Raw genomic sequence first — 57,671 nt, forward strand, 5'->3', positions numbered from 1 at the left:
AACTTTCGGATGGAACTAAAATATGGTTAAATTCAGATTCAAAATTAAAGTATCCTGTAAGTTTTAATAAAGGAGAAACTCGAAAAGTTGAATTAGTTTATGGTGAAGCCTTTTTTGATGTTTCTCCTAGTACTATTAATGGAGATTCAAAATTTGTAGTAATTAATGAATCTCAAGAAATAGTGGTTATGGGAACAGAGTTTAATGTTAAAGCATATGAAGATGAATCTAATATTTATACAACCTTAGTTGAAGGTAAGGTATCTGTAAATTTTAGTAATAGTCAGCAAATTCTTATTCCGAACCAACAGTTAAATTATGATGTGGAAACAAAAAAATCATTGATAAAAAAAGTAGATGTTAGTAATGAAATATCATGGAAGGAAGGCCTATTTAATTTTAATGGTAAATCATTACGAGAAATAATGAAAGTTTTATCAAGATGGTATGATATAGATGTAGTTTTTGAAAATGAACAAATTAGCGATGAGGAATTCGTGGGAAGTTTAAGTAAAGACCAAAATATTGAAGATATATTATCTAGTATTAAGAATTTTGGAATAATTAAAGAATATAAAATTATTGAAAAAACAATAATCTTGAAATAAATAAAAAAAGGGAACGAAGTTTTGAAATTTGACGGTATCAAACTCCGCCCCTCCACTATGTATTAATTAAATGTTTAACTAACACCATGCAAATTTATGAAAATTAAAATTATCAATATTCGTTTCCTACGTGGAAAGCGGTATTTAACAATGATTATGAGAACTTTTATTTTTTTATTATGTACATCAGTTTTCGGACTCACTTCAGATATTGCTTTTTCACAACAAAAAGTAACTATTAATGAAGACCAAATGGTTACAATTGATAAAGTATTTGAAATTATTAAAAAACAAACAGACTATCGTTTTATCTATCCCAAAAAACTTTTTGAAAACAAGCCTAAGTTACAACTGAAAAAAGGAATTATAAAAGTTGAAGATTTGCTTCGATTGAGTTTAATAAGTAATGATTTGAGTTTTGAATTATCAGAAAACAATAATATTATTATAAAAACTGCTAAAAAAAGTAAAAACACGAATGCTTCTGTAATAGTTCAAGAAATTCAGATAACTGGGAATATTAAAGATATAAACGGAGTGCCATTAATAGGAGCGAACATAATTGAAAAGGGTACTACAAATGGAGTCGTTTCAGATTTTGATGGTAATTTTTCTATAAAGGTTTCAAACGCGAATGTTACATTAATTGCTTCTTACATTGGGTTTATAACGAAAGAGATTATAGTTAGTGATGAGAAAAATATAACCATTATACTTGATGAAGATGCTAGTAAACTTGATGAAGTAGTTATTATTGGTTATGGTCAAGTTCGTAAAAAAGATGCGACAGGTGCTGTTGTCTCCATAAAACCTGAAGAAAATAATAGAGGTAGTGCAACAAAAACTACAGATTTGTTATTAGGAAAGGTAGCAGGTTTACAAATTACGATGCCGTCAGGAAGTCCGAGTTCAGATGGTACCATTCGAATAAGGCAAGGAGCATCCCTAAATGCTTCTAATTCACCATTAATTGTTGTTGATGGAATAGCAGGTGAAAGTTTTAATCAACTAAATAGTGATGATATAGAGAATATTACGGTTCTAAAAGATGCCTCTTCAACTGCAATTTATGGTTCACGTGGAGCTAACGGTGTAATAATAGTTACCACAAAAAGGGGTAAAGCTTCATTCGACGGAAAATCTGTTTCTCCTTCTTTTAATTATCGTGGTGATTTTTCAATTAATAAAAATATTAAAACTTTAGATGTTTATAATGCAGATGAATTTAGAACTGAGTTTTTAAAAAGATATCCAGATTTGGGTTCAGTGCTAGGGGATAGTGATACTGACTGGCAAAAGGAAATTTACAGATTAGGTTTTACACAAAAGCATACTTTTTCGGCTACTGGAGCACTGCCGTATGTACCTTATCGTGTTTCTTTAGGTTATCAAAGTGATAAGGGAACAATTAAGAATTCTAAGAAAGATTTAGCTACTGTTGCTATTAACCTTTCTCCAAGTTTCTTAAATGATCATCTTAAAGCAAATATTACTTTTAAAGAAACTTATAGAAATGTACCAGAAAGTTCAAGCCCAGTAGAATCTGCTGCATTTATGGATCCAACAGCTCCTGTTTATGCAACTTATCCAAATAATATGGGTCTTGGGTATTATATGTTTGGGGCAGATGAAATGGGTACATTACCAACAGATACTTCAAACCCGGTAGCATCAATAAACTTGGCACGTGGAGAATCTAAAAATTACCGCACGGCAACAAATTTTAAACTAAGTTATAATATTCATGGGTTTGAAGATTTAACATTAACTGCAAATTTAGGTATCACTGCAAATGATTATTCTAGTTCTAGAAATGTATTAGATAATTCTCCTAGTACATGGGGAGGTTATGGAGGAACAGGGATAGGTATATATTCTTCAAATGATTCATATTCTAAGATTTCTATTCAAGAGTACTATGCCAACTATAAACATACTTTTGCTGATATACATGCTCTTGATGTAACATTTGGGCACACTTATGAGAAGTATTATAGTAGATATGAAAATTCACCTGTATTAATGAATGATAACGATGAAGTTTATGAAATAGGTTCTTCTGGGGCTTCAGAACGAGCTTTAATGTCCTACTTTGGACGTGCCAATTATAACTTAAACGATAGGTATTTATTTACTTTCACAATGCGTGCAGATGCCTCGTCAAGATTTGCTCCAGAAACGCGATGGGGATATTTTCCATCAGGTGCATTTGCCTGGAAACTTAATGAAGAAAAGTTTTTAGAAAATATAGATAACTTATCTAGTTTAAAACTTCGATTAAGTTATGGTCAAACAGGACAGCAAGATATTAATAACAACTATGCATATCAGGCATCATACCGCTCGTCTACGGATGATTCACGATATAGATTTGGAGATGTTTTTTATACAACCTATCGTCCAAATGCCTTTGATCGCAATATTCAATGGGAAGTGACATCTACCTATAACTATGGACTAGATTGGGGTATTAGCAATAATCGTATATATGGTAGTTTAGATATTTATAAGCGTTTTACGGATAATTTATTAATGGAAGATGTGAGAGTTTCGGCAGGTAGTAATTTTTCGGACACCTTAGATCAGAATATTGGTGAGATGGAAAGTAATGGTGTTGAATTTTCATTGGGTGCAATTCTTCTAAGAACAGATGACTTAGAATGGTCTGTGAATGCAAATTTCGCATATAATAATTCGAAAATAAAAAAATTAACGGTTTATGACGGTGCTCCTGAAGATACATATATAAAAACAGGAAGTATAGGTTCTAGTCGATACTCACAAATTCATAAAGTAGGTAACACACCTTATACTTACTTTTTAGCAAAACAGGTTTATGATGATGAAACGGGAAAACCTTTAGACGGTGTATTTTATAATCCTAATTATGACGCTAGTGTTAGTGGCTCTGAAGAGTTTGTATATGATGATGCGAATGATTCTAACAAGTTTGATACAGGAAAAAGTTCTTTAGTACCTTATTATGGTGGTTTATCGACATCTGCTAGATATAAGGATTGGGATTTTGGATTAAATTGTCATTTTGCCTTTGGACAATATGTGTTTTGGGAAACAGCTTCTCGTGGATCAAACGAGTCGCTATATGACAGTTATGGATTGAATCCTAAAAACTCTCTTGATAATACACCAGAATGGTCTCAAGAACATCGTTTTTCTGATTATTGGTTACATAAAGGAGATTACTTTAAGTTAGATAATATTACGGTAGGATACACGATGTCAGAACTAATAAAAGACGCTGGTTCTTTAAGATTATCTTGTGGTGTGCAGAATGTTTTAATGCTTACTAAATACCCTGGTATAGATCCAGAAGTTTACAGTGGTATTGATGGTTCAAGTTACCCTCGACCTAGAATGTTTATGTTCACGGCAAATCTAAAATTTTAATTAAAAGCACAAAAACAATGAAAAATAATATATACATAAAGATTTCACTTATAGCTCTCTTTCTATTTTCTTCTTGCGAAAAATTAGATTTACAACCAATATCATCAACTTCATTATTAGAGGATGAAGTTTATTCAACTTATGATGGTTATTTAGGTGTATTAGCAAAATGTTACGCATCATTTGTGCTTCAAGGCCAAGGAGATGGTGACGTCGATATTTCTAAAAATGGAGGAAGAAGTACATTTAACCGTGCCCTGTATTATTTGCAAGAATGTCCAACTGATGAAGTTTTATTTCACTCATCAAGTGGAAATGGAACTTGGACTATGATTACAATGAATTGGAACCCAGCCACGGAGATTGTTGGTAATATGTATTATCGACTTTGGATTTCTGTTGCACTTTGTAATGAGTTTATTAGAAAAACAGAAAAAGACGTTATGGAGGAGTATGGTGTTTATAACGAGGCTAAAAATGATGTTGGTCAATGGCGTGCAGAAGCACGATTTTTGAGAGCTTATTGTTATTACCTTCTTTGTGATCTATATGGTTCAGTAGGTTGGGTAGATGATTCGTCTCCCAATGGAACATATCCGGTACAGAAAACTAGAACTGAAATATTTAATTATGTCGAAAGTGAATTACTGGATATTGAAGATCAGTTAATGCCAGCAGATAAAAAAGTATTTGGTCGAGTTAATCAAGTGGCTGCTTGGTTTGCCTTAAGTCGATTATATTTAAATGGGGAGATTTATACGAAAAAAGATTACAATGAGCAGGCATATATATACTCTAAAAAAGTTATTGATAATTCAAATTTTTCGTTAGCTCCTAATTATATTGAAAACTTTTTGAAAGATAATGATGGTAGTCCAGAAATTATTTGGGCACAACCGCATGATGCTGATAATAGTCAGAGTAGTGGAGGAACAAATTTTTTAATTAAATATTCGAGTCATAAATTTATGATAAATCAAGGATTGGAGTTGGGTATTACAAATGACAGTCCGTGGAATATAAATGGACGTTTAAAAACCAACTTAGTTAATAAATTTGATCTTGACGATCAACCTTTTGATCCTTCCGACCCATGGTGTGATAATAAAAAAGATAAACGAGCTTTGTTTTATGGAGGACCACTTACCGGTGATCAAAGTAAATCACCAGTTCAACCACATCTGAAGGAAACTTGGAGAGAAGGCAAGTCTTTTGAAAAAAATATTACTCTTGGGTATACCTTTACAAAATGGAGAAATGTAACTAAAGATAGAATGAGTGGGGAAGAGCAAAGAGAATCGTACGTAAGTGTAGCATATCCAATGTTTAGAAAGGCCGATGCTTATCTTATGGCGGCAGAAGCTATTCTGCGTGGGGGAGGAGGCTCTAGGACAGAAGCATTAAATTATGTAAATGAAGTACGGAACCGTGCTTATAATTCAGGTAATTATTTTTCAAGTAAAAATATTGCTAATGGAGCTATTTCTGATAATGAATTAAACCTCGATTTTATTCTTGACGAACGAGCCCGGGAATTATGGACTGAATGTGTAAGACGTACGGATCTTATTCGTTTCAATAAATTTACAAAGGGATATAATTGGGATTGGAAAGGTCAGGAGACATCTAATAATACAGATCATGAAGGTAAAGATGTTGATGATAAGTACAATCTGTATCCCATTCCACAAGATGACATACTGTATAATCCAAATTTAACTCAAAATCCAGATTATATGTAATTTGTTAAATGTATTTTGAAGTTATAGATAGTATTTACAATTAGCATTATAAGTAAGGTTAAAAATATTTTAATAGATAGGGTAGTGTCATACTATTCTATCTATTACTTAACCTGTTTTTATATACATATTACATTACTCCGTTTTCTAATTATTAAAGGCTCATGCTTTGCCTTACTACTTCAAAAACTAAAAGATTAGACGGATTCTATGAATAACTTTATTAAAAATAATAGAATAATGAACAGAAGAAAATTTTTCAAAAACGGATCGCTTCTTACGTTAGGAGCAACTTTATTAAATCCTATCAATGTTCTTGCCAGTGGTACCAATAATGATTTAACATTTAGAGGGAAAAAAGCTAAAAATATAATTATAATAATTAGTGATGGGATGAGTATAGGTACCTTAAATATGGCGGACTTATACCTCTCGAGAAAGACTGGGATGGGGACTAATTGGTTACAACTGTACAAGGATAATCTGGTAAGTAGAGGGTTAATGGATATGGCTTCAGCAAGTTCTATCGTAACAGATTCTGCCGCTGCAAGTTCTTCATGGGGTGGAGGTGAACGTGTATATAGCGGTTCTATAAATATGGGCACCAAAGGAGAAGCTCATATGCCATTATGGCAAAAATTTAAGAGTGTAGGTAAAAAAGCTGGGTGCGTAACAACTGTATCGATTACTCATGCTACTCCAGCAGGATTTTGCGTAAATGAAAAGTCGCGACACGCTCAAGATAAGATAGCAGAAAAATACTTAGAGCAGAAATTTGATGTAATGATGGGGGGTGGTGATAATTATTTTTCTTCAGAAAAAAGGAAAGATAAAAAAGATATGTATGCTAGTTTTATATCTTCCGGATATCAAGTAGTTAAAACTAGGAAGCAGATGATGGGGGCGGAAGATAATAGACCTATTCTAGGTGTCTTTGCGGATGATGGCTTACCTTATTCAATAGATAGAGAGAACAGTAAAGAACTACTGCAAAATGTTCCAAGTTTAGCTGAAATGACTCAGAAAGCAATAAGTTTGATGAAAGATCATTCTGAAGGGTTTGTACTTCAAGTAGAAGCAGGAAAAGTAGATTGGGCAGCACACGGAAATGATATTTCGGGTCTTATTGGAGATCAGGTTGCTCATGATGAGGCCATAAAGGTAGCTATTGATTTCGCAACTAAAGATGAAGAAACTTTAGTGATTATAACCACAGATCATGGTAATGCAAATCCAGGTTTAATTTACGGTAATGAAGCTAATGATAATTTTGATTCAATTCAACATTATAAACATACCAATGATTGGATTTTAAAAGGTTTAGGAAAAGAAACTTCTATGTCTCGAATAAAAGAACGTGTAAAATATGCCAATGATGTTATACTATCTGATGATGAGGCGAAAAAGTTATTAAGTTATTATACCGATTTAAAAACTGAAGATGGATTGTACAATCCCAGACATCTACCTTTTAAAGTATTAGCAGAAATTCAACAACAACATAATTCGGTAGGTTGGATTAGTATGAAACATTCAGCTGATTATGTAGAATTAGCAATGTTTGGACCAGGAAGCCAAATGCTAAAACCATTTATTAAAAACACAGAGTTACATTATTTTATGCTAGAAGCGGCAGAAGTTGAGAATAATTTTTAAAAAGAATAATTTTTATTTTACATCGCCATAAGTTAAAAGTTTACAGTTTTACATTTGACTGTAGTTTTGAGTTAGTAGGAAAGCGGAGCATGTCTCCGCTTTTTTTTTATAAAAAGGAAAAGGTGTAATCTTACCAAAATTTCCACCAAGGTTTTAATTCTAAATTTGTTGATTTCATCTTTTTATTTGGTTTTATAACTTTCACAAAATAAAAATCGTTTAAATCTAACTCTATAAAATGATAAGTTTCTAGCTTTTTATTTAATTTTTTTACACGACCTCCAAAATCAAAATTATAATTCTCATTATTTTCATTAGCAACACTAACTTCATCTACGCCAGTTTCATTCTTTGTCATAAACAATTGGATCCAATTTCCTGTTTTGAATACTAGATCATCTGTTATGTTTTTGACTTGATAAAACCCTCTAATTTTAGGTTCAAAATTATCCAATTCAATGGGGAGGTATAGGTAATTTACAAAATATGAAAATCTATCAAAATCAGGCAAATTTGTAAAAACGATTGAATATAAATCAGAGTTGTCTTTTTTACGATAAAGATTGATTTCGTCTGTAAAACCTGTGTCAGAATAAAGGTTTGCTAAGTCTTGAAGTGCTTTTAAAAGATCACTTTCTTTTACGTTTTCAACATAAATATAATTATCCTGCATTGGTCGTGAGTTTTAATAATTCTGCTTCCATTTGAGAAACTGCCCTAAACACCTTTAACAGTTTGTTTTTGTATGTATTTTTCTTATTCACCATAACATATTTATATCTGTATTTTGGCTCTACCCGATATGTCTACAAATTATTATTTTTATTGATTGGATTATCAAATTGTATTACAATTTCTTAATTCAACTTGCTTCTTAAAAATTCATCAGTAGAATCAATTTTTATTTCTATCCATATTGGATTGTGGTCAGAAATTTGATTTCGTTTCCAGTATTGATGGTAGTATTTTTCAAATGTTTCATCAGAAACTAAAGTAGATGGATCATCTTTATGTGCTAACATAAAATTATGATATGCCTTTCTCTTATCTTCTGTATAAATTACCTCAAAAGGCTTGTATACGTTTCCTTTTTCTTTACCATTTTCATCCTTTACTAAATGAAAAAAGGTTTTATCAACATTTAGAAATATTCTATCATATACCTCTGTTTCGCTTACATTAGTAACCTTACCAATTAAATTTTCAGCTTCTCTAAAATCCGTTTTGTTAATGATGTCGACAATATCGTCATCGTTCTTATAAAGGTTTGTATCGCCAAGCATAATTAAATTTTCATTCCAAAAGTGCTGTCTTTTTAGTTTCTCTTTTATGGCTTCCATCAAGAGTCGAACTTCTTCTTTTCTAAATTCCTTACTTGCATCTCCTTTGCCTGGTTGCAAATGAATGTTTAATAAAGAAAATGATTTCCAACCTGCTATAAATCCTGTTATTGCTGGTGATCTTTTAAGTTGTTTTATTGCTGAGTCTTTGGTCAATTTATCCCAAAGTACTATTTCACCTGATAATCCAGAAGGTTTTACTTTTCGCTTATCAAATATGTATGCGAAGCGTTCTTTATTCCCATCGGTTCCTTCTGTTATATCCGTTATGGTATAGCTCCAATTACTTCCTAATAATCTCATGATGATAAACAAATCATCTAAACCTGATTTGATTTCCTGAATAGCTACCAAATCAAATCTATTAATTACTTCTGCGATATAAAAATAGGATTCGGGAATGCGTTCTTTTAAATGGCCGAACTCTTTAATATTCCATGAAGCCAACAGTAGACTCGAATCGGCATTTTTACTTGGTATTTTTTCATCTAAATCAGCTCTTATATCAAGAACATCTTTAATGATTCGTTTTCTATCTGAATTGTTTAGTGATGGAAAAATTAAGGCGTAATCAATTTTTTTATCGTCAGATTGTGGTCGAAGGTCGTTGTACCAAGGCATAATAGAGTGGTTTTAAATTAAAAATACATTAAATTCTTACAAATTGCTACAATTTCTATTTAAAAATTTAAAAACCCTTCGATTAGGCTTGTATGAATTATGGATAGCGATTTATTAAGTAGGTATTTCATTTACTTTATAATCGGAATTTTTCTCATTAATATATGTGTCATAATTGGATTGTATAAACTTCAACTCTCTTTCAATTCTTTTATGTTGGTACAATTTTTTATAACCTAAAGCTTTTTTTAGACGTTCGAATCCTTTCTTTGTGATAACTACGAACCATCCATTTCCACTTTCTGAATGCAAGTTTCTACTGTTATTATATTCTTCCCCTGACTGCCAATAAATTGATTCAACTACTACATTATCTTTTTCATCTAACCACCTAAAGTATCCATCAGGACTTAATTTTAATTCCATATGTTGGGCTAATCCTCTGTTAAAGGCCAACCAATTTCTTTTTTGATTGAATGTCATCAACCAATTATAGTAGGTAATATTATTCGTAAACTCTCCATATTCATAATTCTCATAATAGCATTTAGAAATTGTAGAAAATATGAGATTAGATTTAATAGCATTATCAAAACTATCAATAAAGGATTGTCTATCTTCCCTTACATGTCCATCGCCCTGACCTTTAATTGTTGCCGTCTCCGCAAGTATAATTAAGTCTCCAAAAACAGAAAATTTAAGAGTTTCATCTAAGAGCTCTTCCGTAATTTCATGTGCCCATTTCCTGTCTGCTGATGGTGCATAATTGTCTTTTTTTAGGATGGATGATATAAATTTTGGTTTTTCTTGTGGTTGAATTAAATATATTGATTCATCAAATATATTTGAGATATAATCAGCTAGCTCTGTCTCAATTTTTCTGAGCTCTACCAATTCTTTCAAAACTATCATCATTCCATTAATTACAGACTGACTTCTTGGCCTTAAATATGTAGTTCTTACACCAAACCTATTATTAAATAAATTTCTTAATTCTTCTTCAGACAAGTTTCTATACCATTCTGGAATAATCATATTTTTAGAATGTTGCTTTACTCTTGTAGCTAAGTTAATTAATTCATAATCAGTTTGATCGGTTATTAACTCAAGTTCTTTTTTATATATCCAAACATATTCGATGGGGTTATCGGTATCGGGCAAATAACCTGTTTCACCAATTCTATCAAATCGAACATCTTCACTCAAAATCAGGCTTCTTGAACCATCAAGTTTTAACGAATATGTCAGTGGTTCTTTTTTTGATTTAACTTCATACAAGTTTTGAGAATTAACTTTCATCCTTTCAAGGACTCTAATTGAAATAGAATGAATATCATATCTATCATGATTTAACATGTTGACTATTTTACTATTAAAATCTGTTAAAAATTCAACATCAATCAAGCTTATTCCCGCCACAAGCTTAGTGAATGTATAATAATATTCTTTCTTGTATATCTCGGTCAACAATACTTTGATTAAATTTTTGTTCTCATGAAAGTCATTTAATAAGATTTCAATAATAAAATCATCAAACCTAGAAGGTATTTCTATCAAAAAAATTATAGTTCGATAGAGCAATTCTTCATTAGTTAAACCACCATCTATTTCAGGTGTGCCTTCTGTTATATAGTGAGATTTTAAAAGTTCGTTTTTGTATTTATAAATTTCTTTATATATATCCTCAATTTTAAGTTCCTCTGACATCAGTTTGAATACGGAATCATACTTTCCAATTAAAGATTCATGATTAATATTAAAGTTATAAGAAAAATCTTTTATAGCTTCATTTTGAACGTATTCTTTATCGTCAATTTTGTGATATAGACTAAATGCTTTCATTCTTATATCATTATCATAAACTTCATCCCAACTGTTATGTTTGGATTGATTGAGAGCATTTTCTATGAGTTCTTTTGTTTTCCCCGAATCCCCCTTATCATAGAAAATTTGTGCATATTTTATCAAATCAACACTACTATAATTTTTAATCTTTAACAATGATTTTAATTGTTCTAAATTTAGACTTGGAGAAAGGTTCTCAATAATAATCAGCCAATTAAAATATCCATGGTTTTCCTCTTTACTTATTAATTCGACTAGATGATCATAATCTTTAATAACTTCTATTACTTCATCCTTAGAATATGAAGTTCCGTCTTTAAGTGTTAAATACGAACTAGAATCTTTATCTTTTTTAATAATTTCAATATTCAATCCAATTTCTTCTAAATCAAATCCCTTTACAAGTGAATAATCTTTTAGTTTCAATAAGTAATCATCTCTATGTTCAAGAATTGTGTAGATTTTAATATCCTTAATTATCTTTTTTAATTCAGAAGTTGATAAATCAAGCTTTAATAATTTAAAAAAGAAACTTTCTCTGTTATAATGGTTATTATCAAATGCTAAAACCAATCTGATGTATAACGAAACAAAAAGTGTTCTCTTTTTAGGGAATTTTTGAAGAAAATATTCTAAAAGAATTTCAACTCCATCATTAAGTTCAACTAGCCCCTCCATAAGTAAGTATTTGAACATTTCAAATCCATTACCCTTGTCGAGTGAATAAATAAAAATTTCTTTGGCAGGTGTACGGGAACCTGAATTTACTTTTTGATAGATTGAGTCTAACCTATCTAGGTAATATTTTAATTCATTAGAATCAACTTCTTCAAATTTTCCCAACCAACTAACCAAATAATCAATTTGATGATCTTTTTCTCCCCTCACATCGAGTGAGATTTCCATCAAATGATTTAAAATTTCTTTTCCTTCATTGATTCTTCCTAATAGAGCCCATAGTTTGACTTGAAAAACACCTTTATCAATCCTGTCAGTATTATACCCATCTTGAAAAATTGAAGTATTAAGCCTTATTAGATGTCTTGTACACCATTCATCATTTTTTTTACTCTTTATTACCCATTCTAGCACTTCTTGCTGTTTGTTTTCTTTCCAGTACTTTTCGTTTTTATTCCACTCAATAGAAACTTCGGAAAGAATCTCATTAAATAATTCATCTGACACTTTTAAAGAGAGCTTCAATATAAGATTTATTATATCTGCTTTATTTTCATGAATTGAATATTCATGGCCTTTTTCAGTTATATGATTATGAAAATAATGGAATATTTGCTTAATCCTATAAACAAATTCAATTGAGGCTTCTTTACTTTCAAGATGGATATATGCGTATGATTTTCCTAATTCTGCATATTCATTGCAAAAAGCTGTTAAATAAAGGTTTTTTAAATCTGGAACAAAAGAGTTGGTATTGGTTAAGAATTTTTGATAAATTATATAATATAACCTCGAATAATTAAAAACATAGTTGTACAAATCATAATGATCAATTGAACTTCCTTTGTCCTTATTTATAGGTGCTGTTAATTTTTCAAACACCAACTTGCCTCTTTTTAAATCCTTGTTAATTAACACTTCAAATAGAGCTAACCTTATATTAATCTTATTGTTTTTAGTCACATTCCACTTTGAAAGTTCGTTTTTACAATAATTATAAAAATCATCATCATCATCAAGGTTCCAAACAATCTTAAAATAACAATAAAACAATTCATCTTTTGTCCCTATATCATTAACTATTGATATAAGTTCTTTGAGACCTTCCCAATCTTTTGCATCAATTCTTAATTGTAAAATCTCATATATCGATTCTGACAGAACATCTCTACCTTCATCTGCAGGAAACTCTTTTACAACTTCGAAATTTTTCAATTTTTCAAAAATTTCACTTAAAGGGTTGAAGACGCTTGAAGCCTTCGCCCATGTAGACATCAATTCAACTTCATCTATTTGATATACTGAATCTCTGGTTATTTTTCTTGAAGACACTTCCTTGACATTGTTTAAAATGAATGTAGGTTCCGCTTTTCTGAAAATTTCCAAGGATAATTCTGAATAACCTTTTTGATATAACAACAACGAGTAATCTAATGCAACTTCTTTTTCTACCAATAATTCAACGCTATTGTAAATGAAAGAATTAGCCAAATCTATCATTGATAATTTATGATAACTTTCGTAATGTAAACTTGGTGTGAAATTATTTATTCTTTGTCTAAGTTCGTATTCTGATAGAGAACAAATAAGTAGTGTTTTTAAACTTTTTATTAAACCACCTGCTTGAGCGACCAATTTAATATCATCATTTATATATCTAGTGTTTCTATATTCAAACCATTGTTCTCTAAAGTACTCTTGAGAAATTGTTTCGACAATTAAACCATACTCTTTTGCTTCAAATAAATGATAAATAATATTCCACTTGTATTCATCATTAATATCTTTAATTCCTTCATATATTTTTAAATGAAAACTTATGTTTAAATCACTATCATATTCTTCTGAGAATATATCTTTTGATGTTTCTTCAATTAGAAACTCTTTAAAGCTGTTATGAAAAAATTGCCATAAATTTCCTTTTTTGAAGAAATAATGCTCTGACATTTTTTTTGCCTCTTCAGCTTCTTCTCTTGAAAAATTGAAATTTGATAATAATTTCACATCTATATATGAATATCTAAATCGTGAGAGAACCCCAAGCAATTCAACAAACCTAACTTTTGTTTTAATATTATTCCAAAATATTCTATACTCATCATAAATATCTCCACTAAAAATATTCTCATTTATGATTTCATCAACTTTATCAAAGCCTTTACTAAAAAATGCCTCTATTGTATACCTCAGAAATAATGGATGCCCTTTTGAATTAGTAAAAAGGTTTTCTAACTGATTTTGATCTAGTGTTATATCATATGACTTTGTAAGATTGTCAACTTGTTCCTTAGAGAAAGGTTTAATAGTAATAATTCTTTGTTTGTTTATAAGATCAAGCTTGATTCGTTGAGGAAGATCATCTAATCTTTCAATAGTTCTTGTGCCAAGAATAAAATATACGTTTTCAGGAATTTGTTCTGGTAATGGAAGAATAGATATTAAGCTTTTGTTTATCTTCTGCTCCCTTTCTATATGATCTAATCCATCTATTAAAATAAATGTTTTAACTCCACTTTTAGAAATTTTATTCAGTTCTTCTTTAAGGTGTTTTTGCAAGTCTTCAATATCGTTAGTAGGTAATCTATCTTGTATTGAGGCTCCTTTTTCTCTAATTTGAACTAATAAATCTTTTAAGAATATTTTTGCTTCACCTCTATAACCTGAATTATAGTTCATATCCTTATTTACATAGGCATAATACTTTAAAACTCTATGGTCGCAATCATTTAACCATTTTGTTAATAAGGTCGATTTACCTGAGCCTGCATTACCTATTAAGGCAATATAACCTTGATTGTCAATGGAAGCTAATTCGTTTAGTCTACCAACGGTTTCCTTGATCGGTTGATAATGTAACTCATCAACGAAAAAAGAATGTCTAAAATGAGTTTCATATCTATATCCAAGACCGAAATCAGTAAGAATGTTATCTTTAGTTAATTTTACATTTCCTTTACGACCAATAATTTCAAATATTGACTTTGTAATTTTATCAATATCTTCCTTTCTTTTTCTCCAGGTGTAATTATCGATGATTTGATTCTCAATAGTATCGTGTTCAAAAATGAATTCAAAATCTATTATAAATTGAATTAAGTCAATTTCATCGGCATTTGTCAATGTCTTTAACTCTTCAAAAACGGGTTGCCAAGCTAATGGGATATTTTCAAGATTATACTTGCCTGATTTTATTTTATTCCAAAAATTCGAGCAAAACTTTTTAAATGAAGGTTTAGAAGCACCTTTATATGCAGTTATTCTGTCATCTTCAGAAGGACTTTGTGTAGTAACAATTTTAGCTTCTAGAATATGGTTAGGGTATTGAGTCTTTATTTTTAACCAACCTTTAAATGACCCTTCTAAAATACTTTCTGTTTCTGAGAAGATAAAGGATGAATATGAAAATTTTGAGGAAGAAATATTTTTAACTTGATAAGCTATTATTTTGTTCTCTAAACCAATTAAGACGTCATCTAACTTTCCAACTTCACTGCTTGCTAATTCAACCCATTCGATTTCATCATTTAAAAGATAGTCATAAATTTTGGTTGCAAAAATCTCATACTGTTTATAATATCCAGAAATAGCCGCAACTTCCCCTCCATTATTTATATTTAAATTCATTAAGTACTAATTTTAAAAAGATATAAATTTAGGCAAATTACACTATATATTTACATCAAAAAACGTTATGTTTTGATTCATAAATAGTTATTACACAATTTCATCAAAATAGTTAACATTATAGTTCTAGTATTTTTCTAGCCATTTATACAAATTTAATAAAGACATTCTGTAATTTTCATTTTTTGTAGTAACCTCAACGTTTGTCAATTCTTCTTTTAGTAAACCCATGTTTTTTATAAAAGTTTCTTTATCCATTTGAGAGAACATTGTTTTGATAACGGCTGTATTTGTTTTTTTAAAATCCATTTAGACACAATTTTTTAATTAATAAATCTTAGGCAACCGAAACGAGGAAGCGATAGTATCTAGCAAATCCCTTTGCTTTACTATTGCGATGCGTAAATTGCCTAACGGTTTATTATGATGAGGAACAGGTTAACAGGTTGAGCGAAGCGAACCACTATAAAGGCGAAGCCGCCGGCGAGTGCCAGAACCGACACACAACATTGTTTAATCTTAAAAGTTGTGTGCCACAATTAGACTTTTTTGGCGATTTTATTGCGTAATACACGGTTTTCAAAAAGGCTTTTTCAGACTTTTTTAAAAACGTGTTTTACCTGCCAGCTAAATTCAGGAATCTGTTTTGGGTAACTATTATTTAAAAAGAACCTCAACATAAACTGCCAAAATAGATTTTGAATTTAAAAGCTCTTTGCCCGATCAAGCATTGAGGGCAATGTGCTTTTTGGCTTGCAATAAAAGTGACGAAAAAGTCTATGCAGTAGGTTCTGGCAAATGCAGGCGAGCCCAATTAAAGAGCGGTTACACCCAATAAAAATCTCGTGCGTTAGCACACCTTAAAGGGTTTGGGTGTAAAAGTAGCTATGGGTGAGCACCAAACATTACACAGTGCAAGAAACGAATGGATTGTGCCGACCGAAGGCGAGGCATAAGGAATGGTGCAAGGCAAATTTCCAATTTGACGGCACGTTTTTGTACAGGGATACTGTTTGGTGCGAACACCGCTTAACCTGTTAGCGTGTAGTGCAACGGAACGGGAGCGACCTTTGGGAGCGAGAGAGAAACACTATTAGTATTCGTGACTATAAGGTTTTATCCCTCGCTTTAGAAGGTTCGTAACTCACGTTGAGACTTCCTTAATCGAGTTGAGGAGCTTTATTTTTTACTAATAATTAGATTAGTAAAAGACATGGTTTCAACGCTAGGAAATATAATTAACTATTAGAAAGTTATACTGCCTACTTCAATTTCTTCTTCTTCCTCATCAAGTCTTAATATTGAAATGTTCTTAGATTCATTTTCTTTTCCATAATTTCGATAGATGGTTATTTTTAAAATTGTAGGGCCCGATATTTTTTGAACATTGTCTGTAAAATAATCTATTGAAATTTTGTATTTTCCTTTTATCGCATTTTTTAACATGAATTCTTCTGGACCATAACCTTCGGTTAGATCTTCAGACATATGTCCGCCAATTTTTGTTTCGTTGTTTTTATAATAGGCCTCTTCTTTATTAGGATCTATTACCCACAAATCAAGATCTGTTTCTTTATGATTCCAATCTACTACTATTCTAATATCCACAGGTAATTTTTTAAACTGTTTTCTAAATGATTTTTTTAGTTTTAATTTCTTACCATATTTATTTACTAATCTAGATAATTCGATATAAGCCACATGCTCTATTCCATAGAATAACTCTTCTTCATCTTTTTCAAGAAGGTCTCCGTTATATATTTTATATAGTAAATCGTAGCTTTTTTTGAAATTACCTATTTCTTCATATGCTAAGGCTAAGTCTCTATATGACTGGGGCTCTTCAGGTCTGAGTTCTAATATTTTTTCATATACCAATACTGCCATTTTGTATTTTTTAAAATATTCCAATTTATAGGCAAGAGCTTTCATTAGTTCATAATTATCCAGCTCTATTTCCATTAGATTTGTCAGTACCGTTATTGCTATTTCTGAATTTCCTTTTTTATCAAAGAAATCGGCTACATCTAAATAAAATGTAGGAATGTTAGCATATTCATCTCTTATTTTTAGATACCTATTATAAGCATCTTCAACAGTCTTTTCTTCTTCAAGTATTTTGATATAGGGTTCATCAGGATTCCAAGGTTGTAATTCCGTTTTACTTGATATTTTTGTATTGAATTCCTGAATGGATTCTGAGTTGTTTTCTACTCCTTCTTTTGTCGTAATCAATATAACACCATTAGCTGCTCTAGCTCCATAAATAGCAGATGCACTTGCAGCTTTTAGTACACTCATCGAATCAATATCTTCAGGGTTTAAAGTACCCATGGGGCTTACCTCAACTACTACACCGTCAACAACATATAGTGGTTGTGATGTTTCTATTGAACTCGCTCCCCTTATTTGTGTAGTCTCTGAAGCTCCAGGTGCATAAGTGACGTTTACACCTGTGACTTTTCCAGATAGAGCATTAGAAACTACAGTAGAGACTGAAGCAGTTATTGATGCTTTTCGCTGTGATCCATAACCCACAACGACCACTTCATCAAGATTATTAGCACTTTCATCTAGTTTAATATTTATCTCATTTGTATTTTCAACGATATAATTCGTTGTATCAAAACCTATAAACGAAAATTCAAGCTCATCATTTTGATTTGCGTTCAATGCAAATTTTCCATCAAAATCGGTATTTGTACCATAAGTAGTTCCCTTTACAACAACATTTACACCTGGTAATGGTAATCCGTCACTTGCCAACACTACACCAGAAATTATATTCTTTGTTGAGTCTAACTGCACATTATTATTAATTGTAGCTACATCATTTGTTTCTCTAGAATTATTTTGAGGTTGTAAAGGTTCTTCCTCAACTTCTGTTTCTGTAGTTTGTGGTGTTGATTCTTGTGGTGTGGTGTTAGCGACCTTTTTTTTAGTTTGATCTCTATTCCTTTTAGGAAATTTAGTTTTATACCAAGTTAAAATATCTTGATAGTCTTCAAAAATTTCTTCTTTTCTTTCTTGAATATCTTCTAATTTCCAAGCAATTTCTTCTTCTTTATACTTTACCAACTCTTTGTATTGTTGCTTCAGTTCTGCTGGTGGTTCAATTTGATATTTTACATAGTCTTCAATTCTATCTAGAATTAACATTGATGTAAAATCTGTCATTAAATGATACTGTTTGGCTAGTGAAATGATGGACTCTTTATTTTCTTCCTTATGTTGATTTAAGAATGCTAGTTTTTTCTTTGCCCATAATCTTTTTACCAACTTATTTTCATTATTCGCTTTGATATCTATTTTGGAAGTTTCCGTTACTTTTCCGTTATATCCAAATAGTAACTCAATACTCGTATTTTTTTTGAATTTACCACTTATAGAAAAGCTAGAATTTACATTTGTGTTCTTTTTCGGATATACTTCAGTGACATTATTGGATGGTTTAATTCCTAAGAACTGGAAAGTTTCTTGTTTTAAAATATTGATTGCGTTTGTATCTGAAAGTCGAGCTAGATTGATATAATTAGCTCCAGATTTAGTAGCAATAGCTTCTAACAGTTCATGGTTTGATGATGTCATGGCATTCAAACAATATGTTGGACTATTTTTAGATAATTTAAAATCACCTAAATTGGACAAACCATCAGAGAACAATAACACCTCGTCCGTTTTATTCAATTTGGTTTTACTCAAATCAAAAGAAGTACCACCATCATAATGAATTGCTCTTATTTCATTTTCTAGGCTATCCATATTACCCTTAACAATTGAAAACGACTTGTTCTTACTTATAGAGTTGTTAATAGAAATAAATTGTATCTCAACATTCTCTAAATATTCAACATACTCTTTTAGTATCCTGATTTCTTTTTCAAGATTTCGAAATCGCATCGATAAGGACGCATCCCATACAATTGTGATTTGTTTCGGTTTTACTTTTAGTCTTGTTTTAGGTGTACTTGTTTTATAGCTATAGAAGTATTCTTTATACGTGGCTACATTTTCTTTTGATGTATTCGTAGGTATTTCAATTGTTACGGATTCATTAGGGATATGATTCTTTTTACTTATTGTAGATAAGTAGGCGTTTCCGATTAACTGAAAGTCTGTATTCTTATAGTTTTCGGTGTTTATTTTTGGGATGTCTCCATTATCGGGAATCATTAAGGTTAATGAAAACGAATCTAAGGTTTCTTTGATGTTTAAAGGCAAAACATATTGTAACGTATTATCTGAAGTGTACAATTGTTGCTCATAGGTAATGACGATTTGTTTGTGCTTTTTTGGTAAGATTGGATACACTCTTGCTTTATAATTATTGCCTTGTGTTTTCTCTAATAATCCAGGATCAATATTTTGTCGTACCGTATTTTCAAAAGCGACTCTCGCTAATTCTTTTTCCACGATTACGGCATCACGTAAATTTCCATTTACCTCCATGGCAAAATTTGATACCGATTGGCCTTGTCCTAAAGGAAAAGCTAATTCACCTTCTAAGGTTCTATCTAACTCGTTATAGAACTTCATATCATAGGTTGTGGTTGCTGTATTTCCTATAATATTTACATTAACTTTTAAGTCTGTCAATTTTAAGGTGCTTTTATCTTTGAGGAGAACTTTGGGAGCTTCTTGAGTAAACGCAATAGCATTTAACATTAGAAAACTAAGTATGATTAATTTTTTCATGGTTAGTGAGTTTTTAATTTAAAGTAAAACTCATCATTAATTATTGAATAAAAAATGAGAAATGCGTGAAGTGGTCATTTAAGTTAGGGAAACGACCAAGACACAAAGTTATTAAGAAGATTAACTAAAAAGTATATGAGAAAAGGACAGGTTAAAATTATGAATATTGTTACAACTGCTTAATGATTTTAGATTCGAAGATTAGATTTCCTGATTTTATTTTCAAAACATAAATTCCTGAGGAAATGTTGCTAATATCGATTTTATTCGTTCCACTAAAATTTTTTAGTTTTTTACCGGACATGTCATATAATGTAACTTCATCAATAATGTAATCATTCAATTTAATGTTAATATGGTTTTTGGTAGGATTAGGAAACAATAGAATTTTGTTTTTTTTAGTTACTACATCAGAATAATCTGCAACAGCTAAAACATCATCAAGGTTGTATTTTCTTATGTAACCTCTTGCCCACGAATACCATTGAAAGGTAGATATTTGATTTCCGATTGAACCAGTTGTTATTAAATATCCATCTTTGTCTTGTTGAGAATACCAATGTCCAACATATCCATCTATATACAAAAGTTCGGTCATCTTAGAATTTTCATCAAAAACTCTTACGGTATTATCAAATGTTCTAGCGTATAATATATTATTTTTAAATTTACTTAAATAAGAACCAACACCCGACATCTCGAAAGAATTATTGCTGGAAAATAAGCTTAAATCAGCATTATAAACTTTGGAATATTCGTTTTTTAATCTCACGAATATTTTACCATTATCTAAAACTAGTAAATCATAAATTACGATTGAGGTAGTGTTTGAATTGTATCGATTATCGAAAGTTAATTTGTGCAACCTATTGTTACCAGAAATACTGTAAGATATTGTTCCGAACAAAAGGTCTCCGTTTTCACTTATATTAGGAAATCGAACGTCGGACTTGGGACTTAAGTGCAATGATCTTTTAAATATAAGGTTATCTAGATTATACAAATACATGCTAGGATCATTTAAATTGAAATCTGAGTTCATATAAAAATAGACCTCACCTGCATTACTCACAAATCCTTTGGTGTAATAAAGCCGGTCGTATTTATAACTTTCAATCAAATCACCGGAATTGCCATCCAATTTGTATATGGTGGTATAGAAATTAGCAGAATCACCAGATGGGAATGATTTAAATGTAGCAAGATATATATCGTTATTATTTACAATAAGATCTGCAGAAAGAACACTATTTATTTTGAATACAATTTCACCTTCAGGTGAAATTTTAATAAGTGTATATTGATTTTCAATATCGGGATCTCCATCATTTTGAACATTTGCATAAATATTATTGTTACTGTCAATTTTCAGTAAATTATCTCTACCACTATTTATTATACTGTAGATTTTAGGAATTTCTAAATTCCATAACAAATTTAAATTTGAATCAAATTTGTATACATAACTGCTCGTAGGTGAGATGACAGAGCCAATAAAATAGGCTCGAGGACCCATTTTTTCCGTCACAAACACTACATAATTGTTATCATCATCAATTAACACCTTTTGTTGAAAGGACAAGGAAGTGCCTCTTCCAGAAAACTCATAGTTATTTATGATTGTTGAACCTTCTATTTTTTCAGCAATGATGTCTAACTGTGAATCAAGTTCTGATTCTGGGAACATTTTACCTAAACGTGTACCCATTGCTATTATATTATTGTCATCAACCTTTGAAAAATTCACTAATGAATACGTATCTGAGGTATTAAATGACCTAATAAAATTTAAATCGCTTGAAAATAGGTTTATATTTGAATTACTAGTAGTTAAATAAAAACTACCATCAATATTTGTTGTCAAATTTGTTGTTAAGAAGTCATTTTTTTTTGCCTTAGTTTGTAATTCATTAGTATCGTTAACAGTTAAAAACTCTGTTGAGTTATCATTTAAATTGTTAGCAACTATAATGTGCTCGTTTTCTTCATTAATAAATGTATCTATTAAATAATAGTCATCTGATACTGATGTTGAAACTATATATATTAACCCCGTGACTGCATCTATTTTAGCAACTTGTAGTGTGTGAGTGTAGAATGGATCATATACCCCTCCAAACACATTAGGACAAGCTAAATATATATTTTTATTATTATCAATTGTCATGTGAACGTTGTCTGATAATATGGTACTGTTAAAATAAGTTACAAAGTCATTATCAGATATTTCTAGTGATGATTGATTGGTGCTATTCGTTAGCCGATGTAATTCATAGGTAAACAAATAGTTAACTTCATCAATTAGTTTTTTTGTAAGTAAATAATAAGTACCATCCTTGATTATACCAGTTACCCCTTGATTGGGAATTATTTTTTCAAATGAACTTATGGTATTACCATTGCTATCAATTTTCAAAAATTTAAATATGTTTGTACCAATGTTTACATTAATAGGCTCATAGACTAAGTCGATTGACCCGTCATTGTTTAAATTAGCGTTTAGATAGGAATAATCTGTAAAATCGGAACCGTCTAAAGCACCGATAATTTTGTTAAACAATAAATTACCGTTTACATCATATTTTATTATAAAGATAACGCCGTTTGATCTGGAGGATTTTAAAGAGCTTCTGCCTATTACATACAATTCATTTTGTTCTGAAACGAAGGTTTTAAATGGTACGTCATAGGATAAGTCAGTAGGTATAGAATATGTTTTTGACCATACCTTATTTAGGTTAGCATCCAGCTTTATAGAAATAATATCATTGAAAGTAGTATCTTTTTCTGTGGTACCAATAATTAAACTATTGCCATTACTATCTATATGTGAAAACATACCAATATCTCTATTTGTATGATGGTTTAATCCGAAATTATTACTTGCTATTGGTTCTTCAAAATCTTGTGCTGATAGAGATAATTGAATAAAAAAAATAAATAGAATAAGTAAGTGTTTTTTCATAGCGATCTGGGTTCCTTTTCGTGTCTAAATTAAGAATTTAATAGATAGAGTAGTGTGTTGAATCGTATTTTTTCTTTATTTCAAATATTATTTGGATATCTAATTGAGCTTTAGGCAAACTCCCTCCGTCTACAATGATTTAGTTAAACTGTATTATTTGTATTCGGTTCAATTTTAGTATATTTAAATACTTAACCCATGCCTCAGCTGACCCACAACTCACATTCTGTCCTTCTCAATCGAGTGGAGGAGCTTTGTGTGTGACTACAATTTGGCGTTAGCGTAAATCCCTCCGTCTTCTGACAAAAGTCAGAATCCACCTCCCTTTGATTAAAGGGAGGAGCTTTTGTGTGTTGCTTTTATTTAAATTCTTTCATAACTTCAAAAACAAACCTAATGAGCTTCGCTCGGTATTTATTATAATACACCCCTAAAGTCCCCTCAAGGGGACAATCCTTCTAATCAAAATATCGTTTGAGCTTCGCTCGGTATCTTCAATGAAACTTATTTTCATTTCGATAATCCTGGAGGAGACAATTGTTCTAGAAAGCATTTCGTTAGAGCTTTGCTCGGTATCTTCTAGGTGAGGAGCTTTGTGTAATGCTCATGGACTTAATTTGGTAGTTTGAAGAAGAGAATTTCACCGGTGAAGTGAATGTTTGAAACTACTTCTTTGTTTTGGAGTTTTTCTAAATCGTCATGGAGTTTTATTAATGATTTGGAACGTTTTGGAAAAGCTGATTCTAAATAGTTTTCTAGTTTTATAATTTGATTTTGTGTTTTGTTATAATCAAAATTGTTTAATGAATTACTTTGAAGTAAATTGATAAGTCGGCTTAACTTGGCTTTGGAATAGTAATATTTGTTGTTGCTATATTGTAGGTTATCTTCTTCTAATTGTATCTTGTAGGATAGGTCTCTAATTTGATTTTCTAATTGATGGTTTAAACTGTCTTTGTAGGATGAAACAAAATGTAAATTGTATTCATTCTCCAGGTCAAAATACGTTCCTCGACTGAGCTTTTCTTTGGTAATTACCTCAACGGGTTGATTGACAAAAATTTTTCCCTCCGCTATAAATTTATTCGCTAATACATTGTTTATACTGTCTAAAGAAATGTTTTCAAAACTAATAGTTTTTACAGATAATGCTTCTTTCATTTTTTTTGGAGTTAATGCGTTGATTATTTGCCCTTGTCTGTCTTCTGACAAATGAATTAGTGTATCTCCAAGTATGTAACATTGAAATAAATCGGCAAAGATTAAATATCCCGTTCCTTGATAATTATTTTGAAATACATTAAAATCGTACTTAACATCTAAAAGGGTATTTGATTTTTCAAATTCCCGATGTAAGTGTGTGATGTCATTGAACTTTTTATTGTAGGTAAACCAGAATCCGTCTTTAAAGAGATCTTGTAAAAAGATTGTTGACAATGAAAAGATGAATAATACGATTCCTTCTTGTTTCATATTTCCTGTTCGAATTCTGAGTTCTACATTGGCAGGAATTACACAGGGGTTTCTGTAAAAAGGATAAAACAATGGAATTCCTTGAATGGTAAACATATCTAATAAGAAATGAGAGAAAATGGCAAAGAATACGATTAAAGATAGTTTATGATTATCATCACCAATCATTTGAAAATGTTCTAGCATATATACTATTGTAGTAACCAATCCTAAAAATATAGCACTATGTGTGATTGTACGGTGACCGTATTTTACACTAATCCATCTTGCAAGTGGATATACGGCTTTGCCGATGATACTTTTGGTGTGGTCTATGTCTGGCAATAAACTGCAAATGATAGTTGCAGTAATAAACATTGGGTTCTCGAAAATATTGGTATTCCACAGTGAACAAAAAATACCTGTTATGACAATTCCTCCAGCTAAATGATTGGGTGCTGTCATTAAGCATTCTGTAATTGATAATGGTTGCTGTCTAATTCTTTTATTTCTCCTATCAATATTCCGGTATAAGAGACTTGACTCAGATACACTTGTTTGACCACAAACATTTTGGGTTTGATTCTTAATTTGGTATCATCAAGAATTATCTTGTCACCCATTGAAGGTTTTTTAGAAGTTTGTAATTGACCTATTTCCTTGTCATTCTGATCAACTAATCTAAAGTTGAAAAATAAGTGGTCTGTGTGTTCTGTTACTATTCCGTAAACTGTTTTGTAAATCCATTTTTTGTACATGACTTATAAATTTTAATTTGTTAATATTTTGGTGCTGCCTAAAAACACCCCTAAGGTCCCCTCAAGGGGACAATTTCTACCAATAATATTCGGTTAGGACAATTGTTCTTTTCATATGAATCGTTTTGATAATCTTCGTAATAAAGGCCTTGAGACTATTAATAAAATGAGACCGATAGAGCCAATGAATCGTAATGCAGGTTCGTCTAGTTCTCTGCTCATGTATCGCATGGCTGTGATGATTCCCAGGAACAACACAATCATAAATGTCATATCGAATTCTTGTAATGCACCTACATGTTTAATAGATCTAATCTTTTCATTTGATAAGAGTGGTTCTTTACGGTATCGATGAATCATTTCTGTAATTGCTCTTGGGTTTCCGTGGGTTTGTTCATAGATATGGTTTCTGAATAGTTCCCAGTTCTCGACTTCTAATCCGCCGGCTAATTGTTGAATCAGTTGCATACTGTATTTGCGATTTAGCGGTGTTAGTTTTAAGATTTCGAAATCCCATATAAATGAAGTATCGATTGCTTTTACTGCACGAGCTCCAGCAATAATTACAAATGCATTGGCCAGTCGTTCTATCGTTTTCTTGGCATTGGGTGTCACTCTGGTAATATCATCTATGATTAAAACATATTCTTGCGGCTCTACCGATGAGATGATGCTGTCGCAAAGATGCAAGGTGTTTTCTCGCTGTATTTTCTTTTTCACCTCATCTAGTGTGAAGTCATTCCATAAGTAGGAAATAACGGTCTGTTTGTCTTTATAGAGATAAAGTAATATTTGAACTAATGATTTTTTAATACTTTCCGTATCATCTAATCTCAATATCTTTTTATCGGTTTGAATATTTTCTAACAAGTGTGACTTTCCTGTACCTATAGGCCCAATTACAATTGTATTTACCCCTTTGTTTGCATTGGTATTTAGTAGTTCTAATTCTTTATTTCTGCCAATGGTGAAATAAGATTCCGTTACATCGAGATTAATTAGTTTAGGTTTTTGGTCATTGTTAAAGCGTTGTTTGATTTTTTGCCAAATGGTTGGTGGCTCTTTGGTAACTTGATTAATACGTTCTTGTAGTTTCTTCGTTGGTATGTTTGCATAAATTAGTGTTGTGTCATAAGATTCATGGCCTAGCATTTCTTTAATTTCTTCTAGTGAAGTACCCGCTGCCAAATGATGCGTAGCAAAAGTATGTCTCAACGTATGCGGATGTACCTCATCTAAATCAATATTTGTTGTGATACGTTTTACCATTTTCCAAACGGTTTCTCTTCTTACATGGCCAAGCTTACTATTGCTAGGAAATAAAAACACATCCGGTTGCATTTGTAATTTAGATTGGTTTAAGTATTCCCCTAAGACGATATACAAGCGATCGGACAATGGAATTGTTCTTGACTTTTCTTTTTCCTTTTTCTTTAGTGATTTGACTTTAACTGTCCGTTGTTTGAAATCGAAGTTCTTAAGCTGAAGGGAAATGGTTTCAGATACCCTCATACCGCAATCGAGCATTAAGAGAATCATAAGCTTATGCTTTTTGTTTTTGATATTGATCAGTAGCTTTTGTGTTTCTGCTTTACTGATAAAATTAATATTGTTATTCTTCATCTTCTTTAGTTTCAATATTGTTCATGAGTACGTCTAACTTTTCTTTTAAAGTCATTACCTGAAATTCTTGTGAGAGTTTACTTTGCGATTTAATTCTATTTTGAAAGTTTTTAATTTTTATGATTAATCCGTCAAGGCTTCCGTCAATGTTTAATAATGCATTATGATAGGTTTGCTTTATTTTCAAATAGGATTCTAAATTGATTTTTGTGTGTTCGAATTGGGACTTCTTTAATTCGAAGAGTTCTGTTTTTAGTTTTAGGCTGTTTACTTCCGTTTCTAAGTTTTGCATTTCAAAAATCAATTTTAGATAATCGTTTTCTAAACGGACAAGCTCATTGTCCATCTGGTTCTTCATGGATTCTTTTAACTTTTGAATTTCAATTAGATTCCGCTGTTTCTGTTGGTGGTAATTACTAAAGTTGGAAAGTGAGATTCCGATGTTTACACTACTATTGTCAATGTCATAATTAACAGATGGAAGCAAACTTAACCATGCGGTACCCGTTTTGCTTTTCGTCAATTTGGTTAATGTATCCATTCGTTGCAATTGATGGTTTTTGTAATCTTGAATAATGCTGTCAAACTCTATTTGAGCAGTAGAAGTCCAACTGAACATTAAGGCCAATATGAAGGTTATTGTGACTTTCATTTTCGTTTGTCTTTAGAGGATTTGTCAAATGCTATGAGATTGAACATTTCACGCATACGAGAACGCACCCTATTGCCATACCACGCTTCTAATTCATTTGCATTTAGATTGGTTGTTGCATGCGTAATTACTTTTTTCTGTACCCAGATATCATATCTGCTTAAAAGGATTTCGCCTAATACATTACATTCATTTCCGTAATGTTTGACATAGCGTTCTACTCCCAAATCATCAAAACAATATTTACCAGTCCCACTATGTTGCTGAATGGTTTGGTGTCCGTTTTTATAGAAATCGAAAGAGACGTTTCTAGAAGTAATTAGTTTGTATCGCTTCTTTATTGGCAATAAGAACTTTACCAGATTCATTAAGGCAGTTTTACCGCAACCGATTGGACCTGTAAGTAAAATGCCTTTATTGATATCCATATGATTTACTTTACAGCTGTGCTCATCTCCAATCATGTAAATGACCAATTTGTAAATGATATATTTATCTTGTGGGTCTAATTCGAAATAACTACCATAGCGTAACTTTCCTTTGGCGGTTATAAAGTTTAGGACTTTATCAAAATCGTAGTGAATATTGTCACCTTTAATTTTGCCAAGAATGTATTCGTTTTCGGGTTCTTTTATTTTATAGAGGCTCATGATACTCTTTATTTGTTGTTGCGTTTAAGTTGTGTTGCTTTTGAACAAGTGATGTACTTGTTGAATGCTGTTTTTGTTCGTTTGCTTTTATCATCCAATTTCGAGCTGCCGCTTGCCAATCTTTCATGTCCGTTTTACCACCTACTTTCCAACCATTAGATTCGTAGTAGTTGAAAAATTTTTGAGCTTCGATTTTTGAATTTTCTTTTTTAAAAAAAAATTGAATAACCTCCTCTAAATTTTGTGGTTGCCGTTTGTGTTTATACTGTTTATTGTTTGTATATGTTTTAGAACGTACTAGTGCTTGTTCAATATCCGAACGGTAGTGTGCTAGAGCTTGTTCATTATCCGATCGGTAGTGTATCAGTGCTTGTACAGGACTTGTGTCTAAATTGAACATGTTGACCAAGCTTCCTTTGAATGGATTATGGCTTGGTAAGTATTCCAAATATTCCCATTCATGTAAATTTTTAATACACTTATGATAGGTTGCCAAAGACCCAATTTTAGAAAGTTTCATAATTTCTTTTCTAGAAATTGAAACTGGGTTTTCGAACCGATTGAGATTCCAATATTGAAATAAAGCGATGTACATACTTACATGTGTTGGATTTAATCTATTGTCAACAACAAAGCATTCCATAGCTGCTGTTAACAGTTTGATATAGTTCATTGTTAAGCATTATTAATTCTGTTCTTTTCTAGGATTTTGGAAATGTCTTCGTAATCGTAATAGAGTACGCCGCCCATTCTGGTATAGGGAATGGTTCCGTTGATGCGTAAGTTTTGTAAAGTGCCTGGGGAGATTCCGAGATACTCTTTAACCTCAGCGGATTTCATCCACTTTTTAGGATTGCTTTGCGGATTGTCTTGTAATAATGTTTTGATTTCATCGAGTAATTCTAATTTGAATTCGAGAAGATCTTCTGTAGTAATAATTGTAGCTGCCATATTTTGAATTGTTTTTTAAAACAAAGTCGCCATTGGTTTTCATTTTTAAATGACGACTTTGAACTGATTTAGTTCACGAACTTTACTATTTTAATACATAGGAGTTCATGAATCTGCGATTTGACTTTCGTTTGGCAAATATGTGGCAGGTTGTTGGGTTTTGTTCACAAGGTGAACCCAACTTGGGTGATTTTTATTTACGGTAAAAAACAAAAAAACACCTATTTTTTAGTGTTATTTACCACTAAATAGGTGTTGTAATTGGAATTAAAATAGTAACAATTGGTGTTATTTGATTTCCCAAGTTGGGTTCAACTTGGGAAATTTAAGCATCATAATCATCCATTTTTTTTAGTAAGGATTCTTTTAATTTTTCAAGAAACATTGTGCGTCCAGTTTTACGCATTTTAATATCTAAGAAGGTTCTGTAATAATCACCTAGTTCAACATTGAAAATGGTTTCAGTTAATGCTACAATATCTTTGATATTGGCAGCTCCACTGTTAATTGCACCACAACTATGTAAGGCATAGACGAGTTCTGTTAGAGCTACTTTTGAGGATGTCCAGGTTAGGCCCGAATTTTTTACTGTGGTATTTGTGTTCAACGTCAATGGAATTGACAAACGCATCAATCTATTTTGTAGATAAACTGCAAATCTATCAAAGCTTATTAGTTTGCTTAAAAGTGTATCTCTCGATGTACAAAACTTGGGCGGACAGTAGTAATTACCTCTGTTAATCACCGGCAAGTCATTATAATGTGATCTGGTAAAATACAATATATCAGAATGTGTATTGCCTTCTTTGAAGTATTGGACAAATTCAAAATGATAATTGAAAAAAGTATTGACTAAATCTATTTCTTTTGTTAGATACCTTTCTTGTTTTTTTTTACCCAATTTAGGAAAATGTAATTCAAAAGATTTAATCTCGCTAGAATAAATTAACTGACTTAGAGGAATGACTTTAATTCTTTTAAAGAAATTAACCTCATCAGATTCATTGTTGAATGATGATTGTAAAATCATTTGATGCATTTCATGTAATATACCTCTACATAACACAATGGAAAGCGAAGATTGTTTTATGATATCCGTATGCTCCTTGGCAATTTTATTTAATTCTACATGTAGTTTTTGGAGTAATTTTTCAAATTCCATAGGCGGTTAATTTTGGTGACTTGATTTGATGAAAATCAAATCTATGTTCCTAAAATCTAATGAAGCGTGACAGAAATGTGAATTAACAATGTTAGCGACAAAGATTTAGTAAAAATTTAACAAAAATTGTGCCTAAATGATGTGTTTTAGTGATAAAAGTAAATGTATTCAAAAAATTGTTAATTATTTACTACTGAATATGTAAATGATTTATAGATTGTATTTTTTTTATTACTTCATATTTTACCATCTACACCTTTAAATTTCTAAATAAAAGAAGCAACCTTTTGAAAAACACCTTGTTTTTTTGTTAAGAATTATGGATTTAACGGACTCATTTTAGGTAAAATTAAATTTTCTTATGTACCATTCATTAAGTAGGTTATTTTTGTATTTAATCGAGATATCAGATTTTACTAATAAATCAAGATATGTTTTACCTTTTAAATCTACTTTCCCTGTTCCTGTAGTTCCCTTTATTCTGAGCAAATACACTCTTCCCCGAAAATAATGGATTTCCCTTTCTCTACATTCTTTAGGATAAGTACGCTGTTGATTTTCAAATTTTCGTTGCGGTACAAGCGTATGGAATTTTTAAACAAACGATAATTTTACTGGTTTATTTATTTATCTTGAAGATGATGATGATTTAGTATTGCTCAAAAGAAACATAGATGAAGATGAACTTATAAATACAATCACTAATACTAAAGAGTTAAATAGTGTGTTTTTAAAAAAATAATTATCACCATAAATTATGTTATAAGACTTTTGTCAATCAGCATATTACTTGTGGAAAGCTTCAGCAACAGCAATCGCTATTTTCTCAGCCATTAAAGGGGGAACGGCATTACCAATCATCTTATAATTGCAACTCATTTTTTCTTTAAATTCAAAATCAGTAGGGAATGATTGAATCAGTGCAGCTTCCTTGACAGTTATACTTCTCGCTTGGTTTGAATCAGGATGAATAAACATCAATCCATCTTTGTACAAATGTGCAACAATTGTCTGAGAAGGTCTGTCCCATTCCAAGTTTCTATATTTAGCATGTTTAGAACTCTTTCCTAAGAGGGAATTATAAAATTTAACTCGCTCATTTACAGGTCGTTTATTCATTTTTTTTAAGATCCACTCCTCAAATATTTTAATATCACGCTCATTATGAAATCTTGGCTTATGATTTTCTTCTATAGTTTCGTCTTTATCAACTGGTACATAAGATATTTTTCGACCATTCATTATTACTATTTCTTTACTAGGTTTGAACCGAGGTAAATGACTTATAGCTTGCCTTAGAGTTACAGGAGTTTTTATTTTTTGACTATCAATTTCAGTATAGATAGTTTGTAAATTGAAATTATTAGTTTTAGAGGCTCTTCTTATTCCTACAATGATGACTCTTTCTCGTTTTTGTGGAACTCCAAAATCACTAGCAGACTGTACAACACTTTTAAGTTCTTCAGGTTTTTTTATGTCATATCCGTGCTCATCGAAATATTCATAAATTCTTTTTGTAACTTTTTTATCTCCAGGACAAGCACTTAACATTCCTGGAACATTTTCAAATACAAATACGGATGGTTGAAACTCCTCAACAACTTTGGTAAAGCTTTCGAATAGATAATTTCGGTAATCATCTTTCATTGAGTTTTTATCCTGTGTTCTACCCGCAATAGAGTATGCCTGACAAGGAGGTCCTCCTATTACAAGGTCTACTTTTCGCTTACCAACGAGTCCTTTTAATCCATCCTTTTGGACTTCAATGTGATTGGTACCCCCATAGCTTTTAACAGTTTCGTCTTTCCAGTTGCCATTGATCAATTCTTCGGTTTTCTGAATATCAAAATGTAGGACTCTTTTTAAAGCATCCTCATTAGTATGCTTCCATTTTTTCTCTAGTCTAGATCTAAGAGTTCTCACCATTGGAATTTCCCATTCAACGTGGGCAAGAGCATCATATTTACCTGACATAATAAATCCTTCAGATAAGCCTCCGCAACCTGCAAACAAATCAATAAAAGTTAATTTTTTATTTTTCATCTTGCTTAATACGGTCTAATACATTTTTAAACTCTTCTGCAAAAATACCTCCTAACAATGGTGGTACAGCATTTCCTATTTGTTTTAGCTGATTTCTAGTACTTCCTGTAAAGAAATACCAATCTGGGAAAGATTGTATTCTAGCAGCCTCTCTAGGTGTAATACTTCTAGGATGTTCACCAGGGTGTACATATGAATTTCCATCTGTTTCTAAATGAGCTATTATTGTTTTTGAAACACTTTCAGGGTTAAGTTTAAAATATTTATCACCAAATCCTTTTACTTTTTTATTCCCATTTTTATCGATAATAACCCCATAAGTAACTTTTGAAAGTGCTTCTTCATTCACAGGATCATTTAGGTATTTTCCTGCTACAAGATTTTTATAAATAAATAAATCTCGCTCATTATGGTATCTTGATTTATGGTTAAACAAATACTTAGGTGTTATTAATTTACCGTTATACGTATTAATAGAGTTAAGGTATTTATTACTGCTACTTTTACTTATTAATTTACTGTAAGGTTCATCAGAAATGTTCTTTCCGAAACAAACCCTCATATTACTAAATGGAACTTCTGCGTCCTCTTTATAATTGTTAGGTTTAGGATTCGATTTTATCTGAGGTAAATCGTAAATCACATCTTTTAATTTTAACGAATCCTGTTTTGTTTTAATAATTTCTTCAAAAATATCAGATGCATTAATATCATATTTTTCAGACAGGTCTTTTCGCACTCCAATAAAGAAAATACGTTCCCTGTTTTGGGCAAGACCAAAATCTTTCGCATTTAGGATATGAGAAGAAGCATTATAACCAAATTTTCCTGTATCTGTTAATGATTTTTCAATCAAATCCCTATAGCCTGAAGCAGAAGCTAGACCTTTTACATTTTCAATCAATATAAGTTTCGGCGATAGTTTTTCTGCAAATTTTAAATAATATTTAAAAAGCTGATTTCTTGGGTCGTCAATAAATCCCTTGGTTCTTTCCTCTAAAGTAGCTTTTTTAGAACGACCTATCATAGAAAATCCTTGACAAGGAGGACCGCCAGCAAGAACATCTATGTGATTTATGTTCGAAAGAATATTCTTTATAATGTCATTATCCTTAATAGGAGGAACCTTTTCTCGAAGCTCAACTTCTTTATTCGTTTCTATAACCATATGTCCCTGCATATCATAAGTCACTTCACCGTTGCCTAAATGTTCGTAAAGTTCTTTTATATCTCCAAGAATCACACGTTCTTGATTAGTTTCAGGATGTGTTTTTTTTAGGTTTTTCTTAAAAGTATTTAAGGCCGGTTCAGCAATATCATTCGCTAATTCAAGGTGAAAACCTTTGTTTCCGAACCCAATTGAAAGCCCTCCTGCACCAGCAAATAAATCTATATAATTGTATGTTTTTTCTCTACTCATAGAAGCCTTAAAAATACATTGATTCTTCCAGGGTAAAAAGCCTTTTTGTTAAAAAACATAAAAAGCCTAACTAACCTAAAATCAAATTATTAAAAATAAAGGTGATAGTATTCTTGTTTTACACCAAAAATAAAAGATCAATTTAAATCTAAAAGATCATCTTTTAAAACTTCATTAAATACTCTATAAAGATCATCTAAATATATTTTCAGATCGGTAAATTTCTTTTTTATAATTACACCATTTTTGTTATTGCAATCAATAAGATATAATTTATATGTTTTAGGACTAATTTCTGTCAGTTTAGAATTTGGTCTAAAATGACCTTTCATTAAACTAAGATGTCTTCTACCATATAGAGACATCCCATCTTTCATATTTGTTTCGATTTCATTTTGCATTCGACTATGAAGCTGCCTGTATCGATCAGGTGAAAAAATAATTTTATTCATTTCTTTCACCATTAATTCATACTTACTATCTAAACTAAATTCTTTAGATGTGTTTTTTTTGATTTTCTTAGGGACACATACGGGTAATAATTCGGTAAATTTTTCTATTTTATTCCAATCTACTTTTGTTAATATTTTATCCCAAGAATCTTTCTTTTTACAAGCTTCATCCAATCGTCCATCATCTAAGTTTTCAAGTAAAAGCTGATTTATATAGGTCAAAAACGCTTTAATACTCAACTGTGGTATTTCATCTAGTTTATTATTATCCCATACCGCTTGAAAATCAATAGTCTTATTTGTTTTAGACAAGAATTCTTGAACTAAAGATATAGAATATGCTAGTACATTTTTTCTGATTCTTCCAATTGCATTCTTTCCTGCACCATACCTTGTTTTTAATAATTTATAAAAAATAAAAGACCCGACTAGGTTAGAATAATATTCTTCGCCTATTTTTTTGTTTTCAATATCAAAATAATCCCTTAAGAAATTATATCTTTTTTCCGCACTAGCAACAGAAATAAATGGTTCTATTTTTTTTCCTATTGCACAGAAGTATAAAATTGTTAAATCTGATTTTTCTATTTTATTACTTTGAGGAAAAAGGTTTACAAAGTAATTTACGTTTTTACTTAGATTTTTTTCAAGTGAATATTGGCCTCTTGTACGTTCAAAGTAATAATAATTGTTTGAAGCAGGACTTCTGAACTTTTTAGAACAAGTGTGCAAATTGATTAAAAATTCTTCATTACTTGATAAATCTGATTGTTTTACTGCATTTTGAAGGTTACTATTTTTTGCAATTGTTGATTGTATCTTGACTGAATCAATATTTCTTCTGATTTCAGTTATTTTTGCCATAACATTCACCTTGTCTAAATCAACATTTACCTTAGTTTTTTTTGCTTCTTGAGAGGCAAAGAAAATCGAAGATGTAGTTTGTCCACCGTTTACAATTTGAAAATTTTTAAATGTTTTAACAGATTTATCTTCATTTAAAATTATTTCAGATACAGTTATACATAGCCCGTTATTATAAGCTAAAAACATTTCTGGTGCATTTATTAAAGTATCTTTTATTCCTTTATTTACTTTAATTCTACTAGATAAAAACGACCTTACATTACTCTCTAATAATCGACCACCAAAATCACTATAGATATTATAAAGAAATTCACCAGGCAAGATAGTGATAGCTGTACCATAACTAGAATTTCCTATCTGTGGTTTAAGAACATTTATCGGTTTACTATAAAAATCTTCTACTTCAATATCTAAATTTTGATTACTTTTATGAAGTCTTTCCAACTCTTTTATGTCATAAATTCTAAAATTGTAATCAATATCAGAATCGTAATCTGGTTTTGAAATAATCCTAGTGACGTCTACTTCTTTTTTGTTTACTGCTGTATTATTAGTTAATAAATAACAATCTATTTTTACAATATTATTTTTTATCCCTGCTTGAAACTCTCTATTTAATGCAGATAAAATATTTGCTTTGGGAATATTATATTCATCATGTCTAATAACATAATTTAAAACCCTATATAACTGTTTGAAAACTTGTTCAACATCTTTTAAATTTAATTTCCCTGCTTCATCAAAATTATTATAATTTGCAACAAAAAGAGATAAAACAGTTTCATTTTCATTTATACAAAAACCATTAATTTTTAAATTTCTTCCACCATCATTTTCTTTAAAAAAGGGGGAGTGTTCAAAACTAGAAATCAATGAAGAATCTGTTAAATATTCTGAAACAATTTCACAAAAAGATGATTCGCCATTTAATTGAGGGTCTTGTGAAATTTTCTCCTCTATTAATGATTTTAATGTTCCAAAATAACTCATTGTAAATTAATTAACGTATTAATACTATCTTCTAATACTTTTTGTTCTTGAAGATTAAGAACATATTCTACTCTTTTAATTGCTTTAGATATATCTGCTCTGGCTAATTTCGGAAACCCTGAGTCAATATTATAGAGATTTGGCCCATTAATGATTTGAAATCCAAAATCTATATATTCAATCTCTGCTTCCGCTAAATAACCCACATCTAATAATAAGCCCTCAAACTCAAATTTAGCATCCAAATCATTTTTTAACAGTCCTTTAATATCTTCAACTAGATTAGGTAAAGACTGAAACGATGAATTTTCACTTATTCTATGCCTTTTAAGTTGATAAACAGCTAGAAATAATCGTTCTAAACCACTACAATCTAATTGATACTCGTTATTTATTTTAACTTCATATTGATTATTCGAGGTAGTACATTTAACTTCAATTGCTTGAGTATTAGGAAAAATAAAATCTTGATTTTGTTTTTTGGGCCCTACCCAACTTGTCACAATATCTAATAAGTTTTCTTTGTTGCATTCTAACAATGTTTTAAGCATTGTCAATTCTGCAAATAAACCAATCTGTCCATTTTCTGACAAAACTCCTGTTTTTTTAGATTTAAAAAAGTTCATCCAAGACTTGACCCTCTTTAAAATATCTAAAATAACTAAATCAGAATTTGAGTTTTTTGCTGTCTCTACTATATCAGTAATGAAAGCATAAAAAATATCTTCTTCAGTATTTCTATCAAGTTTAATACTATAATAAGTATCTAAACCGGTTGTACCAGGATCGGGAACAGGAAAAGTATCCACCTGAATACTATCTAGTGTATTGATATTATTTATAATAACATCAGATTGTTGCCCACCATTTTTTAATTGTAACAGAACACATTGTTGGTTGTCAGAAAGTTTATCAATAGCTAAAATAGTTTTATATCTATTAGCATCATCAAAATCTACAAGTCGAGTATCATATTGCCCACCAGGCTTTACATCCCGTATCAATTCTGTAAATATTTCTTTTATACTCATAGCTTAATTAATATTATCGTTTACCATTTGATTGACTAGCACATCAACAGAGTTATTGTTTATAGATCTACTATTAGGGAGACAAGAAGGTGTCGCAATAGATATCCCATATGGTAAAGCGATATATTGTCCACAATCATTATCTTTTAAATCCTCTAAACCACTATGCATATTATCGATAGAAGGCGTATCTCCACGAGAAACATTAATACTACTATAAAAAAACATTGGATCTAGTGCTACAAAAGTGATTATCGGTCTCTCGAGATATAAACAAGTTACAGAAGGGGTTCTTTTTTCTTTAATATTCAACTCATCTTTCTTATCTCCAATAAAATCAGACAAATAATTAGCATCTGTTAGTTTACCATTAGGTACCTTAAAGTGATTTGGATTAGGTTCTGTATCATTTCTCCTAGCAGTATTTCTTTGAGCTAGACCAATTTCTTTATCAATAAAAGTATAATTATCTTGTTTTCCAGGTTTTCTACCAACTATAACAACATCGATTGTTTCGTATCCAGACTTCTTGTAAAACTCAAAAATTTTATCAAGATCTAAACTTCCATTATTGTTAATTATTGAAAAATTATCATTTTTTAATTCATCTAATTCTCCATCTATGTTGACGTTTTTAAAAATTAGTTTATTGTCAAACTCGTTAATATTACATCTATCTTTTATTCTATCAATTATTTTACACAAAATATTATGATTGTTAATAATTGTATCTGGTTTACGTGATATTGAATTTGTGATAACTTCACCACCAGCCCAACTTAATCGCATAGGTCCAGCTACTCCCATTTTTGAAGTAACTGACAAACTTGTTGTAGATTGCCTAATTTTAATTAAAAAATCTCTTGGTGATGCATTACTTCTAATCATGGCTGAAATATTTTCATTCATGATGGTATCAGCGTAGCAAATTTCACCAAAATCTATAGCTATTTCTGTAGTTGTTATAATTCTACACAGATCTGCATAATTAGAACGATAACCAAACCAACGCCCCATTTGCATTAATGTATCAAATGTCCTAGCATGTCTGATAAAGTAACTTGTATGCAAACCTTCCAATGTCAACCCTCTAGACATTGTGTTTCCTCCGATAGCTATTACTTTTCTTCCATGCGGGTATAAATGATAGTCTAAGCTTTGCCCTTTATTATCTTTGTGTCCATTTACTACTAAAATTTCAACAGCAGCAATAAAGCTTCTAATATGGTCTCTTAATTCACTGAAATTTATTGGTAAGTCAAAATTATTATTTGCAAATGATTCATTTTCAGAATATGCGTGAGTATAAAATTGTTGGTTATTAACTTGCTCTTGTAATCCATCGATATTACCTCCGTGAAATAGATCACTTAATTCTGTCCACATTGTCTCACTATTACACTCAATACCATCTTTAAGTTCACTCCAATAATTTTTAAACATCTCTCCTAATGCGTTCTGTATCATTGTTAAATGGGATACGTGTATTAACATAGACATGTGAGACCTTTCTTGACCTCTAAAAAAACGTAATGCTCCTGAAACAATAAATTGCTTAGTCGCTACTTTTAAAGAATCTGGCATATTTAGCTCCTCTACTTCTTCTTTATAATAAGACTTAAGTTGTCCTGGAAAACCTTCAGTACTATCCATCTCCATTATACCAGGCAAGCCTTGGTCAAAATATTTTTCTGGGCCTAAATAGTTTGACGGTTGTTTCAGTCTTACAATAAAATCCTCAGGAAAAATACTTTGATGATGTTCGTTATCTAAAGGAATTAACACATTTGCATATGGAGTTGCTGTATAGCCGGTATAACATCTTCTGCTAAACTTATTAATCAAATCAACAATCCCTGCATTGATAGCTGTTGGTTTATTTTCTTCATCTATATTTCCATCTTCATCAATTATAGGAGCATCGAGGTCTTCTAGCTTAAAATTATTATTAATACTAGCTTGATCGGCTTCATCATCTATAATTAAAACAGCTTTATTGGATTGAGACTCCATGTTAATACCAATAACATTCTCTAACCATTTATTCATGTTTTTTAACGGATGAACGTTTTTCTTTATTACAGCAATTAAAGGAGCTTCTAAATTGAAATTTATACCATTCATATTTGCTGCAGCAGAATTAAAATCACCTTTAGCATCTGCAGTCGTTAAGGATTGCGTTTGATTATCAAACCTATTCATTAGTGTTCCAACACCTACTGCAGTTTCCTCTCCGTTAATTTTTTGTTTACCGTTAACCCCTTGATCAATTCTAAATTGAGTTTGTTGACGTAAATTATTATGCATACCTGCTAAAACAACTATAAACTGATATCCTACATCAATAGCCTTGTTTATCAACCCAACATAATTACCTGTTTTACCTGATTGCACATAACCAATAACTAAACCCTTTTTCTCAAAATGATCTGTTGTACTAGGGTTAGACATCCCATCTAATATAGCATCAGTACTCTGGTCAATTTCATCTATAACTGTTTGTGGTAGTTGTTGTATTTCCGACAAGTATCTTTTATAATTATTCCAAAACGGAAAATCAAATAAATTAGGATTGTTTTGTTTGTAATTACGAACCCATGGTATTCTATGATTATATAAAGTTTCACTTACTCCAATAGTAATTGTATAATGAGATTCCAACTCATTTATGATTTCTTCCCAATTAACATTAGGGTAACTATCCGGAGTGTAAACTGCTTTAAAACGAATTACTTCTTCTCGTATTAGATGAGTTGTAATTTCTATCCCTGCATCTTTTTTGACATTTAATGTAGCATGAGCTGCATTTTTAATAATAGTACTCTCCATAATTTATAATTTTTCGTTGTCAACACCTAATTCGATTAATCGTTCTTTATCAAAGGACAGACTATTAAAAGGTTCTATATTAATTAATGTATTAAATGCTGCATTTACATTCATGCTTATTTTATAGACCTCCATTATACCTTTAAATTTCTCATAAATTTCGTGATCATCTTCCAATGGTTGTTCTACCTCATTGTTAGCTTTTCTAGAAAAAATATTATCTACAGGAAGGTAATTTTCTATATATCTCAAAATTTGCTTAAACTCCTTTTGCATTGATTTATCTGAAGAGCATTTCTTTAAAAATTGATCGAATAATGGATGTTTTATGTTGATTTTATATTGATTTTTCTCTCCGGTCTTTACTCCTTTAGATTCAAAATTCCATATTGGTTGAATCTCTGTTTCAGTATTCTTTTTTCTAATTTTATGCCTCTTAACCCCTCCATGAAACCTAAATGTATTGTTAGCTTCCGATCTTATTCTATTACACTCAGCCCTAATGTCTGATTCAGCGAATCTAGGAATAGAAACTGAAGATTTACTAATATTTACTCCCCAAGCCAAATCAGAATCTAAACTATTAGATAAATTAATCTCAACTCTTCCTAAAATATAATGATGCTCTTTATTAAATAGACCTAACCAACTTCCACGATAGATTAATCTTTTATTTCTGTAAACGAAAAATCCTTGATTTTGATTAAAAGTACCAATCTCTGATTGACTCTCGTATTCATTTTTATTCTGAAATTCACTAGAATGTTTCAAAACATGTCCCTTCAAAGAATAAGTTCCATCTCCAGAATTATATTTAAATAATTTCTCTTGAGTAGAAAGTGCAGTTTTATATGGATCCCAATATTTCACTAATGTTCCATTTAATCGAATATCGACACTGTTTTTAAATTTATGGTATATCAATTCAAAATGATTTCTAACTTTCGAAAGTTCCGAATAAAAACTAGAGGTAGAAGTAATTTTAACTTTATCTAAATTTTCCCAAATAACTACTGTCCAACTATCACTATCAAAAATCTCTTTATTTTCAATTCTTGCCTTTATTTTTTCTATCAATAGTTCATGATTGTCTAATGAATATACCTCCCATCCATTTTTATCAATATAATCAAGATCAAAAATTAAGGAATTAATAGTTTCTTTTTTTGAAATCAAAGTCAATTTTCTGCATTGAGAAAAACTAGCCGTTTTTAAACCTAATCCAAACCTCCCTAAGTCCTCAATATTTCTCTCACATTCAATTCCTTCACCACCTAATGTTAGTGCCTTAATCATATCTTCCATGGTCATGCCTGCACCGTCATCAACAATCGCCATCCATTCTAAATGATCAATATTCTCATTAAAATCATTATTTACAATTTCTATCTTATTTGCTTTAGCAGCAATGGAATTATCAATTATATCGGAAAGGGCTGTTTTTAAATTATACCCAATACTTCTAAGGGAACCTAAAATACTTCCTGGTTGTGGTTCAATTTTAAACTTACTCATTAATGACATTTGGATTTTTAATGAAATTTTACATTTTTTTATTGCTTTTTTTCATAAACATAATCAAAAAAAAGGAAAGCTTAATCTTTATCAATAATGTTTGTTTTATCCCATGTTTTTTTCTCCATCATACATTATAATAATGTCGTGTGTATTTACAATATTAGAATTACATAAGAAAATGATTTCGAAAATTTTGAGTACTAGAGAATAAAAAAATAGTTTCATTTTATAAATTATTTGAGGTAGTAAAAGTTTAAAAGATTTACATATAGGTCAAGGTGTTTTAGAATTGCTTCAATTTTCGCAATGTATTTACCATTTCTTAGTTCAACTGTTGAGATTCTAATTGTTTCAATTCCTTTAATTTCCAGATAGTTGTCTCTACTTTTGTCAGAACCCCTTGTTACTTCACCAAGTTTATGTTGTTGCCCATCTATTTCAATGACAAGCTTGACCTGTGGTAAATAAAAATCGACTTGTTGATTTATGAAGTTCTTATTTTCTTCTCCAACAATTTCGTAAATTTCAATCTCTGGAATTAAAAGAGATTTTATGAATGCATATTCGCGAAATTCATTTGGTATGGTATTTTCAAAAAAGTCTTTCGCTGGATAATAGTTCCTTTCTCTATCTCCCTTAATGATATCGTTCCAAATTGGCGTTTCGTTGGTTGCGAATAGAAAACGCTCTTTAAAATTTTCTAATTTGTGAATTTTGCCTAAGTGCGATTATAAATATTTAGAAAGAGCGGTTGGAAAACCACGTTGTAATATATTTTTTGTGACATAAAGAGTAGATAACAAATTTGTTTTGTACTGATTTGTTACAAGATTCTGAATTACAAAATTTGGATTTGTATAGGTATAATTAGCCGTATATTTTTTCATTCAATTTTCAAATTTTTATTTATGACATAATTTGATTTAGCTAATAATTCATATTCTACATATGTGTTTTTTATACCAAGGTATTCAAATTCTCTACATTAGATTTTATTCACTATTTTTTACGAAAAATACTTATTAAGTTCTCTGCGTCTTTGAGACCTTTTTCATCGAAATTCAGTCTAAAGTGCATGAGTGCATTTCTATACTGTCTAGCACTGTCTAGCAAGCCAATTATTGTTTTTTTATCTAGATAGTCTAACCCCATTTCACTGTATTTTTTAGAGATTATTGTTATATACTGCCCAAACTCAATATTTTCTGGGTTTACTGGTATTGGCTTATCAAGGCCTTCGGCATCTATTTCCTCTAGATTTATATTTCTATCAATAATTCTACTCCTTATTTCATTCTCTAAATTTTCATAAACCATAAAGCGATTAGCATATACTTCAAGAGCATTAGCTACAACTCTAGGTGTTATTAAATGGCTATATTGACCATGATCATTTCTAACAAGTATCGCGGAATCATTATGAAGTAACTTCATAGTATCCTGTAAGGAATTTTGCATGTTTACTTCAGGTAATTTTTTATGTTTAAAATTATTGATTGGTACATCTTGAATTTGTTTATTAGGATTCTCTATTAACCATCTAAAAATTTCTTTTCTTTTATACAATCCCACGTTTCTTTTCCCGTCCTGATCAATAATAGGAAGGTGTGAAATGTTCTCGGAAAGCATTTTAGTGTATACTTCTTTTATAGATGCAGAACTTTCTACTTTAATTAACTCTTTAGCGAAGGCTTGGATGGATTCAATACTATGATTCATAATAATAAAATTGGGTTTACGTAGATAACTTTAATGTGTTATAGATACGGGTTGATTTTAATTTTTTGAGAGAAATCAAATATAATCTAAAAATACCTTGAAATAAAATTATTAGATTCTATTTTATTCCTCTCCATAAGGATTTAAACTATCAAATTATGGTAATTTAATCTAACTAAACACTTGATTTATGTAATGGTACTATTGATTACAAAAGTCAATTTGTTAATTTCAAGTTTTTGTTCATTGTCATGACTATAAGCTACAAGATGGCCATCAATTTTTTTATTGGCTATACTATAGTCTAAACAGCATATATTATTTTTGTATAAGGAAGGTTTACCTTCTAACCAATAGTGGCCAAAAAAAACAGGCTTTTCGTTTCTTAAATAATACTCCGCATTATTTAAAGTAGATAAATCAATTCTTATATTAGGAAGGACAGACAAAGGTTTAACACTAATTTCCTTGTAGGTGATTTCTTTGGGGTCTTCCCACCATTTAATTCTAATTCCCCCCCTTTTATTGCCATCTTTGTCAAAAAAACACAATCCATTTGGCAGTCTAATTTCTTTACCTTTCAAGATTAATTCAATAGCTTCATTCAACTTTGTTCCCTTTTTTATAGATTGGCATATTAAAACATCTGTCAAGCAATTGTTTTTTAACTCTGTCTTTAGAAAATTTATACTTTCGCTATCCCAACAGGCATGGACAGCTCTAAACGTTTCTGTTTCATAGAATAAAGGCAATGATTTAAACCATTCTAAATATTCTTCGTATTCTTTTTGTCTGTTTTGAAATTGTTTTAGAGTTTCGTAATGTTGGGTAATATTTTTAATTGAATGTTTCCGTAAATGTCCGCCTTCAGATTCTAGAAAATGAAAGCATAGTGCGTTGTATTCATGATTACCCATTAATGCAATGGCACTTTTATTGTCAACCATTTGTTTTACAATTTCTAAAGTTTCTCTAATTTTAGGTCCTCTATCAATATAGTCACCAACAAATAAAACTTTTCTATTGGGGTGAGCGTAATAATTATTCTGTTTCGAATATCCTAATTTTTGTAGTAATTCTTTCAGTTCGTCTGCATATCCGTGTATGTCGCCAATTAAATCAATCATTGCTTGTAGTATGGGTTTTGCGTATTCACATTAACCTGTTTGTAACACTTAATGCCTTATTACAAATATAAAATTTTGGTTATAATAAGAAACTCTTCTTATTCCATGCAAAAATGCTATACTTAAGAGTCAGTTCTATTGCTATTATTTAATATATTTACAAAACAGACCTCTAATTTAAGCTATTTTAGAACATACTCTATGGATTATAGTGTTAATGAAAACACTTTAAGATATTTAAAGAAAAAACAAAAAGATTGGTCTGTTGAAAAAATAGAAGTAGAAGCTAAGAAGGTTTTAGACAAGTATTTTCAAGATAATAGTGAGAGCTTAGAAAAGCTTGAAATGAAAAACAAGAAGGTTTTTGAACAATCAGTTGATAAAGATTTTATGAATCTATTGACAAAATTAAATTGATTTTTAGTTGAATAACTTGATTCTAATTATGAAATTCCTCAGACTATTACACCACTTAAGTAAAAGGCATTGATGAAATACCTGATGAAAATTTAAAAGAGCAATATGAATTGTAAACTACTGATTGAAGATGAAATTTGGCATGTACAATTAAGTGACACTAATCAAGTATCGTTTGGATATTCCATACCTTATAAAAAATCTATTAAAGCCTTGAACCCATTGTGGCATGATTGGGATTATACAACTTATGTTCCGGAAGTGTCTTATGATATGAAAGGAGTTACAAGTGAAATTTCACCTTTTGTATTAAAGAAAGAGTTATTAAATGCAGTAGTTAGTTTAATTAAAAAATCTAAAGTTACATTCTTTTATTTCACACCGACATCTAAACAAAGAGGTAAGATTTATGCTAATTTGACAAAATTATTAATGAGTAAATTGACTGGGAAATGGGAAGCTCAAATAGTTGATGAGGAGTGGTTCTATTTTACAAAACTTCAAATTGAAAATGAATGAATAACAAATTGAATCGCTTTTTTTAAATATGGCACATTAACTCAAAAGTTTTAAATTTTTGAAAACCAATCATTTTTTTTAAAGGGGCCTGGAAAAGCATAAGCTTAGAATTCTGAATTTAATAAATGGTAAATAGTACGCTTAGATTTTAATTTAGTAAGTTTAGATGAACTGATTTTACAGGAACAATGAAAGTAGTCAATTATTACTAAAAGAAGTAGCCTTTAAGTCTCAGAAGAAAATAATATTATACAGCTTATTAATCTTATTATGAAAACGAAAAAACGTTATCTGACCAAATCACGATTTAAAGAAGCGTTGGATTGCCCAACAAAATTATTCTACACTAAAAAAGAGGATGTTTATGCAAATACTAAAAAAGAAGATACTTTTTTAGAGTCTTTAGCACAAGGAGGTTTTCAGGTAGAAGAACTTGCTAGAATGAGTTTTCCAGAAGGAATTGCCATTTTGGGAGATGATAGAGATTACAACAAAGTAATTGATAGAACAAAAGAATTATTGCAGCAAGAACATGTAACTATTTTTGAAGCTGCCTTTTTATATAATGGATTATTTATTAGAGTAGATATTTTACAAAAAAAAGGTAATCATATTCAGCTTATTGAAGTGAAAGCTAAATCAATTAGTGAAATTGACCATCAAGGTTTTATTAAAAAAAATAAACTAAACAAAGCTTGGACTCCTTATTTGTATGATGTTGCTTTTCAAAAATATGTAATTCAACAATGTTATCCAGGGTGGAGTATTGCCTCTTTTTTGATGTTGGCCAACAAAGATGCTGTTGCTACTGTAGATGGTTTAAATCAAAAATTTAAAATTAAAAAAGTAAAAGGTCAAAGAACTGGAATTGTTAAACCTCCTGGATTAAAATTAGAAGATCTTGGTGATTCTTTATTAGCAAAAATTTCTATTGAAGAGGAAATGGAGCATATTTATTCTAAAAACCCTATTGATGAAAGTAAGACTTTTGAAGAATTGGTTGCTCATTATCGGTTGCATTATGAGAAGGACATTAAAATTTTCACTGAGATTGGCCGAAAATGTAAAGATTGTGAATATAAAACCTTAGGTTCTGACCAAGATAAAAAAAGTGGTTTCCATGAATGTTGGAGTTCTCAATTGAAAATACCACTTAGTAAGATTGACCAACCGAAAGTATATGATGTTTCTAACTTTAGAAAGTCAGGTAAATTAATGGAAGAAGGTAAATTTTTCATGTATGAGATCAATGAAAATGATATAAACCCTGAGCCCGTTGCTGGAAAAATCTCACCTTCAGAGCGACAATGGATTCAAATAGAGAAGGTAGTTGATAATGACCAAACGCCATATTTAGAATTAGACGGATTGCGGGATGAGCTTAACAGTTGGGTATTTCCTTTAAATTTTATCGATTTTGAGACTTCTGCTATAGCGATACCTTTTACAAAAGGAAGAAAACCTTATGAGCAATTGGCTTTTCAATACTCGCATCATATTGTTTATGAAGATGGTCGAATTGAGCATGCCTCAGAGTACTTAAATACTGAGATAGGTGTCTTTCCAAATTTTGACTTTTTGAGAGCGTTAAAAGCATCTTTAGAGGCAAATCAAGGTAGTATTTTTAGATATCACAATCATGAAAATACAATTGTGAATGCGATTTATAAGCAATTATTCAATTCTGACGAACAGGATAAAGGTGCCTTGCTAGAATTTATCAAATCGATTAGTCATAATACTGGGAATAGTGTTACTGCTTGGTGTGGTGATAGAGATATGATAGACCTATGGAAAGTAGTGAAAGATTATTACTATGACCCTTATACAAAAGGATCGAATTCTATTAAAGATGTGCTTCCTGCAGTTTTACATTCAAGTACATTTCTTCAAAATAAATATCAGAAGCCGTTAGCTGCGATAAATGTAACTAGTAAAAATTTCGATAATACACATGTTTTCTTAAAAATTGAAAATGGAGAGCCTGTGAGTCCATATAAATTATTACCTCCGCTTTTTGATGGATGGGATAAGGAAGCTTTAGATACTAATATAACAGATATTGAAGGTATCAGTGATGGTGGTGCAGCACTAACAGCTTATGGTAAATTACAATTTGAAGAAGTTAGCTTTGAAGAAAGAAATGCTATTGAAACAAGTTTAAGAAAATATTGTGAGCTTGATACCCTGGCCATGGTAATGATCTATGAGTATTTTGCCGAAAAGGTTGAATAAATAATCTCTTGTTACAAAATTATTGATTACTACTATTCATAGATTGAATGAAGAAAGGGTATGTTTTTTAGCTTAGTTTTTTGTTAGCTACCGTTTATTTCTTTGTTCAATTCTCTATACTTTTTCTTACTCACTCGTTTTATATTTTCAAAAATTTTATTTTGTTTTTCTTCCGATATTTTTTTAAATCTCTCAATAAATATGGGATAGATGGATTTTGTAGCAAAACCCCAAAGAGGATTGGTCATATCATCTATTTGTCTCCAATGTTTTCCGTGATTTAGAGATAACATTTCTATTAAAAAGTCTAAATTTTCAAGCCATTGTTTTTTGCCACCTTTCCAAAGTAATTCACTTATACAAAATTCGCCACCTTTTTCTCTTCCTTTTTGAAGCTTAATTTTCCAATTTTCGTTCCATTCTTTTGGAATTAGGTCTTCTTTGCTTTTAGTGATTGGTTTACCTAATTTAGTCAAAATAGATTCCCATTCCTCAACATCAATAATCCATTTTTTAATTGCAGAAATAGCTGTTCGTTTTTCAGAAGTTGTCCATTGACTAGCTTCTTTAAGAAATGAGTTTAACACTTCGTTATTGTTTGGTATTGGAAGATAAAACCTAAACACTTGGTCGTGTTTGCCCATTCGTTTTTGAAATTCAGGTAATTTTTTTGCTAAAACTTGTCCGATTATATTCTGTGGAAATATCCAAATTGCATTATATAAACTTTCATAAATTCCAAAGTCATCTTTTAATTTTACTGCATCAATTAACTTTTCAAGAAATCTTACATCTTCATTTCCTTTCAGGGAATAAGTTAATTCACTAAATTTCTTGCATTCAGAATCTGTTTTTAAATTCCAAACTTTCTCAAATTCTAAAGACCAATTATCAAAGTCTATTTTACTCATTATGTTGGTTTTTAATGGTAGCTAACATAGGGATATGTGTCATATGACACATATATTTATTGTTAAAAGAATAAAGATTTAGAATCTAGTTATAAAACTTCATTATTTAGCAGCACCTCAAATTTAGGCAATTGGGAGAAATGGTGCAAGAGCGGGTGTTATTAGTGTTTTAGTTAATGTTATTTATTAATTTTTCTTTACTTGTTAGTATCAATAGGCCACCAATAACAAAACCACTTATAAGTCCTCCTAAATGAGCTGCATTATCGATGCCTCCCATAAAAAATCCAATTAATAAACTTAAACCGGCATAAAGACCTAGTAGTGTCCAAGTTATACCACGCATATAATTGGGGTAAATTTTAAAAATAGTAAAGGCTAATATGAGACCAATTATTATGATTTTGAAATTCATGTACTTTTGCCTCATTCATTGTATAAACTAAAAGTGGTGAATTCGTATTATTACCATAGAATCATTAATTGATTGATTAATAAAGCTATAGTAATCTATTGTTGAATGCCATGACGTTCCGCCGATAAGTCCTAATGTTTTCATACTTTTATTTTCAGTTTCTGAATTCATTAATTGTAATGTATTACTTTTTTTTAGTTGGTTCTGTACAAGAAACAAAACCTATAATTAAAAAAACATAAATGTATTTTGACATAAATTCTTTGTTAAGCTATAGTGAAAAACCCTCTTTTAATTGTTCAGACAATTGACTGATTAGTTCATCATTTTCAGAGTTGTTAGCAATATTTATATTTTCTTGAGGGTCCGTTTTATGATCAAAAAGTTCTCTCGTAATAAAATCACCTTTTTCCTTTTCTTTCTTTTTCCAAAGATACCATTCGACATATCGATAACGATCAGTTCTCACTGTATACCCCATACGTTCAACTTTTCTATCTTCTTTCGAGCCATAACGACCTAACAAAAATTGGCTAAAAGCTGCCTCTTTCACGGATGCATTGGAGTTTTCTAGAATTGGTATTAGACTTTTTCCATGTAAGTATTGTGGCACTTGGAAACCTGATAAATCTATTAAAGTAGGATATACGTCTACAAACTCTGTTAAAGCATTACTTAATTTACCCCTTGACGTTAATTTATCACCACTTATAATAAGAGGTACTCTTGTATCGATTTCATAATTAGATTGTTTACCCCAACTGTTATGTTCTCCGAGTTTCCATCCATGGTCACCCCACAAGACAACAATAGTATTTTCTTTAAGCCCTAAACGCTCTAACTCATCCATAAGTCTGCCTACCTGTGCATCAACGTATGATACACATGCATAATACGCATGTAATAATTCTCTTTGATCCTTTTCATTTAATGGATTTTCATTAGGTTCTGGTAAATCTTTTCGGTCATAATATCCTCTCATTTCAGCATCACCATTTACTGCAAATTCGGGACTACCTTCAGGTATGAATTGGTTGGTAGCTAGTGGCATATCTTCAGGATTATAAAGATCCCAATATTTTTTTGGAGCATTAAATGGCAAATGAGGCTTGTAAAAACCAACTGACAAAAAGAAAGGTTCAGCTTTATTTTTTAATTCTTGCAGCTTCTTTATGGCCATAGTAGTTTGAGCACCATCATAATATGCATCATCTTTAACGTCTGCCATTTCAATTGACTTCGCTTTAGTATAAATAAAGCCATATTTATCAAACTTTGCCGTTCCATTTTTAACTCGATTAAGTTCTCTTTCTTTTTGTATAATAAGATTATCTTGATTTAGATAAACCGCATCTGGGTCAAAAGGAAAACCATCTACATGTAAATATTCGTTCCATGCTAATGAATCTTGTAAGGTATTATGAAAGGTTTTACCTGTTCCAACGGTGTAATAACCATTGTTTTTAAAAAACTGAGGTAAGGTAACCACATCTGGTAAATTATCTCTAAAATGTGTTTTTAAATCCCAAACTTGAGTTGAATCAGGCCGTAAACCAGTTAATAAGCTAGTTCTAGATGTTGTACAAACGGCATGTTGGGTATAAGCACGATTAAAAGTCACACCGTTATTAGCAAGAGCATCTATATTTGGAGACTTTACAACAGTATTACCATAAGCACCTAAATCTGGTCTTAGGTCATCAATAGGTATAAATAAAATGTTCGGTCGTTCTACTTTTCCACTTGCTATTTCTTTATGTTGTTTACAAGCACTTAAACCGAACATAAAACTACAAACCATTAAACTAAGTAATTTTACTCTTGACATCTTCATTTGGTTATAAATTTTGTTTTGGAAGAGCTCCTTTCCAACCTTTTGCTAATTGTTGAGACAACTTACTAACGAGTTCTCTATTCTCTAAAGCATTGGCAACGTTTATAGTTTCATTTGGATCTATTTTATGGTTATACAACTCTGAAGCTGCAAAACCTCCTTTTTCCTTTTTTTCATTATCCCAATGGTACCATTCTATATAATGATATTGTTTTGTTTGCATAGCATACCCCATATATTCATTACCATCTTTGGAAACACGTGCTCGCCTTCTAAACTGCGAAAAAACGGCTTCTTTCCAAGCTAAGTCTGGATTTTCAAAAAGAGGTATTAAACTTGTTCCCTGAAAATAGGTTGCTTTATCTACACCAGCCAAGTCACATAATGTGGGAAAGATATCTATAAGTTCACTAAGTGCTTCAATTCTTTTTCCATTTACTTGATTAACTGGTTTTATTATTAATGGCACATGAGTATCTATGTTAAAGTTTGTCTGTTTTCCCCAACCGTTATGATCACCAAGTTTCCAACCATGATCTCCCCATAATACAATAATAGTATTTTCATAGAGACCTCTTTCTTTTAAACCTTGTATTAAATCACCAACACATTTATCTATAAAACTTACACTTGCATAATAACCACGTTTTAAAGTATCAGCAAATTTTTCAGGCAGAGGGTCATCTTCTGGTCTTCCTATTTTATAAGGATTATTATATGATCTTAATTCATAATTAGAATTTGCTGCCATTACAGGAACATTTTTTGGCAAACTCGGATTTGCCGCAGGCGACACAGAACCTGCAGGGTACATGTCCCAATATTTTTTTGGTGCCACAAAGGGCAGGTGTGGCCTAAAAAAACCTAAACCTAAAAAGAATGGCTCTTTTTTATCCTTAATACGATCAATAGTTTTTAACGCTAATTTCATTTGCATAGCATCATAAAATACTGAATCTGGTAAATCTGCTGCTTCTACTGCTGGGCCATGCCCCCAGCCATCACCGTATAATACCTTCCCTTTTCGTGCTATTTTTAAACTGTCTCTAACTCTAGATTGTATTTCATTAGATTTTTCTGAATAATAAAAAGTCTCACCATCTCTTTTCAAATAGGGTTTAGTGTTATAAGGTTCAGGTCTTAAATCAGGTTCATCCCATGAAATTGAATCAGGCATATAGTTATGAAATATCTTACCAATATTAACTGTATGATATCCTGCTTTTTTAAAATACTGAGGCATCGTTACGGCATTGGGATTTATTTCTCTAAACTTATCTCCTAGATGCCACACTTTAGTAGAATCTGGTCTATACCCAAGCAAAGTACTTGCTCTAGAGGTTGCACAAACAGCGGCTTGCGAATATGCATTTAACATTACCATAGATGACGACGCTAAAGCATCAATGTTTGGCGTTTTGATTTCAGTATTATCATAACATCCCAAATCTGGTCGTAAATCATCAATAGATAAAAAAAGAATGTTTGGTTTATTTATGGTAATCTCTTTGTTTTCAAATTCTTTTTTATTCTGATTATTACACCCTGTTAAAATAAGAATTAACAAAAATGACAACTGTAAAACTTTCATTTATTTCGATTTATATTTAAAAAACTCTTTAATTACCTTTTCCCAATAACTCAATCCATAGCTTGGTGTAACCTGTATTTCTGATACCGTATGAATGTCCTATTTTACCTTCAAGCACTGCTAAATCAAACTTCTAAATATGTTCTTCTGAAAAACGCATCGCCTTATATGTAGAGTCAATTATCTTAGCAGCTGGTTCTGTTGTATGGTAAGTTCCATAATAACGAGTGTAAGGGGTTATGCTCTCTTTATAATACCAAGAAGCTATTTCTTTCGTTTCAGAGTTTGTATAGGCCCAACCGCCTGAAAACGAAATTACTCTTGGCACAAGTTTACTTTTAGCGATGAATGCAGCAATTGGACCACCTTGTGATTGTGCATACACAGCACTTTCTTCCCATTTAAGATTTCCATCATCAAGATATTCATCCCAATTACCATCTTTATCATTTTCATTAAGATAGATTAGTAATTTAGTAAGTCTATTTACAATAGCATCTTGAGGTTGATCATCAATTAAAGAAAAATTACCAGTTCCAAAAATACATTTTGTTCTAAATTTTTCAGCACAATTAGAGTTTCTATTTAGGGTTTCACCTTTACAGATGCGTGCCACCGCTGGTGTGTTTATATATGATAAATTGATTACTCTATAACCTTGTTTTGTTACGGTTAAAAATAAATTTTTTGGTCCTCTTAAAGCTATTCCATTAGTACCTGGCATAAACAATAAAAGTTTACCATGTTTAATAGAGTTACCATATACTAGAAAGTGTGGTGTATCTGCATCCGTTATTTCCGTATCTGTATCTGAAAGTTTTATTTTAAAAACTGTGTACGGCTCTGGAAACAATGATTCTGATTGTGCAAACAAATTGTTAGCACCAATGTAGAATAGCAACTGTAAAAATAAGATGTATTTCATAATTTACTTAATTAATTTATTTCAAATCCCAAACTAATGGAAGTAATGGATATACAAAAACTGTTAGTATAATTATATAAATAATATTCAACCAAAATCCTTTTTTTACCAAAATTTCTAAAAAATCTGAACAAAAAACTACTTCGTTGGTTGGTATGACTACTGGTAACAAAAACCTAAATAGCACTTCATGCTACTAATAAAATCAGTCAGTTACGAATAAAGTTAACTACCTTTTTTTATTTCTATTGAAACATATATAAAAACGTTTTATGGTTTTGATAAGGATATAAAAAATGTCATAAAATTAAAAAATAGTATTTAGAAATCCTCAATTCTAAATACGATATATTTAGTTGATTTTAATATTGGAATTCATATTTCTAAGTATACTAACTACACTTTTGACAGCTAAAAAACTTGTCTTTGGGTTATTAGGACTTGGTTTATTTTCGGTACGTGTATAAATTTTTCCAAAACCACCTTCACAAGTTACCTCATGCATGTTACTTTTAGTATTGGGGTCTGCAACTATCTTAATTAGTAAATCTTCACATTTAGATGCAAAATAGATACTTGCAGCAACATTTATGTTTTTAGGAAATTGTTTTACCGCCTCACTAACTTTACCTTCCCAAATAGTCTGCTTAGTTTTTATTGATAACAAATCAACCTTTGAATTATCAAAAAAAGGTGCTCCTTCTAAACTTTTAGGATGCTTTGTTGTCTCTAGTTTTACTGAAGTGATTTCGTCATTTACTGCTTTTATTGCATCGAGCCCAGCAATTGCACCTACAGGTAAAATTACCTCACAATTTTTCAACTTTTGTAAAATCATTTTGTTCTCATAAAGACCTCCTGTACTGATAATGACTAATTTCAAACCTGTACGATCTATTTCAGGAAATTTCAATATCTGAGTAACAACGTCCTTATTTGCACATTCAATAATTATGTCAACATCGTTAATTATATCCGTAGTAATATCCTTTCTAAATTGAATAGATTGATTTTTTATATTACTAAGCTCGTTATCAATTTCTTTTCGAGCTACTACATATCTTAACTCGAAACTAGGATTATTACAAATCCACTCAGCGAGATATTTACCAATATTTCCAAATCCTATTATAGCTATTCTTTTCATGCGAATTTAATTATTTAAGTAAAGTATTTTAATGGTTTACAAAACCTTTTGAATGTCATTATTTAATAGGTGTGGTCAAGTCCCAAACCATTGGCAATACGATATAAACAACCACGGTTAGAATGAAAATGGATATAATATTCAACCAAAAGCCTTTTTTCACCATGTCTTGCATCTCTAAATAACCAGAACCAAAAACTACTGCGTTAGGTGGCGTGGCTACTGGTAACATAAAAGCACATGAAGCAGCCAATGTTGCAGCAATCATCAAGTAATACGGATGAACACCTAAAACTGGTGCTAATGATGCTAAAACGGGCAATAAGATAGCTGTGGTTGCTATATTAGAAGTAATCTCGGTCATGAAATTCACTATAGTTATCAATATGAATAACAACAGAAAGAATGGCAATACTTGTAAAGCGGTAAGTTTGCTTCCTATCCAAAGGGCCAATCCGCTACTATCAAAACCATAAGCCAAGGTTAGTCCGCCACCAAATAAAAGTAATATTCCCCAAGGAAGTTTAACAGCATCTTCCCAATCCATTAAATTCTTTCCTTTTTTGCGGGTGGGTAACAAAAACAGAATCATTACCGTACACAATGCAATGATGGTATCATCCATTTTAGGGATAAATTTTTGTAATAGAAAAGAACGGGCTATCCAAGCAAAGGCAGTTACGGCAAATACAACCAATACTATTTTTTCTTCGTAGCCCATTTTCCCTAAGGCTTTTAACCTTGTAGCAATTTCAGTACGACCACCTGGAAATTCCTTTTGCTTAAAGGTAAATGCAAAATGAGTAAGGTAATACCAACATAAAAACAATAGAATTATAGCAATAGGAAATCCTAAAACAAACCATTCTGAAAAAGTGATTTCTTTACCATAGGTAGATTGCACTACTCCCGCTAAAACTAAATTTGTGGGTGTTCCTATTAGTGTCGCAATTCCGCCAATAGAGGCACTGTAGGCAATAGCTAGCATTAGTGCTTTACCAAAAATTTTATTCTCATCTATTTCTGTTTCAGGATTATCATTTAATTGATATACAATCGCCATGGCAATAGGTAAAATAATTACAGCAGCGGCAGTATTCGATATCCACATAGAAAGAAATGCTGTAGCCAACATAAAACCAAGTATGATGTTTATGACGTTAGTGCCAATAACATTTATAATGGTTAATGCAATTCGTCTATGTAAATTCCATTTTTCTATCGCAATAGCTAAAATAAATCCTCCCATATAAAGAAAGATATATTTATGCCCGTAAGAGGTTACTGTTTCAGGCAAACTTAAGCCTCCAGTTAACGGGAAAAGAATTATAGGTAATAATGCTGTAACGTAAATAGGAATAGCTTCTGTAATCCACCAAATAGCCACCCAAGCCACTGAGGCTAGCACAGCATTAGCAGTAACGGATAAATTTTCTGGATGGAAGAAAAATAAAATATAAAAGAAAACTAATGGTCCTAAAACGCGACCAATATTCTGTTTAGATAACTGCATATTATTTTTTTAAAATATATTCTACACCTGCATTTGAATGAATCTTAGTTGTATTAAACACTACGATATCAACATCTTCTGGAAAAATCATTAATGGAAATTCTGTACAACCCAAAATCACCCCTTCAGCACCTTGTTTCCTAGCTTTTTCTATAACACTCATTACATAATCTTTTGAAGATGGTACAATGCTGCCATAGGTAAGTTCTTCAATAATAATTCTATGCAATTCATCAATTTCTGATTGTTCTTCAGGAACTAAAACCTCTATTCCATTATCTTCAATTCTTTTTGTAATAAAAGTTTCTTCCATGCTATACTTGGTACCTAAGAATAGCACTTTTTTTATATCCTTTTTGTGAATTTCCTTAGCTGTGGCATCCGCAATATGAATAATTGAAAAATCTAATGCTTGCTGAACCTTATCATAAACTTTATGTGGAGTATTTGCACAGAAAAGTACAGAGGTTGCTCCTCCTCTATTTAAACTGTTCGCAGCTTTTACAAGCATATGTGCAATAGAGTCCCATTTGTTTTCAATTTGAAAACGATGCACCTCTGCCTGATTTAGCGTGTACACCAATAACGGCGGATTTGTATTATTACCATAGTGGTCATTTACAGATTGATTGATCATACTATAATATTCAATGGTAGAATGCCAAGAAGTACCTCCAATTAATCCTAATGTCTTCATTTTTGGAACCTCTTTTTCTTCAGTATCAATTCTTGCCATAGTATTTTTTTTAGTTTCATTACATGACATTAGAATTAAAAGTAAAAAGCAGTAGTAATATATTTTCATAATCATGTATGTATAAACTAACTATCATTTCCTTCGATAGAAAATATCGAAACCTAATTCCCTTTTCCTAATAATTCAATCCATTGTTCGTTGTACCCTAAATTTCGAACACCATTAGAATGTGCTCTTTTCCCTTCTGGAACCTCTAAATCAAAACCATAGATGTGATCTTCAGGAATATTCATGGCTTTATATGTTTGTATTATGGTCTCGGCTGTAGGTTCTTTTTTATGGTAGGTACCATAATAACGGTCTGTTGGAGTTACGCTAGGATTAGAATACCACTTCGCTATTTTATTTTTAGCGGAATAATCCCAACCACCTGAAAAATCTATTACTCTGGCCACTAAATGTGTTTTTGCTATGAATGCAGACATACCGCCACCTTGAGATTGACCTGCTAATGCAATTTCACTCCATTTGGGAGCATTATTTTCTAAAAAACGATTCCAATTGCCTCGTTTGTCATGCTCTGCCAAGTACATTAATAGCTTTACTACTCTATTTTCAATAGCATCGTATGAAGCATCTTCGATTAGTGTAAATTCTGTATTACCATACACTCGCCAATTTCTAAAATCTGCCGCACAATTTGAATTTTCTGCTAAATTTTCACCTTTACAAATTCGTGCAATTGCAGGTGTATTGATATAGGATAAATTAATCACAGCATACCCTTGTTTAATAGCGGTAGCAAATAAATTCATAGGACCTTTTAGTGCTATGCCATTTGTTCCCGGGATAAAGAGTAACAGTTTTCCTTGTTCTATGGATGGATTATAGGCTACAAAATGTGGGGTATCTGCATTCTTAATTCTACTATCTGTTTGTGATGGTTTAATCTTTAAAATAACTTGAGGTTTAGGAAACAGAATGCTATCCTGTGCATTTACAAGAACATAACTAAACAGCATAAAAATGGTTATCAATAAT

40 protein-coding genes (2 of these 40 only partly in view) are annotated in these 57,671 nt (G+C 30.9%); 7 read left to right on the forward strand and 33 right to left on the reverse strand.

Annotated elements, in window-relative coordinates; all coding sequences use genetic code 11:
• The 4 genes from JBL43_RS05195 to JBL43_RS05210 form a co-directional block, all read left to right on the forward strand.
• Positions 1-608 carry the 3' portion of a FecR family protein gene (locus JBL43_RS05195; RefSeq protein WP_198840403.1) on the forward strand. The gene continues 535 nt to the left of window position 1, outside the view, so 608 of the gene's 1,143 nt are visible here — the last part of the coding sequence; the start codon falls outside the window, past its left edge; the stop codon is at positions 606-608.
• A gap of 156 nt (positions 609-764) precedes the next feature.
• Positions 765-4,016 (forward strand): SusC/RagA family TonB-linked outer membrane protein, encoded by a 3,252-nt coding sequence (locus JBL43_RS05200; RefSeq protein WP_198840404.1) that lies wholly within the window; start codon positions 765-767, stop codon positions 4,014-4,016.
• A 17-nt stretch (positions 4,017-4,033) separates the two neighbouring features.
• Positions 4,034-5,758 carry a RagB/SusD family nutrient uptake outer membrane protein gene (locus JBL43_RS05205; RefSeq protein ID WP_198840405.1) on the forward strand — a complete coding sequence of 575 codons (1,725 nt, stop codon included), beginning with the start codon at positions 4,034-4,036 and terminating at the stop codon, positions 5,756-5,758.
• Between the two features lie 240 nt (positions 5,759-5,998).
• Positions 5,999-7,414, forward strand: a complete 1,416-nt coding sequence (locus JBL43_RS05210; RefSeq protein WP_117879570.1) for an alkaline phosphatase — start codon at positions 5,999-6,001, stop codon at positions 7,412-7,414.
• 130 nt (positions 7,415-7,544) lie between these two features.
• Here the strand turns inward: JBL43_RS05210 and JBL43_RS05215 are convergent, their stop codons facing one another.
• From JBL43_RS05215 to JBL43_RS05330, 24 genes are all read right to left on the reverse strand, one after another.
• Positions 7,545-8,087 carry a hypothetical protein gene (locus tag JBL43_RS05215; protein ID WP_198840406.1) on the reverse strand — a complete coding sequence of 181 codons (543 nt, stop codon included), beginning with the start codon at positions 8,085-8,087 and terminating at the stop codon, positions 7,545-7,547.
• A 184-nt stretch (positions 8,088-8,271) separates the two neighbouring features.
• Complete coding sequence (locus tag JBL43_RS05220) at positions 8,272-9,375, reverse strand: endonuclease/exonuclease/phosphatase family protein (protein ID WP_198840407.1); 1,104 nt, start codon at positions 9,373-9,375, stop codon at positions 8,272-8,274.
• Between the two features lie 114 nt (positions 9,376-9,489).
• The gene (locus tag JBL43_RS05225) at positions 9,490-15,522 is read right to left on the reverse strand and encodes an AAA family ATPase (RefSeq protein ID WP_198840408.1); all 6,033 of its coding nucleotides are present in this window, start codon (positions 15,520-15,522) and stop codon (positions 9,490-9,492) included.
• 126 nt (positions 15,523-15,648) lie between these two features.
• The gene (locus tag JBL43_RS05230; RefSeq protein ID WP_198840409.1) at positions 15,649-15,831 is read right to left on the reverse strand and encodes a hypothetical protein; all 183 of its coding nucleotides are present in this window, start codon (positions 15,829-15,831) and stop codon (positions 15,649-15,651) included.
• Between the two features lie 936 nt (positions 15,832-16,767).
• Entirely contained in the window at positions 16,768-20,217 is a 3,450-nt protein-coding gene (locus JBL43_RS05235) for a DUF2135 domain-containing protein (protein WP_198840410.1), read from the reverse strand.
• A 169-nt stretch (positions 20,218-20,386) separates the two neighbouring features.
• Entirely contained in the window at positions 20,387-23,182 is a 2,796-nt protein-coding gene (locus JBL43_RS05240; RefSeq protein ID WP_198840411.1) for a T9SS type A sorting domain-containing protein, read from the reverse strand.
• 612 nt (positions 23,183-23,794) lie between these two features.
• Complete coding sequence (locus JBL43_RS05245; RefSeq protein ID WP_198840412.1) at positions 23,795-25,099, reverse strand: metal-dependent hydrolase; 1,305 nt, start codon at positions 25,097-25,099, stop codon at positions 23,795-23,797.
• On the reverse strand, positions 25,099-25,392 hold the full coding sequence (locus JBL43_RS05250; RefSeq protein WP_198840413.1) for a hypothetical protein: 294 nt from the start codon (positions 25,390-25,392) through the stop codon (positions 25,099-25,101). The genes JBL43_RS05245 and JBL43_RS05250 overlap by 1 nt, the downstream gene beginning before the upstream one ends.
• Positions 25,393-25,503: 111 nt before the next feature.
• Entirely contained in the window at positions 25,504-27,015 is a 1,512-nt protein-coding gene (locus tag JBL43_RS05255) for a tyrosine-type recombinase/integrase (RefSeq protein WP_198840414.1), read from the reverse strand.
• Complete coding sequence (locus tag JBL43_RS05260; RefSeq protein ID WP_198840415.1) at positions 27,005-27,667, reverse strand: hypothetical protein; 663 nt, start codon at positions 27,665-27,667, stop codon at positions 27,005-27,007. Before JBL43_RS05260 ends, JBL43_RS05255 begins: the two co-directional genes overlap by 11 nt.
• Positions 27,664-28,317: a P-loop NTPase family protein gene (locus JBL43_RS05265; RefSeq protein WP_198840416.1), complete on the reverse strand. Its 654-nt coding sequence runs from the start codon at positions 28,315-28,317 to the stop codon at positions 27,664-27,666. Before JBL43_RS05265 ends, JBL43_RS05260 begins: the two co-directional genes overlap by 4 nt.
• A complete protein-coding gene (locus JBL43_RS05270) occupies positions 28,304-28,990 on the reverse strand; it encodes a transcriptional regulator (protein WP_198840417.1) in 687 nt (228 codons plus the stop codon). Before JBL43_RS05270 ends, JBL43_RS05265 begins: the two co-directional genes overlap by 14 nt.
• A gap of 2 nt (positions 28,991-28,992) precedes the next feature.
• A complete protein-coding gene (locus JBL43_RS05275) occupies positions 28,993-29,268 on the reverse strand; it encodes a helix-turn-helix domain-containing protein (RefSeq protein WP_198840418.1) in 276 nt (91 codons plus the stop codon).
• Positions 29,269-29,593: 325 nt separating this feature from the next.
• Positions 29,594-30,430, reverse strand: coding sequence for an RteC domain-containing protein (locus JBL43_RS05280; protein ID WP_198840419.1), 837 nt, complete (start codon positions 30,428-30,430; stop codon positions 29,594-29,596).
• A 786-nt stretch (positions 30,431-31,216) separates the two neighbouring features.
• Entirely contained in the window at positions 31,217-32,473 is a 1,257-nt protein-coding gene (locus JBL43_RS05285; protein ID WP_198840420.1) for a DNA cytosine methyltransferase, read from the reverse strand.
• Positions 32,463-33,893 carry a DNA cytosine methyltransferase gene (locus tag JBL43_RS05290; protein ID WP_198840421.1) on the reverse strand — a complete coding sequence of 477 codons (1,431 nt, stop codon included), beginning with the start codon at positions 33,891-33,893 and terminating at the stop codon, positions 32,463-32,465. The genes JBL43_RS05285 and JBL43_RS05290 overlap by 11 nt, the downstream gene beginning before the upstream one ends.
• A 137-nt stretch (positions 33,894-34,030) precedes the next feature.
• On the reverse strand, positions 34,031-36,202 hold the full coding sequence (locus tag JBL43_RS05295; RefSeq protein ID WP_198840422.1) for an AIPR family protein: 2,172 nt from the start codon (positions 36,200-36,202) through the stop codon (positions 34,031-34,033).
• On the reverse strand, positions 36,199-37,233 hold the full coding sequence (locus JBL43_RS05300; RefSeq protein WP_198840423.1) for a PD-(D/E)XK motif protein: 1,035 nt from the start codon (positions 37,231-37,233) through the stop codon (positions 36,199-36,201). Before JBL43_RS05300 ends, JBL43_RS05295 begins: the two co-directional genes overlap by 4 nt.
• 3 nt (positions 37,234-37,236) lie before the next feature.
• Entirely contained in the window at positions 37,237-40,062 is a 2,826-nt protein-coding gene (locus tag JBL43_RS05305) for a Z1 domain-containing protein (RefSeq protein ID WP_198840424.1), read from the reverse strand.
• A 3-nt stretch (positions 40,063-40,065) separates the two neighbouring features.
• Positions 40,066-41,577, reverse strand: coding sequence for an ATP-binding protein (locus JBL43_RS05310; RefSeq protein ID WP_198840425.1), 1,512 nt, complete (start codon positions 41,575-41,577; stop codon positions 40,066-40,068).
• A gap of 236 nt (positions 41,578-41,813) precedes the next feature.
• Positions 41,814-42,293 carry a DUF559 domain-containing protein gene (locus JBL43_RS20430; RefSeq protein ID WP_198840553.1) on the reverse strand — a complete coding sequence of 160 codons (480 nt, stop codon included), beginning with the start codon at positions 42,291-42,293 and terminating at the stop codon, positions 41,814-41,816.
• Positions 42,294-42,308: 15 nt separating this feature from the next.
• Positions 42,309-42,467 (reverse strand): hypothetical protein, encoded by a 159-nt coding sequence (locus tag JBL43_RS05320; RefSeq protein ID WP_198840426.1) that lies wholly within the window; start codon positions 42,465-42,467, stop codon positions 42,309-42,311.
• 112 nt (positions 42,468-42,579) lie between these two features.
• On the reverse strand, positions 42,580-43,299 hold the full coding sequence (locus JBL43_RS05325) for a CBS domain-containing protein (protein WP_198840427.1): 720 nt from the start codon (positions 43,297-43,299) through the stop codon (positions 42,580-42,582).
• A gap of 188 nt (positions 43,300-43,487) precedes the next feature.
• A complete protein-coding gene (locus JBL43_RS05330; protein ID WP_198840428.1) occupies positions 43,488-44,426 on the reverse strand; it encodes a metallophosphoesterase in 939 nt (312 codons plus the stop codon).
• A gap of 201 nt (positions 44,427-44,627) precedes the next feature.
• Between JBL43_RS05330 and JBL43_RS05335 the strand changes: the two genes are divergently transcribed.
• From JBL43_RS05335 to JBL43_RS05345, 3 genes are all read left to right on the forward strand, one after another.
• Positions 44,628-44,843, forward strand: coding sequence for a hypothetical protein (locus JBL43_RS05335; RefSeq protein ID WP_198840429.1), 216 nt, complete (start codon positions 44,628-44,630; stop codon positions 44,841-44,843).
• Positions 44,844-44,948: 105 nt separating this feature from the next.
• On the forward strand, positions 44,949-45,362 hold the full coding sequence (locus JBL43_RS05340; protein WP_198840430.1) for a hypothetical protein: 414 nt from the start codon (positions 44,949-44,951) through the stop codon (positions 45,360-45,362).
• A gap of 270 nt (positions 45,363-45,632) precedes the next feature.
• The gene (locus JBL43_RS05345; protein ID WP_198840431.1) at positions 45,633-47,597 is read left to right on the forward strand and encodes a DUF2779 domain-containing protein; all 1,965 of its coding nucleotides are present in this window, start codon (positions 45,633-45,635) and stop codon (positions 47,595-47,597) included.
• 83 nt (positions 47,598-47,680) lie between these two features.
• Here the strand turns inward: JBL43_RS05345 and JBL43_RS05350 are convergent, their stop codons facing one another.
• From JBL43_RS05350 to JBL43_RS05390, 9 genes are all read right to left on the reverse strand, one after another.
• Positions 47,681-48,508, reverse strand: coding sequence for a hypothetical protein (locus JBL43_RS05350; RefSeq protein ID WP_198840432.1), 828 nt, complete (start codon positions 48,506-48,508; stop codon positions 47,681-47,683).
• 169 nt (positions 48,509-48,677) lie between these two features.
• Positions 48,678-48,923 (reverse strand): rhomboid family intramembrane serine protease, encoded by a 246-nt coding sequence (locus tag JBL43_RS05355; protein WP_198840433.1) that lies wholly within the window; start codon positions 48,921-48,923, stop codon positions 48,678-48,680.
• A gap of 271 nt (positions 48,924-49,194) precedes the next feature.
• A complete protein-coding gene (locus JBL43_RS05360) occupies positions 49,195-50,751 on the reverse strand; it encodes a sulfatase (RefSeq protein WP_198840434.1) in 1,557 nt (518 codons plus the stop codon).
• 10 nt (positions 50,752-50,761) lie between these two features.
• Entirely contained in the window at positions 50,762-52,348 is a 1,587-nt protein-coding gene (locus tag JBL43_RS05365) for a sulfatase (protein WP_198840435.1), read from the reverse strand.
• Between the two features lie 133 nt (positions 52,349-52,481).
• On the reverse strand, positions 52,482-53,273 hold the full coding sequence (locus JBL43_RS05370; RefSeq protein ID WP_198840436.1) for a BPSS1187 family protein: 792 nt from the start codon (positions 53,271-53,273) through the stop codon (positions 52,482-52,484).
• Positions 53,274-53,625: 352 nt separating this feature from the next.
• A complete protein-coding gene (locus JBL43_RS05375; RefSeq protein WP_198840437.1) occupies positions 53,626-54,420 on the reverse strand; it encodes an aspartate dehydrogenase domain-containing protein in 795 nt (264 codons plus the stop codon).
• A gap of 58 nt (positions 54,421-54,478) precedes the next feature.
• Complete coding sequence (locus JBL43_RS05380) at positions 54,479-55,933, reverse strand: SLC13 family permease (protein WP_198840438.1); 1,455 nt, start codon at positions 55,931-55,933, stop codon at positions 54,479-54,481.
• 1 nt (position 55,934) lies between these two features.
• Positions 55,935-56,669 (reverse strand): aspartate/glutamate racemase family protein, encoded by a 735-nt coding sequence (locus JBL43_RS05385; RefSeq protein WP_198840439.1) that lies wholly within the window; start codon positions 56,667-56,669, stop codon positions 55,935-55,937.
• A 122-nt stretch (positions 56,670-56,791) separates the two neighbouring features.
• Positions 56,792-57,671, reverse strand: partial view of a BPSS1187 family protein gene (locus JBL43_RS05390; RefSeq protein WP_198840440.1) — the 3' portion only. Its footprint extends 11 nt past the window's final position; the window shows 880 of its 891 coding nt (coding positions 12-891); its start codon lies beyond the right edge, outside the window; it ends in the stop codon at positions 56,792-56,794.

It is taken from the genome of Aureibaculum flavum, assembly GCF_016406085.1.
GTDB lineage: Bacteria > Bacteroidota > Bacteroidia > Flavobacteriales > Flavobacteriaceae > Aureibaculum > Aureibaculum flavum.

Excerpts from the sequence above, each read along its gene's own strand:
- JBL43_RS05200 (WP_198840404.1), top strand. The coding sequence starts at position 765 with ATGAGAACTTTTATTTTTTTATTATGTACATCAGTTTTCGGACTCACT.
- JBL43_RS05205 (WP_198840405.1), top strand. The coding sequence starts at position 4,034 with ATGAAAAATAATATATACATAAAGATTTCACTTATAGCTCTCTTTCTA.
- JBL43_RS05210 (WP_117879570.1), top strand. The coding sequence starts at position 5,999 with ATGAACAGAAGAAAATTTTTCAAAAACGGATCGCTTCTTACGTTAGGA.
- JBL43_RS05215 (WP_198840406.1), bottom strand. The coding sequence starts at position 8,087 with ATGCAGGATAATTATATTTATGTTGAAAACGTAAAAGAAAGTGATCTT.
- JBL43_RS05220 (WP_198840407.1), bottom strand. The coding sequence starts at position 9,375 with ATGCCTTGGTACAACGACCTTCGACCACAATCTGACGATAAAAAAATT.
- JBL43_RS05225 (WP_198840408.1), bottom strand. The coding sequence starts at position 15,522 with ATGAATTTAAATATAAATAATGGAGGGGAAGTTGCGGCTATTTCTGGA.
- JBL43_RS05230 (WP_198840409.1), bottom strand. The coding sequence starts at position 15,831 with ATGGATTTTAAAAAAACAAATACAGCCGTTATCAAAACAATGTTCTCT.
- JBL43_RS05235 (WP_198840410.1), bottom strand. The coding sequence starts at position 20,217 with ATGAAAAAATTAATCATACTTAGTTTTCTAATGTTAAATGCTATTGCG.
- JBL43_RS05240 (WP_198840411.1), bottom strand. The coding sequence starts at position 23,182 with ATGAAAAAACACTTACTTATTCTATTTATTTTTTTTATTCAATTATCT.
- JBL43_RS05245 (WP_198840412.1), bottom strand. The coding sequence starts at position 25,099 with ATGACAGCACCCAATCATTTAGCTGGAGGAATTGTCATAACAGGTATT.
- JBL43_RS05250 (WP_198840413.1), bottom strand. The coding sequence starts at position 25,392 with ATGTACAAAAAATGGATTTACAAAACAGTTTACGGAATAGTAACAGAA.
- JBL43_RS05255 (WP_198840414.1), bottom strand. The coding sequence starts at position 27,015 with ATGAAGAATAACAATATTAATTTTATCAGTAAAGCAGAAACACAAAAG.
- JBL43_RS05260 (WP_198840415.1), bottom strand. The coding sequence starts at position 27,667 with ATGAAAGTCACAATAACCTTCATATTGGCCTTAATGTTCAGTTGGACT.
- JBL43_RS05265 (WP_198840416.1), bottom strand. The coding sequence starts at position 28,317 with ATGAGCCTCTATAAAATAAAAGAACCCGAAAACGAATACATTCTTGGC.
- JBL43_RS05270 (WP_198840417.1), bottom strand. The coding sequence starts at position 28,990 with ATGAACTATATCAAACTGTTAACAGCAGCTATGGAATGCTTTGTTGTT.
- JBL43_RS05275 (WP_198840418.1), bottom strand. The coding sequence starts at position 29,268 with ATGGCAGCTACAATTATTACTACAGAAGATCTTCTCGAATTCAAATTA.
- JBL43_RS05280 (WP_198840419.1), bottom strand. The coding sequence starts at position 30,430 with ATGGAATTTGAAAAATTACTCCAAAAACTACATGTAGAATTAAATAAA.
- JBL43_RS05285 (WP_198840420.1), bottom strand. The coding sequence starts at position 32,473 with ATGAAAAATAAAAAATTAACTTTTATTGATTTGTTTGCAGGTTGCGGA.
- JBL43_RS05290 (WP_198840421.1), bottom strand. The coding sequence starts at position 33,893 with ATGAGTAGAGAAAAAACATACAATTATATAGATTTATTTGCTGGTGCA.
- JBL43_RS05295 (WP_198840422.1), bottom strand. The coding sequence starts at position 36,202 with ATGAGTTATTTTGGAACATTAAAATCATTAATAGAGGAGAAAATTTCA.
- JBL43_RS05300 (WP_198840423.1), bottom strand. The coding sequence starts at position 37,233 with ATGAGTATAAAAGAAATATTTACAGAATTGATACGGGATGTAAAGCCT.
- JBL43_RS05305 (WP_198840424.1), bottom strand. The coding sequence starts at position 40,062 with ATGGAGAGTACTATTATTAAAAATGCAGCTCATGCTACATTAAATGTC.
- JBL43_RS05310 (WP_198840425.1), bottom strand. The coding sequence starts at position 41,577 with ATGAGTAAGTTTAAAATTGAACCACAACCAGGAAGTATTTTAGGTTCC.
- JBL43_RS05320 (WP_198840426.1), bottom strand. The coding sequence starts at position 42,467 with ATGAAAAAATATACGGCTAATTATACCTATACAAATCCAAATTTTGTA.
- JBL43_RS05325 (WP_198840427.1), bottom strand. The coding sequence starts at position 43,299 with ATGAATCATAGTATTGAATCCATCCAAGCCTTCGCTAAAGAGTTAATT.
- JBL43_RS05330 (WP_198840428.1), bottom strand. The coding sequence starts at position 44,426 with ATGATTGATTTAATTGGCGACATACACGGATATGCAGACGAACTGAAA.
- JBL43_RS05335 (WP_198840429.1), top strand. The coding sequence starts at position 44,628 with ATGGATTATAGTGTTAATGAAAACACTTTAAGATATTTAAAGAAAAAA.
- JBL43_RS05340 (WP_198840430.1), top strand. The coding sequence starts at position 44,949 with ATGAATTGTAAACTACTGATTGAAGATGAAATTTGGCATGTACAATTA.
- JBL43_RS05345 (WP_198840431.1), top strand. The coding sequence starts at position 45,633 with ATGAAAACGAAAAAACGTTATCTGACCAAATCACGATTTAAAGAAGCG.
- JBL43_RS05350 (WP_198840432.1), bottom strand. The coding sequence starts at position 48,508 with ATGAGTAAAATAGACTTTGATAATTGGTCTTTAGAATTTGAGAAAGTT.
- JBL43_RS05355 (WP_198840433.1), bottom strand. The coding sequence starts at position 48,923 with ATGAATTTCAAAATCATAATAATTGGTCTCATATTAGCCTTTACTATT.
- JBL43_RS05360 (WP_198840434.1), bottom strand. The coding sequence starts at position 50,751 with ATGTCAAGAGTAAAATTACTTAGTTTAATGGTTTGTAGTTTTATGTTC.
- JBL43_RS05365 (WP_198840435.1), bottom strand. The coding sequence starts at position 52,348 with ATGAAAGTTTTACAGTTGTCATTTTTGTTAATTCTTATTTTAACAGGG.
- JBL43_RS05370 (WP_198840436.1), bottom strand. The coding sequence starts at position 53,273 with ATGAAATACATCTTATTTTTACAGTTGCTATTCTACATTGGTGCTAAC.
- JBL43_RS05375 (WP_198840437.1), bottom strand. The coding sequence starts at position 54,420 with ATGAAAAGAATAGCTATAATAGGATTTGGAAATATTGGTAAATATCTC.
- JBL43_RS05380 (WP_198840438.1), bottom strand. The coding sequence starts at position 55,933 with ATGCAGTTATCTAAACAGAATATTGGTCGCGTTTTAGGACCATTAGTT.
- JBL43_RS05385 (WP_198840439.1), bottom strand. The coding sequence starts at position 56,669 with ATGGCAAGAATTGATACTGAAGAAAAAGAGGTTCCAAAAATGAAGACA.